General features: G+C 60.3%; 54 protein-coding genes and 1 tRNA gene. 22 read left to right on the forward strand and 33 right to left on the reverse strand.

What is annotated here, in order from left to right; translation table 11 throughout:
• Both fabB and ACIP8I_RS22845 read left to right on the forward strand, forming a co-directional pair.
• On the forward strand, positions 1-1,114 hold a 1,114-nt coding region (gene fabB, locus ACIP8I_RS22840; protein WP_400764159.1), incomplete at its 5' end, for a beta-ketoacyl-ACP synthase I.
• A 400-nt stretch (positions 1,115-1,514) separates the two neighbouring features.
• On the forward strand, positions 1,515-1,703 hold the full coding sequence (locus ACIP8I_RS22845; protein ID WP_003227153.1) for a hypothetical protein: 189 nt from the start codon (positions 1,515-1,517) through the stop codon (positions 1,701-1,703).
• Positions 1,704-1,871: 168 nt separating this feature from the next.
• On the opposite strand, the gene ACIP8I_RS22850 is transcribed toward ACIP8I_RS22845, so the two are convergent.
• From ACIP8I_RS22850 to ACIP8I_RS22885, 8 genes are all read right to left on the reverse strand, one after another.
• The gene (locus ACIP8I_RS22850; RefSeq protein WP_007968960.1) at positions 1,872-2,414 is read right to left on the reverse strand and encodes a DUF2058 domain-containing protein; all 543 of its coding nucleotides are present in this window, start codon (positions 2,412-2,414) and stop codon (positions 1,872-1,874) included.
• 26 nt (positions 2,415-2,440) lie between these two features.
• Positions 2,441-3,274 (reverse strand): nucleoside triphosphate pyrophosphohydrolase, encoded by an 834-nt coding sequence (gene mazG, locus ACIP8I_RS22855; RefSeq protein WP_400764163.1) that lies wholly within the window; start codon positions 3,272-3,274, stop codon positions 2,441-2,443.
• Positions 3,275-3,397: 123 nt separating this feature from the next.
• Positions 3,398-5,641: a GTP diphosphokinase gene (gene relA / locus ACIP8I_RS22860; RefSeq protein WP_007968720.1), complete on the reverse strand. Its 2,244-nt coding sequence runs from the start codon at positions 5,639-5,641 to the stop codon at positions 3,398-3,400.
• 101 nt (positions 5,642-5,742) lie between these two features.
• On the reverse strand, positions 5,743-7,119 hold the full coding sequence (gene rlmD / locus ACIP8I_RS22865; RefSeq protein WP_400764165.1) for a 23S rRNA (uracil(1939)-C(5))-methyltransferase RlmD: 1,377 nt from the start codon (positions 7,117-7,119) through the stop codon (positions 5,743-5,745).
• Positions 7,119-8,021: a cysteine synthase CysM gene (gene cysM / locus ACIP8I_RS22870; protein WP_045122014.1), complete on the reverse strand. Its 903-nt coding sequence runs from the start codon at positions 8,019-8,021 to the stop codon at positions 7,119-7,121. Before cysM ends, rlmD begins: the two co-directional genes overlap by 1 nt.
• Before the next feature lie 109 nt (positions 8,022-8,130).
• Positions 8,131-9,153, reverse strand: coding sequence for a YhcG family protein (locus ACIP8I_RS22875; RefSeq protein ID WP_400764167.1), 1,023 nt, complete (start codon positions 9,151-9,153; stop codon positions 8,131-8,133).
• A 182-nt stretch (positions 9,154-9,335) separates the two neighbouring features.
• Positions 9,336-10,760 carry a histidine kinase sensor domain-containing protein gene (locus tag ACIP8I_RS22880; protein WP_400764169.1) on the reverse strand — a complete coding sequence of 475 codons (1,425 nt, stop codon included), beginning with the start codon at positions 10,758-10,760 and terminating at the stop codon, positions 9,336-9,338.
• Complete coding sequence (locus tag ACIP8I_RS22885; RefSeq protein ID WP_367085403.1) at positions 10,747-11,469, reverse strand: response regulator transcription factor; 723 nt, start codon at positions 11,467-11,469, stop codon at positions 10,747-10,749. Before ACIP8I_RS22885 ends, ACIP8I_RS22880 begins: the two co-directional genes overlap by 14 nt.
• A gap of 217 nt (positions 11,470-11,686) precedes the next feature.
• Between ACIP8I_RS22885 and ACIP8I_RS22890 the strand changes: the two genes are divergently transcribed.
• The gene (locus ACIP8I_RS22890; RefSeq protein WP_367085404.1) at positions 11,687-14,440 is read left to right on the forward strand and encodes a response regulator; all 2,754 of its coding nucleotides are present in this window, start codon (positions 11,687-11,689) and stop codon (positions 14,438-14,440) included.
• An 83-nt stretch (positions 14,441-14,523) separates the two neighbouring features.
• The gene (locus ACIP8I_RS22895; RefSeq protein ID WP_400764173.1) at positions 14,524-15,513 is read left to right on the forward strand and encodes a 2-hydroxyacid dehydrogenase; all 990 of its coding nucleotides are present in this window, start codon (positions 14,524-14,526) and stop codon (positions 15,511-15,513) included.
• 11 nt (positions 15,514-15,524) lie between these two features.
• Here ACIP8I_RS22895 and ACIP8I_RS22900 read toward each other — a convergent pair whose 3' ends face one another.
• The gene (locus tag ACIP8I_RS22900; protein ID WP_400764175.1) at positions 15,525-15,974 is read right to left on the reverse strand and encodes a hypothetical protein; all 450 of its coding nucleotides are present in this window, start codon (positions 15,972-15,974) and stop codon (positions 15,525-15,527) included.
• Positions 15,975-16,107: 133 nt separating this feature from the next.
• Here ACIP8I_RS22900 and ACIP8I_RS22905 point away from each other — a divergent pair, with 133 nt between their 5' ends.
• Both ACIP8I_RS22905 and ACIP8I_RS22910 read left to right on the forward strand, forming a co-directional pair.
• Positions 16,108-16,542, forward strand: coding sequence for a hypothetical protein (locus tag ACIP8I_RS22905; protein ID WP_025112952.1), 435 nt, complete (start codon positions 16,108-16,110; stop codon positions 16,540-16,542).
• Positions 16,542-16,946, forward strand: coding sequence for an META domain-containing protein (locus ACIP8I_RS22910; RefSeq protein WP_007968709.1), 405 nt, complete (start codon positions 16,542-16,544; stop codon positions 16,944-16,946). Before ACIP8I_RS22905 ends, ACIP8I_RS22910 begins: the two co-directional genes overlap by 1 nt.
• Before the next feature lie 253 nt (positions 16,947-17,199).
• On the opposite strand, the gene ACIP8I_RS22915 is transcribed toward ACIP8I_RS22910, so the two are convergent.
• Positions 17,200-17,667 carry a TlpA disulfide reductase family protein gene (locus ACIP8I_RS22915; RefSeq protein WP_047599707.1) on the reverse strand — a complete coding sequence of 156 codons (468 nt, stop codon included), beginning with the start codon at positions 17,665-17,667 and terminating at the stop codon, positions 17,200-17,202.
• A 114-nt stretch (positions 17,668-17,781) separates the two neighbouring features.
• On the opposite strand from ACIP8I_RS22915, the gene arsC reads away from it, so the two are divergent.
• The 3 genes from arsC to ACIP8I_RS22930 are packed head-to-tail and all read left to right on the forward strand — an operon-like array spanning position 17,782 to position 19,156.
• On the forward strand, positions 17,782-18,135 hold the full coding sequence (gene arsC, locus ACIP8I_RS22920) for an arsenate reductase (glutaredoxin) (protein WP_400764178.1): 354 nt from the start codon (positions 17,782-17,784) through the stop codon (positions 18,133-18,135).
• Positions 18,132-18,728, forward strand: a complete 597-nt coding sequence (gene wrbA / locus ACIP8I_RS22925) for an NAD(P)H:quinone oxidoreductase (protein ID WP_400764180.1) — start codon at positions 18,132-18,134, stop codon at positions 18,726-18,728. Before arsC ends, wrbA begins: the two co-directional genes overlap by 4 nt.
• Before the next feature lie 2 nt (positions 18,729-18,730).
• Positions 18,731-19,156 (forward strand): DUF2069 domain-containing protein, encoded by a 426-nt coding sequence (locus ACIP8I_RS22930; RefSeq protein WP_400764182.1) that lies wholly within the window; start codon positions 18,731-18,733, stop codon positions 19,154-19,156.
• A gap of 113 nt (positions 19,157-19,269) precedes the next feature.
• On the opposite strand, the gene ACIP8I_RS22935 is transcribed toward ACIP8I_RS22930, so the two are convergent.
• Both ACIP8I_RS22935 and ttcA read right to left on the reverse strand, forming a co-directional pair.
• A complete protein-coding gene (locus tag ACIP8I_RS22935; RefSeq protein ID WP_400764184.1) occupies positions 19,270-19,944 on the reverse strand; it encodes a DNA-3-methyladenine glycosylase I in 675 nt (224 codons plus the stop codon).
• A 181-nt stretch (positions 19,945-20,125) separates the two neighbouring features.
• Positions 20,126-20,950: a tRNA 2-thiocytidine(32) synthetase TtcA gene (ttcA, locus tag ACIP8I_RS22940; RefSeq protein ID WP_007968702.1), complete on the reverse strand. Its 825-nt coding sequence runs from the start codon at positions 20,948-20,950 to the stop codon at positions 20,126-20,128.
• 440 nt (positions 20,951-21,390) lie between these two features.
• Here ttcA and ACIP8I_RS22945 point away from each other — a divergent pair, with 440 nt between their 5' ends.
• A complete protein-coding gene (locus ACIP8I_RS22945) occupies positions 21,391-21,993 on the forward strand; it encodes a Yip1 family protein (protein WP_053122787.1) in 603 nt (200 codons plus the stop codon).
• Between the two features lie 148 nt (positions 21,994-22,141).
• Positions 22,142-22,636 (forward strand): SprT family zinc-dependent metalloprotease, encoded by a 495-nt coding sequence (locus tag ACIP8I_RS22950; protein ID WP_003227192.1) that lies wholly within the window; start codon positions 22,142-22,144, stop codon positions 22,634-22,636.
• A gap of 134 nt (positions 22,637-22,770) precedes the next feature.
• Here ACIP8I_RS22950 and ACIP8I_RS22955 read toward each other — a convergent pair whose 3' ends face one another.
• Together ACIP8I_RS22955 and ACIP8I_RS22960 are read right to left on the reverse strand one after the other, a co-directional pair.
• Complete coding sequence (locus tag ACIP8I_RS22955) at positions 22,771-23,952, reverse strand: CaiB/BaiF CoA transferase family protein (protein ID WP_400764186.1); 1,182 nt, start codon at positions 23,950-23,952, stop codon at positions 22,771-22,773.
• Positions 23,953-24,209: 257 nt separating this feature from the next.
• Positions 24,210-25,544 carry a dicarboxylate/amino acid:cation symporter gene (locus tag ACIP8I_RS22960; protein ID WP_400764189.1) on the reverse strand — a complete coding sequence of 445 codons (1,335 nt, stop codon included), beginning with the start codon at positions 25,542-25,544 and terminating at the stop codon, positions 24,210-24,212.
• Between the two features lie 350 nt (positions 25,545-25,894).
• Here ACIP8I_RS22960 and ACIP8I_RS22965 point away from each other — a divergent pair, with 350 nt between their 5' ends.
• The gene (locus ACIP8I_RS22965; protein ID WP_367085414.1) at positions 25,895-26,893 is read left to right on the forward strand and encodes an AraC family transcriptional regulator; all 999 of its coding nucleotides are present in this window, start codon (positions 25,895-25,897) and stop codon (positions 26,891-26,893) included.
• Positions 26,894-27,098: 205 nt separating this feature from the next.
• On the opposite strand, the gene ACIP8I_RS22970 is transcribed toward ACIP8I_RS22965, so the two are convergent.
• From ACIP8I_RS22970 to ACIP8I_RS22980, 3 genes are all read right to left on the reverse strand, one after another.
• On the reverse strand, positions 27,099-28,445 hold the full coding sequence (locus tag ACIP8I_RS22970; RefSeq protein WP_123588768.1) for an ATP-binding protein: 1,347 nt from the start codon (positions 28,443-28,445) through the stop codon (positions 27,099-27,101).
• Positions 28,442-29,119 carry a response regulator gene (locus ACIP8I_RS22975; RefSeq protein WP_007965967.1) on the reverse strand — a complete coding sequence of 226 codons (678 nt, stop codon included), beginning with the start codon at positions 29,117-29,119 and terminating at the stop codon, positions 28,442-28,444. The genes ACIP8I_RS22970 and ACIP8I_RS22975 overlap by 4 nt, the downstream gene beginning before the upstream one ends.
• 151 nt (positions 29,120-29,270) lie before the next feature.
• Entirely contained in the window at positions 29,271-29,876 is a 606-nt protein-coding gene (locus ACIP8I_RS22980) for a hypothetical protein (protein WP_400764193.1), read from the reverse strand.
• A 141-nt stretch (positions 29,877-30,017) separates the two neighbouring features.
• Here ACIP8I_RS22980 and ACIP8I_RS22985 point away from each other — a divergent pair, with 141 nt between their 5' ends.
• Both ACIP8I_RS22985 and ACIP8I_RS22990 read left to right on the forward strand, forming a co-directional pair.
• On the forward strand, positions 30,018-30,809 hold the full coding sequence (locus ACIP8I_RS22985; RefSeq protein ID WP_400764194.1) for a dienelactone hydrolase family protein: 792 nt from the start codon (positions 30,018-30,020) through the stop codon (positions 30,807-30,809).
• A gap of 192 nt (positions 30,810-31,001) precedes the next feature.
• Entirely contained in the window at positions 31,002-31,727 is a 726-nt protein-coding gene (locus tag ACIP8I_RS22990) for a 4'-phosphopantetheinyl transferase (RefSeq protein WP_400764197.1), read from the forward strand.
• Positions 31,728-31,869: 142 nt separating this feature from the next.
• Here the strand turns inward: ACIP8I_RS22990 and ACIP8I_RS22995 are convergent, their stop codons facing one another.
• Together ACIP8I_RS22995 and ACIP8I_RS23000 are read right to left on the reverse strand one after the other, a co-directional pair.
• A complete protein-coding gene (locus tag ACIP8I_RS22995; protein WP_400764199.1) occupies positions 31,870-33,480 on the reverse strand; it encodes an ATP-binding protein in 1,611 nt (536 codons plus the stop codon).
• Positions 33,477-34,199: a response regulator gene (locus ACIP8I_RS23000; protein ID WP_007968483.1), complete on the reverse strand. Its 723-nt coding sequence runs from the start codon at positions 34,197-34,199 to the stop codon at positions 33,477-33,479. The genes ACIP8I_RS22995 and ACIP8I_RS23000 overlap by 4 nt, the downstream gene beginning before the upstream one ends.
• 855 nt (positions 34,200-35,054) lie before the next feature.
• On the opposite strand from ACIP8I_RS23000, the gene ACIP8I_RS23005 reads away from it, so the two are divergent.
• Complete coding sequence (locus ACIP8I_RS23005) at positions 35,055-37,949, forward strand: ribonucleoside-diphosphate reductase subunit alpha (RefSeq protein WP_400764201.1); 2,895 nt, start codon at positions 35,055-35,057, stop codon at positions 37,947-37,949.
• A gap of 693 nt (positions 37,950-38,642) precedes the next feature.
• On the opposite strand, the gene flgE is transcribed toward ACIP8I_RS23005, so the two are convergent.
• The 6 genes from flgE to ACIP8I_RS23035 form a co-directional block, all read right to left on the reverse strand.
• Positions 38,643-39,974, reverse strand: coding sequence for a flagellar hook protein FlgE (gene flgE, locus ACIP8I_RS23010; RefSeq protein WP_007963044.1), 1,332 nt, complete (start codon positions 39,972-39,974; stop codon positions 38,643-38,645).
• A gap of 30 nt (positions 39,975-40,004) precedes the next feature.
• On the reverse strand, positions 40,005-40,730 hold the full coding sequence (gene flgD / locus ACIP8I_RS23015; protein WP_367085419.1) for a flagellar hook assembly protein FlgD: 726 nt from the start codon (positions 40,728-40,730) through the stop codon (positions 40,005-40,007).
• A 15-nt stretch (positions 40,731-40,745) separates the two neighbouring features.
• Positions 40,746-41,189, reverse strand: coding sequence for a flagellar basal body rod protein FlgC (flgC, locus tag ACIP8I_RS23020; RefSeq protein ID WP_007963049.1), 444 nt, complete (start codon positions 41,187-41,189; stop codon positions 40,746-40,748).
• Between the two features lie 3 nt (positions 41,190-41,192).
• A complete protein-coding gene (gene flgB / locus ACIP8I_RS23025) occupies positions 41,193-41,600 on the reverse strand; it encodes a flagellar basal body rod protein FlgB (protein WP_007917581.1) in 408 nt (135 codons plus the stop codon).
• 371 nt (positions 41,601-41,971) lie between these two features.
• Positions 41,972-42,799, reverse strand: coding sequence for a protein-glutamate O-methyltransferase CheR (cheR, locus tag ACIP8I_RS23030; protein WP_007963053.1), 828 nt, complete (start codon positions 42,797-42,799; stop codon positions 41,972-41,974).
• A gap of 46 nt (positions 42,800-42,845) precedes the next feature.
• Positions 42,846-43,778, reverse strand: coding sequence for a chemotaxis protein CheV (locus tag ACIP8I_RS23035; protein ID WP_041074300.1), 933 nt, complete (start codon positions 43,776-43,778; stop codon positions 42,846-42,848).
• 82 nt (positions 43,779-43,860) lie between these two features.
• Between ACIP8I_RS23035 and flgA the strand changes: the two genes are divergently transcribed.
• From flgA to ACIP8I_RS23055, 4 genes are all read left to right on the forward strand, one after another.
• The gene (gene flgA / locus ACIP8I_RS23040; RefSeq protein ID WP_081755196.1) at positions 43,861-44,622 is read left to right on the forward strand and encodes a flagellar basal body P-ring formation chaperone FlgA; all 762 of its coding nucleotides are present in this window, start codon (positions 43,861-43,863) and stop codon (positions 44,620-44,622) included.
• A 160-nt stretch (positions 44,623-44,782) separates the two neighbouring features.
• Positions 44,783-45,109, forward strand: a complete 327-nt coding sequence (gene flgM / locus ACIP8I_RS23045) for a flagellar biosynthesis anti-sigma factor FlgM (protein WP_007917589.1) — start codon at positions 44,783-44,785, stop codon at positions 45,107-45,109.
• A gap of 48 nt (positions 45,110-45,157) precedes the next feature.
• Positions 45,158-45,625 (forward strand): flagella synthesis protein FlgN, encoded by a 468-nt coding sequence (locus tag ACIP8I_RS23050; RefSeq protein ID WP_400764206.1) that lies wholly within the window; start codon positions 45,158-45,160, stop codon positions 45,623-45,625.
• Positions 45,626-45,717: 92 nt separating this feature from the next.
• On the forward strand, positions 45,718-46,464 hold the full coding sequence (locus ACIP8I_RS23055) for a flagellar brake protein (protein WP_007963062.1): 747 nt from the start codon (positions 45,718-45,720) through the stop codon (positions 46,462-46,464).
• A 271-nt stretch (positions 46,465-46,735) separates the two neighbouring features.
• On the opposite strand, the gene ACIP8I_RS23060 is transcribed toward ACIP8I_RS23055, so the two are convergent.
• From ACIP8I_RS23060 to ACIP8I_RS23085, 6 genes are all read right to left on the reverse strand, one after another.
• Positions 46,736-48,118, reverse strand: a complete 1,383-nt coding sequence (locus tag ACIP8I_RS23060) for an MFS transporter (RefSeq protein ID WP_400764208.1) — start codon at positions 48,116-48,118, stop codon at positions 46,736-46,738.
• Positions 48,119-48,187: 69 nt separating this feature from the next.
• Positions 48,188-49,429 (reverse strand): glutamine synthetase family protein, encoded by a 1,242-nt coding sequence (locus ACIP8I_RS23065; RefSeq protein WP_400764222.1) that lies wholly within the window; start codon positions 49,427-49,429, stop codon positions 48,188-48,190.
• A 302-nt stretch (positions 49,430-49,731) separates the two neighbouring features.
• Entirely contained in the window at positions 49,732-50,424 is a 693-nt protein-coding gene (locus ACIP8I_RS23070) for a sensor histidine kinase (RefSeq protein ID WP_400764210.1), read from the reverse strand.
• Positions 50,421-52,025, reverse strand: coding sequence for a tetratricopeptide repeat-containing response regulator (locus ACIP8I_RS23075; protein WP_007963067.1), 1,605 nt, complete (start codon positions 52,023-52,025; stop codon positions 50,421-50,423). Before ACIP8I_RS23075 ends, ACIP8I_RS23070 begins: the two co-directional genes overlap by 4 nt.
• Before the next feature lie 391 nt (positions 52,026-52,416).
• Positions 52,417-52,665 (reverse strand): hypothetical protein, encoded by a 249-nt coding sequence (locus ACIP8I_RS23080; protein WP_400764213.1) that lies wholly within the window; start codon positions 52,663-52,665, stop codon positions 52,417-52,419.
• 307 nt (positions 52,666-52,972) lie between these two features.
• Positions 52,973-53,049 (reverse strand) — tRNA-Arg (locus ACIP8I_RS23085).
• 295 nt (positions 53,050-53,344) lie between these two features.
• Between ACIP8I_RS23085 and ACIP8I_RS23090 the strand changes: the two genes are divergently transcribed.
• Both ACIP8I_RS23090 and ACIP8I_RS23095 read left to right on the forward strand, forming a co-directional pair.
• On the forward strand, positions 53,345-53,575 hold the full coding sequence (locus ACIP8I_RS23090; protein WP_400764215.1) for a hypothetical protein: 231 nt from the start codon (positions 53,345-53,347) through the stop codon (positions 53,573-53,575).
• A gap of 20 nt (positions 53,576-53,595) precedes the next feature.
• On the forward strand, positions 53,596-53,775 hold the full coding sequence (locus tag ACIP8I_RS23095; protein ID WP_367085423.1) for a PA3371 family protein: 180 nt from the start codon (positions 53,596-53,598) through the stop codon (positions 53,773-53,775).
• Here ACIP8I_RS23095 and phnN read toward each other — a convergent pair.
• Positions 53,750-54,319 (reverse strand): phosphonate metabolism protein/1,5-bisphosphokinase (PRPP-forming) PhnN, encoded by a 570-nt coding sequence (gene phnN / locus ACIP8I_RS23100; protein WP_400764217.1) that lies wholly within the window; start codon positions 54,317-54,319, stop codon positions 53,750-53,752. The two genes, ACIP8I_RS23095 and phnN, sit on opposite strands and share 26 nt — an antisense overlap.
• 389 nt (positions 54,320-54,708) lie before the next feature.
• Here phnN and ACIP8I_RS23105 point away from each other — a divergent pair, with 389 nt between their 5' ends.
• On the forward strand, positions 54,709-55,035 hold the full coding sequence (locus tag ACIP8I_RS23105) for an Arc family DNA-binding protein (RefSeq protein WP_003178899.1): 327 nt from the start codon (positions 54,709-54,711) through the stop codon (positions 55,033-55,035).
• 258 nt (positions 55,036-55,293) lie between these two features.
• Here ACIP8I_RS23105 and mgtE read toward each other — a convergent pair whose 3' ends face one another.
• Positions 55,294-56,736: a magnesium transporter gene (mgtE, locus tag ACIP8I_RS23110; RefSeq protein WP_007963078.1), complete on the reverse strand. Its 1,443-nt coding sequence runs from the start codon at positions 56,734-56,736 to the stop codon at positions 55,294-55,296.
• Positions 56,737-56,990 lie beyond the last annotated feature (254 nt).

The following is a 56,990-nucleotide window of genomic DNA, read 5'->3' on the forward strand; positions in this document are numbered from 1 at the left end:
CCCGGAATATGCTGAAATGGGTCTGCGTAGCCAGGTTTCCGGCTCCATCGACCTCAACCTTGAAGAACTGATCGATCGCAAGATCTATCGTTTCGTCGGCCACGCAGCGGCTTACGCCTACCTGGCCATGAAAGACGCCATCACTGACTCCGGCCTGACCGAAGAGCAAGTGTCCAACCCGCGTACCGGCCTGATCGCCGGCTCCGGCGGCGCGTCGACCCTGAACCAGATGGAAGCGCTGGACATCCTGCGCGAGAAAGGCGTGAAACGCGTTGGCCCATACCGTGTAACGCGGACCATGAGCAGCACCGTTTCCGCGTGCCTGGCCACGCCGTTCAAGATCAAGGGCCTGAACTACTCCATCGCTTCTGCCTGCGCCACCAGTGCTCACTGCATCGGTACCGCCATGGAACAGATCCAGATGGGCAAGCAGGACATCGTCTTCGCCGGTGGCGGTGAAGAAGAGCACTGGAGCCAGTCGTTCCTGTTCGACGCGATGGGCGCCCTGTCCAGCAAGCGTAACGACACCCCGGAACAAGCTTCCCGCGCCTACGACGCCGACCGTGACGGTTTCGTCATTGCCGGTGGTGGCGGCATGGTCGTGGTTGAAGAGCTGGAACACGCGCTGGCCCGTGGCGCCAAGATCTACGCCGAAATCGTTGGCTACGGCGCAACGTCCGACGGCTACGACATGGTTGCCCCAAGTGGCGAAGGCGCGATCCGCTGCATGCAGATGGCAATGTCCACCGTCGACACCCCGATCGACTACCTGAACACCCACGGCACCTCGACTCCGGTCGGCGACGTTGCGGAAATGAAAGGTGTGCGTGAAGTGTTCGGCGACAAGGCGCCAGCGATCAGCTCGACCAAGAGCCTGTCCGGTCACTCCCTGGGCGCCGCCGGCGTTCACGAAGCGATCTACTGCATGCTGATGATGGAAGGCAACTTCATCGCCGGTTCCGCCAACATCGACGAACTGGACCCTGAAGTGGCCGATCTGCCGGTGCTGACCAAGACCCGCGAGAACGCCACCATCAACACCGTGATGAGCAACAGCTTCGGCTTCGGCGGCACCAACGCCACGCTGGTGCTGAAGCGCTGGGAAGGCAAGTAATTCCCCCCGCTTGAGCCACACACAAAAACGCCCCGACTGGTTCGGGGCGTTTTTTTTGGCCTGGAGAAATTACCGAGAAACGCATTACCCCTGTAGGAGCTGCCGAAGGCTCGGGCCGCGATCGGACGATCTTTTGACTTCGATTTTAAAAAAACAAGATCAAAAGATCGCAGCCTGCGGCAGCTCCTACATAGGGTTGCGTCGGGTTGAAAATGAAACTTCTGTCATGAAACTTTGCCCCCTGCGACCGAATGTCGCGGATTCAGCGGCCTGCAGCACTGTTGCAAAAACCGCAACAACACCTTGCGCAAATCAAGCGTTTACTTAGCAAGCTAACAAATCATATAAAAGAGTCCTGCACACGCCTTGCTGCAGATAACTTGAGATTTGGAGCTAGCAGATGACTGTAAAAGTAACTGAACGCGACGATTCACACATGTCCCATGAAGGCGTAGCCGCCGGCGTACGGATCTGGGATGTGCATCAACAAGACTTGCTGGTCGGCATGTTCCACAACGAGATCGACGCCCACAACTACAAGGCCGAACTGGAACTGCAGGAACAGCAACGGGATCTGAAATCCGCTTAGGCGAATATTGAACCTGTGGCGAGGGAGCTTGCTCCCGCTGGGGGCGCGGAGCGGTCGTGTTCTTTAACTCAAGAGCAGGGGCCTGCTACGCAGTCCAGCGGGAGCAAGCTCCCTCGCCACAGTTGCAAGCTCCCTCGCCACAGTTTGGGTTGTTACAGCTTTATCGGTTTACCACATCAGATCATCCGGGATCTGGTAGGCCGCGTACGGATCGTCCTCGGCATTGACCTCTTCGGTCTGTACGTTGAGCTGGACGATGCGCTGCGGGTCGCGCTCCTGGATCTTCAGGGCCGCTTCACGGGGGATCACTTCGTAGCCGCCGGCATGGTGCACGATCGCCAGTGAACCGCTGCTGAGCTTGTTGCGCATCAGCGTGTTGACCGAGATGCGCTTGACCTTCTTGTCGTCGACGAAGTTGTAATAGTCCTCGGTGGTCAGCTTCGGCAGACGCGAGACTTCGATCAGCTGCTTGACCTGCGCGGCACGGGCCTTGGCCTCGGCTTTCTCCTGCTGCTGGCGGTTCAGTTCCTGGTCGCGCTTGACCTTCTCGGCCATGGCTTCCTGAGCGGCGCGCTGCTGCGAATCATCCAGCTCGGCCTGCCCCTTGTGGGCCAGACGCTGTTGCTTCTGCTTGTCTTTGCTGACCTGCTTGGCCTGCTTTTGGTTGACCAGGCCTGCTTTGAGCAACTGGTCGCGAAGGGAAAGGCTCATTAATGCTTACTCACTTGGGCAACGGCTCAGCCGCAGCTGGGCAAATTCTTTTCCTGACGTTTGGCTTCACCCCACAGGGCGTCCAACTCTTCGAGGGTGCAATCTTCCATGGGACGACGGGTGTCGCGCAATGCCTGTTCGATAAAACGGAAACGTCTTTCAAACTTGGCGTTGGCGCCACGTAGCGCGGTTTCCGGATCGACCTTCAGGTGCCGGGCCAGATTGACCACGGAAAACAGCAGGTCGCCGATCTCGTCAGCCACCGCCTCTGCATCGTTTTCGGACATGGCTTCGAGCACTTCATCGAGCTCTTCACGCACCTTGTCCAACACCGGCAACGCATCCGGCCAGTCGAACCCGACCTGCCCGGCACGCTTTTGCAACTTCGCCGAACGCGACAGTGCCGGCAACGCGGCCGGTACGTCATCGAGCAGTGACAGCTGCTCGGGCGCGGCGGATTTCTCGGCGCGTTCTTCGGCCTTGATCTCTTCCCAGCGCTGCTTGACCTGCTCTTCGCTCAGGCGCGGCACATCCAGCGGCGCATACAGATCGCCGGTGGGAAACACATGCGGATGACGGCGGATCAGTTTGCGGGTGATGCTGTCGATCACTCCGGCGAATTCGAAGCGCCCTTCTTCCTTGGCCAACTGGCTGTAATAGACCACCTGAAACAGCAGATCACCCAGCTCGCCCTGCAAGTGATCGAAGTCGCCGCGCTCGATGGCATCAGCCACTTCGTAGGCTTCTTCGAGGGTGTGCGGGACGATGGTCGCGTAGGTTTGCTTGATGTCCCACGGGCAACCGTACTGCGGGTCGCGCAGACGGTTCATCAGGTGGAGCAGGTCTTCAAGTGAATACATCTGTCTGTCTCTACAAGAACCTGTGGGAGCTGGCTTGCCAGCGATACAAACAACTCGGTCTCTCAGGAAAACCGAGGTGATGCAATCGCTGGCAAGCCAGCTCCCACAGGGATCGTGATCTCATCACGGGGTACGGTTACGCCGCGTCTCGATGATGTTCGGCAACTGCGAGATCCGCCCCAGCAAGCGCCCTAGTGCATCCAGCCCCGGGATCTCGATGGTCAGCGACATCAGCGCGGTGTTGTCTTCCTTGTTCGAGCGGGTGTTGACCGCCAGCACGTTGATGCGCTCGTTGAGCAGCACCTGCGAGACGTCACGCAGCAGACCGGAACGGTCGTAGGCGCGAATGACGATGTCCACCGGATAGGTGAGCACCGGCACCGGGCCCCAGCTGACCTGAATGATCCGCTCCGGCTCGCGCCCGGCCAGTTGCAGCACCGAGGCGCAGTCCTGACGGTGAATGCTCACGCCACGCCCCTGAGTGATATAGCCGACGATCGCGTCGCCCGGCAGCGGCTGGCAGCAGCCGGCCATCTGCGTCATCAGGTTGCCGACACCCTGAATCTGGATGTCGCCGCGCTTGCCCGGCTTGTAGCCGGTGGCCTTGCGCGGAATCAGTTCCAGTTGCTCGTTGCCGCGTTCCGGCTCGACCAGTTGCTGCGCCAGGTTGACCAGTTGCGCCAGACGCAGGTCGCCGGCCCCGAGAGCGGCGAACATGTCTTCGGCGGTTTTCATGTTGGCCTTTTCGGCCAGCTTGTCGAAGTCCACCGCCGGCAGACCGAGGCGATTGAGTTCGCGTTCGATCAGGGTTTTACCGGCTGCGACGTTCTGGTCACGGGCCTGCAACTTGAACCAGTGAACGATCTTCGCCCGCGCCCGCGAGGTGGTGACGTAGCCCAGGTTCGGGTTCAGCCAGTCGCGACTCGGCGTACCGTGCTTGCTGGTGATGATCTCGACCTGTTCACCGGTCTGCAGGCTGTAGTTGAGCGGCACGATCCGCCCGTTGATCTTCGCGCCCCGGCAGTTGTGACCGATTTCGGTGTGCACGCGGTAGGCGAAGTCCAGCGGCGTCGCGCCTTTCGGCAGGTCGATGGCGTGGCCGTCCGGGGTGAAGATGTAGACCCGGTCCGGTTCGATATCGACCCGCAGCTGTTCGGCCAGACCACCGATATCGCCCAGCTCCTCGTGCCACTCGAGCACCTGACGCAGCCAGGAGATTTTCTCTTCATAGTGGTTGGAGCCGGATTTGACGTCGGTGCCTTTGTAGCGCCAGTGCGCGCAGACGCCGAGCTCGGCCTCTTCGTGCATCGAGTGCGTACGGATCTGTACTTCCAGCACCTTGCCTTCCGGGCCGATTACCGCGGTGTGCAACGAGCGGTAGCCGTTCTCTTTCGGGTTGGCGATGTAGTCGTCGAATTCTTTCGGGATGTGCCGCCACAGGGTGTGGACGATGCCGAGCGCGGTGTAGCAGTCGCGCATTTCCGGCACCAGCACGCGCACCGCGCGCACGTCGTAGATCTGGCTGAATTCCAGACCCTTGCGCTGCATCTTGCGCCAGATCGAATAGATGTGTTTGGCCCGGCCGCTGATGTCGGCGTCGACGCCGGTGGCCTGCAATTCGTCCTTGAGCTGGGTCATCACATCGCTGATGAACCGCTCGCGGTCCAGCCGTCGCTCGTGGAGCAGCTTGGCGATCTGTTTGTATTGATCGGGTTCCAGGTAACGGAAGGACAAGTCCTCCAGTTCCCACTTGATATGACCGATGCCGAGCCGGTGCGCGAGCGGCGCATAGATGTCGAAGACTTCCCGGGCGACGCGGTTGCGCTTCTCGTCATCGGCGGTTTTCACCGCACGAATGGCGCAGGTACGTTCGGCCAGTTTGATCAGCGCGACGCGAACGTCGTCGACCATCGCCACGAGCATCTTGCGCAGGTTTTCCACCTGGCCCTGGGTGCCCATCACCATCGACTGGCGCGGGCTGAGGCTGGCGCTGATCGCCGCCATGCGCTGCACGCCGTCGATCAGCTTGGCCACCACCGGGCCGAAGCGCTGACCGACGGCCGCGAGCTCGATCTGGCCTTCGCGCACGCCGCGATACAGCACCGCCGCGACCAGCGAATCCTGATCGAGTTTGAGATCGGCGAGGATCTCGGCGATCTCCAGTCCCGTGCTGAAACTGCCGGAGCCTTCGGCCCACAGATTCTTCTTGGCATTGGACTGCTGTTCGGCCTCGCGAGCGAACTCGCAGGCTTCTTTCAAGGCTTCGCGATCCAGTGCCATGTCGACACTGACCGCGTGATCGAGCCAAGCCTCGAGATTGATACTGCCGTCAGTGTTGATCGGCTGGTGTGCTCTCACCTGTACCATGCTGCTTTACCTTCCCTACGACGCAGATTCAATGCGTCAAATCGCTGACCCTCAATGCCCGTATGCGCTCGCGGGGCTAAAGCGAGCGCCGCCCGGACAGGTCAGACGGATTCAGACGAGCCATCCTGGCTCGCTTCAAATAACGCCATGGCCTCGACATGCGCCGTCTGAGGAAACATATCGAGAATCCCGGCACGTTTTAACCGGTAGCCCTGCTTGATCAATTCGACCGTATCGCGCGCCAGAGTTGCAGGGTTGCACGACACATAGACCAACCGTTTGGCACCCAGGGTCGCGAGCTTGCGCACCACCTCGAAAGCACCGTCACGCGGTGGGTCCAAGAGTACCGCAGAAAAGCCGTTTCCGATCCACTGAGCATCGGTCAAAGGCTGGGATAAATCGGCTTGAAAAAACTTTGTGTTATGCAAATTGTTGCTAGCGGCATTCGCAGCGGCGCGGTCGACCATGGTCTGCACGCCCTCTACCGCCACCACTTCACGCACGCTTTTGGCCAGCGGCAAGGCGAAGTTGCCCAGACCGCAGAACAGGTCGAGTACGCGCTCGTCACCGCTCGGCTTGAGCCAGTCCAGCGCCTGCGCCACCATGGCCTCATTGACCCCGGCGTTGACCTGAATGAAATCCCCCGGGCGCCAGGCCAGATCCAGATCCCACTGCTCCAGGCGATAACCCAGCGACTGCGTGGCATCCACCGGTTGCGGCTCGCCGTCGCCATGCAGCCACAGTTGCGCTTCATGGAACTGGCAGAATTCCTTGAGGATCGTCAGGTCGGCTTCAGACAACGGCGCCATGTGTCGCAACAACACCGCCAGCGAAGAACCACTGAACAACTCGACGTGCCCCAGCGCTTGCGGTTTGCTCAAACGACGGAGCATCTCCGGCAAACGGGTCATGATCGGTTGCAAGGGCTGTACCAGCACCGGGCATTCGTTGATGGCGACGATGTCCTGACTGCCGGCAGCGCGGAAACCGACTTCAAGCTGCTTGGCTTTCATGTCCCAGCGCACGGCGATCCGCGCGCGGCGGCGATAGCCGAATTCCGGGCCAGTCAACGGCGCAGCCCATTCGTCAGGCGCGACCCCGGCAACCTTCGACAGCTGCTCGGCGAGCATGCGCTGTTTCAGGGCAAGCTGTTCGGTGTGGGGCAAATGCTGCACGCTGCACCCGCCGCAACGGCCGGCATGCTGACAGGCTGCCGGGCGACGCAACTCGCTGGCCTTGAACACGCGCTCGGTGCGCGCCTCGACCACTTTGCCGTGGGCACCAAGCACCCGCGCCTCGACCTCTTCACCGGCGAGGGCGCCGAGGACGAACCAGGTTTTGCCTTCGAAAAACGCGATGCCGCGACCGTCATTGGCCAGGCGCTCGATGTTCAAGCGCTGTTTTTTGCCGGTCGGAATTTGCGCGGCCTTGCTGCCGCCAGTGGGCTGGAAGCGCAGGCCTCTCTCGTGCTTGGCCATCAGTTGGGCGCGTCGAAAATGCCGGTCGACAGATAACGGTCGCCACGGTCGCAGATGATCGCGACGATCACCGCGTTTTCAACTTCTTTGGACAGGCGCAGCATCGCTGCCACCGCACCGCCCGAGGACACGCCACAGAAGATGCCTTCTTCGCGGGCCAGACGCCGGGTGACGTCTTCGGCCTCGCTTTGCGCCATGTCGACGATGCGGTCGACGCGGTCAGCCTGATAGATCTTCGGCAGGTACTCTTGCGGCCAGCGACGGATGCCGGGAATGGCCGAGCCTTCCATCGGTTGCAGCCCGATGATCTGCACGCTGTCGCTCTGCTCTTTCAAGTAGCGCGAGACGCCCATGATGGTGCCGGTGGTGCCCATCGAACTGACGAAATGGGTGATGCTGCCCTGGGTCTGACGCCAGATTTCCGGACCGGTGGTGGTGTAGTGCGCTTCCGGGTTGTCGCCGTTGGCGAACTGATCGAGCACCTTGCCACGGCCTTCGGCTTCCATCCGCTGGGCGAGATCGCGAGCGCCTTCCATGCCCTCTTCCTGGCTGACCAGAATCAGCTCGGCACCGTAAGCGGTCATCGCCGCCTTGCGCTCGGCGCTGGAGTTGTCCGGCATGATCAGGATCATCTTGTAACCCTTGATCGCGGCGGCCATGGCCAGCGCAATCCCGGTGTTGCCCGAGGTCGCTTCGATCAGCGTGTCGCCAGCGTGAATCTGCCCGCGCAGTTCGGCACGGGTGATCATCGACAGCGCCGGACGGTCCTTGACCGAACCCGCCGGGTTGTTTCCTTCGAGCTTGAGCAACAGGGTGTTGCTGGTGGCACCGGGCAGGCGCTGCAAACGCACCAGCGGAGTGTTGCCGACGCAATCGGCGATGGTTGGGTACTGCAGGGTCATGGCGTATTCGCAATCCAGACGTGCGGGGGCGCCTATCATACCGGCAAACGTTCGCAGGCCATATCACGCAAAGTGCGGTGCTTATGGTTTATGGGAATAAGCAGATGACTCAGCCTTCCTCTTGCCCTGCGACATTCATCGCATAGAACTCGTGCAATTTGGCTTGCAGCAATTGTTTGTCTGGCAACTGCACCTGATATTCCGCGATCAGCGCCGCAGACAAGCTGCGGTTGAGGGCGTACTCGACGACCTCATCCTCCTTGCTGGCGCACAGCAATACGCCGATGGCCGGATTCTCGTGAGGTTTGCGAACACCGCGATCCAGCGCTTCAAGGTAGAAATTCAGCTTGCCCAGATATTCAGGTTCAAAACGTCCGACCTTGAGCTCGATGGCGACAAGACAGTTGAGCCCACGATGGAAAAACAGCAGATCAAGGGCGAAATCACGGCCGCCCACTTGCACTGGATACTCCGAACCGACGAAGCAGAAATCGCGCCCCAACTCGATCAGAAACTCCTTCAGTCGCCCCAGCAAACCTCGATGCAGATCGGTTTCGGCGTGCACGCCGGGCAGGTCGAGAAACTCGACCATGTAGGCGTCACGGAAGATTTCGAGCGCAGCGGGATGAGTTTGTTTGAGGACAGCAGAAGCCTTTGCTGGCTGGGTGACACTGCGTTCGAAGAGCGCAGCCTTGAGCTGGCGTTCGAGTTCGCGCTTTGACCACTTTTCCTGAATCGCCATGCGGACGTAGAACTCGCGTTCTTCTGGACGTTTGCTTTGGCTGAAAATGATCAAATTGTGAGACCAAGACAATTGTCGCACCAGTGGTGCGACTTTTTCTTCAGCGTGATAAGTCTCGTAGAACTGGCACATGCGGAACAAGTTCGAACGGGTAAACCCACGCAGCCCTGGCTGCGTTCGAGCCAGATGTTCGGCCAGTTGCCTAACCACCGCATCACCCCACTCAGCGCGAGCGATCTTGCGACTGATGTAACCCCCCACCTGCCAGTACAACTCGATCAGTTGAGTATTTACTGCCTGCACGGCTTGCTGCCTGGCGTTCTGAATCAGCGCCAGTACTTCATTGAAACGGTTATCGGAGGCATTGCCGGGGATGTCGGTTGCAGTCATGACCAGTTCCTTGAGGACGAGCGGAGCCCCGAGAATAAACGGTCAAGGACGGGTTAAAACGTCGATAAAGTCCTTTAGGAAAGGTCGTACAAAAATACGCGAACCCTCCCGCATGGGCTGACAGCGGTGAGGCGAAATTCCCCACCGCGAGCAGGCTCACTCCTACAGGAGATCTGCGTTGTTCACACGATCGGCGGCGAAACGAGTTCCAGTGCAGGAGCAAGCCTGCTCGCGATAGCATCAGTCGATGCGACATCATCGTCAGCCACCAGGCGCAAATTCAGGCGCAACCCTGCCCCGGCATTCTCCGCCCACAACATCCCGCCCTGACGCTGCACCGCATTCCTCGCAATGCTCAGCCCCAGTCCAAACCCGCCATCCCCCGGGCGCGAGCCGTCGAGGCGGGTGAAGGGTGAGAAGATCCGCTGCAGATCGCCCTCGGCCACGCCGCCGCCCTGATCCTCCAGCCATAAATGCCAGTAATCGCCGTCACGCCGTCCATCGAGGCGCACGATGCCGGCCTCGGGCGAATGACGGATGGCATTGCGCAGAATGTTCTCCAACGCCTGCGCCAAAGTATTGAGGTTGCCGCGCACCCAGCACGACGCCGGCACCGCGCACTGCAATTGCAGGCTCGGCCAGCCGCTTTCATAACAGGCATTGTCGGTGAGCATCTCCCACAGCGCCTGAATCTGGATCGCTTCGTCCGGCAACGGCGCACGCTCGGTGTCGAGCCACGCCAGTTGCAGGGTGTCTTCGACCAGCCGTTGCATGCCGTCGACTTCACGGCCGATGCGTTCGCGCAGTTGCAACAGATCCTGCTCGCTCTCACTGGCCACCCGCAGCCGACTCAACGGCGTGCGCAGCTCGTGGGACAAATCACGCAGCAGTTGCTGTTGCAGGGCGACGGTGGATTGCAGGCGTTCGGACATCGAGTCGAAGGCCCGGGCCAGCTCGCCGAGTTCGTCCGGGCGCTGGGTAATGCCGCTCGACAGGCGCACATTCAGTTGATCGGCGCGCCAGGCATTGGCCTGTTCGCGCAAGTTGTTCAGCGGCACCACCAGCAAGCGATACAGGCCGACACACAGCAGCAAGGTGAACAGCCCCGGAATCACCCCGTTGGTGATCACCCGCCAGAACACCCGGTATTTCCCCGGCAGGAATCGCTCGGGCAACTCGATCACCAGACTGCCGGCAGACGGGTCTTGGGGAAACGGCACCCGCAGCCACGGCCGGCCCTTCTTGTGGATCGGCCAGTCGAGGCCGCGCAAAAAGGTCAGGTGCTGGATTTCCTGTTCATTCAGCGGCTCGCTGCTCAACGACTGCAGATTGCGGTCGATCACCCCGACCCATGCGGCTTCGCGCAGCTCCATGCTCTGCAACCAGTTATCGACCCCGTCACGCTCACCGCGCTGCCACGCCCGCTCGGCTTCGCCGGCATAGCGGCTGAGGGTGCCGCGCGCCTCGTCGGAGAGATACTGGTTGCGCTCTTCCATGTAGCGGCCCCAGGACCAGCTCAGCCAGATCATCAACAGACAGAACGCCACCAGCAGACACGCCAGTTTCCAGAACAGCGAATGCCGTCCCGGCAGGTCAGAGACTTTCATCGGACGCACTCAGCACGTAGCCCTTGCCCCACACCGTGCGCACTTCCCGCTCGGTATAACCGATGGCCTTGAGTTTGCGGCGGATCTGGCTGATGTGCATGTCGAGGCTGCGGTCGTGGGCCGCGTAGCCGCGCTGCAAAACGTGCTGATAAAGGAAAGCCTTGCTCAGCACTTCTTCGTCGTTGCGATTGAGGGTTTCCAGCAAACGGTATTCGCTTCGGGTCAGGCCGGCGGCTTGCGCGTTATAGAAGACTTCGCATTGTTCGTCGTCGAAACGCAGCGCGCCGTGGATCGCCGCCGGTGCAATGGCTGCCGGGCGCCGATCCAGCGCCACCCGGCGCAGGATCGCTTCGATCCGCACATGCAGCTCGGCCATGCTGAACGGTTTGGGCAGGTAGTCATCGGCGCCCAGACGAAAGCCGCTGATGCGATCGGCCTCGGCGCCCAGCGCCGACATCAGCAGCACCGGCGTCGAATGGCTCTGGCGCAACTGCGTCAGCACCTTCAGGCCATCGAGCCCGGGCAACAGAATGTCCATCAGCACCACGTCGAACGGCTGGTGACGGGCGATGTTCAGCCCTTCCTGACCGTTCTGGCACCAGGTCACCGCAAAACCGCTGCGGCCCAGATGTTCGTGAACGTAGGCGCCCAGCACCGGGTCGTCCTCGATGGCAAGAATGCGTGGCGAATCGATGGAGACAAGAGTCATGAGTATCTGCAAATAATTCTCAGTTGGCCGATTATTCAAGATTGCCCGCCATCGGGCAACCCAAGGTTGACCTGCCGGACAAACGAACCGTGACCTGCTGACCGATGCCGAGATGATTTTTCCGAAGATTGCCTGCCTGCAAATCGCTACACTGCGCCCATGTCGCGTGCCGGATGCACGTGCGAGTCAACAGTTCAGCGGGATGCAGGAGATGGGTGTGCTCAAGAAACTGGGAATCAAAGGTCGCGTATTGTTGCTGACCCTGTTGCCGACCAGCCTGATGGCGTTGGTCCTCGGGGGCTATTTCACCTGGATGCAACAGTCCGATCTGCAGACCCAACTGATGCAGCGCGGTGAAATGATCGCCGAGCAACTGGCGCCGCTGGTGGCGCCCGCCATGGGCCACGGCAACACCGATTTGCTCGAACGCATCGCCACCCAGTCCCTCGAACAGCCTGACGTGCGCGCCGTCACCTTCCTCGCCCCCGACCGCACACCGCTGGCGCACGCCGGCCCGACCATGCTCAATCAGGCGCCCAGCGGCGACAGTGCACAACTGCAACGGCGCAGCGGCAATGACGCCACCCGTTACCTGATGCCGGTATTCGGCAAGCATCGCAACCTTGCCGGCGACGTCATCCCGCAAGAGTCCGAGCGCCTGCTCGGCTGGGTCGAACTGGAGCTGTCGCACAACGGCATGCTGCTGCGCGGTTATCGCAGCCTGTTTGCCAGCCTTTTGCTGATCGCCGCTGGCCTGGCCGGCGCGGCCCTGCTCGCGTTGCGCATGGGCCGCACCATCAACCGCCCGCTGAGCCAGATCAAACACGCGGTCGCCCAACTCAAGGACGGTCATCTGGAAACCCGTCTGCCACCGCTCGGCAGTCAGGAGCTGGACGAATTGGCCTCGGGCATCAACCGTATGGCCGGCACGCTGCAGAACGCTCGCGAAGAACTGCAGCACAGCGTCGATCAGGCCACCGAAGACGTGCGGCAGAATCTGGAAACCATCGAGATCCAGAACATCGAACTGGATCTGGCGCGCAAAGAGGCACTGGAAGCGAGCCGGATCAAATCCGAGTTCCTCGCCAACATGAGCCACGAGATCCGCACCCCGCTCAACGGCATTCTCGGTTTCACGCATCTGTTGCAGAAAAGCGAGCTGACCCCGCGCCAACTCGACTATCTGGGCACCATCGAAAAGTCTGCCGACAGCCTGCTCGGGATCATCAACGAGATCCTCGACTTCTCGAAGATCGAGGCCGGCAAACTGGTGCTCGACCATATCCCGTTCAACCTGCGCGACCTGTTGCAGGACACCCTGACCATCCTGGCGCCGGCGGCCCACGCCAAGCAATTGGAGCTGGTGAGTCTGGTCTATCGCGACACGCCGCTGTCGCTGGTCGGCGATCCGCTGCGCTTGAAGCAGATCCTCACCAACCTGGTCAGCAACGCGATCAAGTTCACCCGCGAAGGCACCATCGTCGCCCGCGCCATGCTTGAAGAAGAGCATGAGGACAGCGTGCAGTTGCGCATCAGCATTCAGGACACCGGCATCGGCCTGTCGAGTCAGGATGTGCGCGCGTTGTTCCAGGCCTTCAGTCAGGCCGACAACTCGCTGTCGCGCCAGCCCGGCGGCACCGGTCTGGGGCTGGTGATTTCCAAGCGCCTGATCGAACAGATGGGCGGCGAAATCGGCGTCGACAGCACCCCGGGCGAAGGCTCGGAGTTCTGGATCAGCCTGAGCCTGCCGAAAGCCCGCGACGACAGCGAAGACCTGCCGGCCCCGCCGCTGCTCGGACGGCGTGTGGCGGTGCTGGAAAATCACGAACTGGCGCGTCAGGCGCTGCAGCATCAACTGGAAGACTGCGGCCTCGACGTCACGCCGTTCAATACCCTGGAGAGCCTGACCAACGGCGTCACCGGTGCGCACCAGACCGATCAGGCCATCGACCTTGCGGTGCTCGGCATCACCAGCAACGACATGCTCCCGGAGCGCCTGAACCAGCATATCTGGGATCTGGAACACCTGGGCTGCAAGGTGTTGGTGCTGTGCCCGACCACCGAACAGACGCTGTTCCATCTCTCGGTGCCCAACCCACACAGCCAGCTGCAGGCCAAACCGGCCTGCACGCGCAAATTGCGTCGGGCGCTGGCGGATCTGGCCAATCCGCGCCAGCCGCGCAACGAGCCGGGCGAACCGCTGTCGAGTCGCGCACCGAAAGTGCTGTGCGTCGACGACAACCCGGCCAACCTGTTGCTGGTGCAGACGCTGCTCGAAGACATGGGCGCCAAGGTGCTTGCGGTGGAAAGCGGCTACGCGGCGGTCAAAGCGGTGCAGAGCGAGTCCTTCGATCTGGTGCTGATGGACGTGCAGATGCCGGGCATGGACGGACGCCAGACCACCGAAACCATCCGCCAGTGGGAAAGCGAACGGCATTGCACGCCGCTGCCGATCGTCGCCCTCACCGCCCACGCCATGGCCAACGAAAAACGCGCCCTGCTGCAAAGCGGCATGGATGACTACCTGACCAAACCGATCAGCGAACGGCAACTGGCGCAAGTGGTGCTGAAATGGACCGGTCTGGCCTTGCGCAATCAGGGGACGGAGCGGGCCAGCGACAGCGCGGCGGGCGCCAATGAGTTGCCGGTGCTCGACCACGAAGAAGGCCTGCGTCTGGCCGCCGGCAAGGCCGATCTGGCGGCGGACATGTTGGCCATGCTGCTCGCTTCGCTGGAAGCCGACCGCGAAGCGATTCGCGCCGCCAGTGAAGCGCGTGATCAGAACGCATTGATCGAGCGCGTGCATCGCCTGCACGGCGCGACCCGGTATTGCGGCGTCCCACAATTACGCGCGGCCTGTCAGCGCAGTGAAACCCTGCTCAAACAGGGCGATCCCAAAGCCGTGGCGGCGCTGGAAGAGCTGGAGCGGGCGATCAATCGCCTCGCGACCCAAGCCAGGATAAGCGCCTGATCCACGGCAATGCCGGCAGCGGCATCCGCCGTTAAAGTGGTGGCCGTCAACGCTGACTCGCCACCCCGTTCCAGGAGGAATTCATGCGCACGCTCGTTTTCAGCAGCCAGACCTACGACCGCGACAGCTTCCTCGCCGCCGCCTGCCCGGCCGGGATAGAACTGCACTTTCAGCCGGCCCGGCTCAGTCTCGACACCGCTGCTTTGGCCGACCAGCATGAGGTGGTCTGCGCCTTCATCAACGATGACCTCAGTGCGCCGGTGCTGGAGCGCCTTGCCGCCGGTGGCACGCGGCTGATCGCCCTGCGTTCGGCAGGCTACAACCATGTCGATCTGCTCGCGGCAAAACGCCTCGGACTGGCCGTGGTGCGGGTCCCGGCCTACTCGCCACATGCGGTGGCCGAACATGCGGTGGCGCTGATTCTGGCGCTCAACCGGCGTCTGCACCGCGCCTACAACCGCACCCGCGAAGGCGATTTCACCCTGCACGGCCTGACCGGTTTCGATCTGGTGGGCAAAACCGTGGGGATTGTCGGCACCGGGCAGATCGGCGCGACGTTCGCGAAAATCATGCACGGTTTCGGTTGTGAATTGCTGGCCTTCGACCCGTATCCAAACCCCGAGGTGGTGGCCTTGGGCGCACGTTACCTGAGTCTGCCGGAGCTGCTCGCGCAGTCACGGATCATCAGCCTGCACTGCCCGCTCAACGCCCAGAGCAAACACTTGATCAACCGCGAGTCACTGGCACACCTGCAACCGGGGGCGATGCTGATCAACACCGGCCGCGGCGGCCTGGTGGACACGCCGGCGCTGATCGACGCCTTGAAGGACGGCCAGCTGGGCTATCTGGGACTGGATGTGTATGAAGAGGAGGCGCAGCTGTTTTTCGAGGATCGCAGCGACTTGCCGTTGCAGGACGACGTGTTGGCGCGGCTGCTGACCTTCCCGAATGTGATCATCACCGCGCATCAGGCGTTTCTGACCCACGAGGCGCTGGGCGCGATTGCCGCGACCACCCTGCACAACATCGCGACCTGGGCGTCAGGCGCACCGCAGAACCAGGTCGAAGGCTGAAGGCTGTCGGTTTACTTCGGCGACAGCGAAGAAGCCAGGATCAACAGCGCCAGCCAGCCAAAACCGAAAAAGCGCTGCTTCATCGAGTGGCCGTTACGCAGCAGGAACCAGACAAAGACCATCGGCAACAGAAACACCATGATCTTCAACCAGCCTTCCACCGGACGCGAACCGTCGGCGTTGGCTTGAAGTTGAGGTGCGGGTTCCGGTTGCCGACGGCGGCGACCGACCGCCGCCGGTGAAACTCGCGGCGCGGGCTCAGGGGCTGCTGGCGGGATAAACGCCTCGGGCACGGATTTGTTGCGCGGCAGGCTGCCAAATGAAATCGTCGTCGCGGCGGCGACAGTCGCCTGCTGCGGATTGTGCCCGTGTTGCTGCGCCATCGGAGCACCACAATGAATGCACGCCTTGACTTCAGAGCTGATGCTCCGCTTGCATTCATAACATTCGATCAGCGCCATGTTCCGTTCCCTCAGAGTGAAGGGCGGCAGTTTGCCATGAGCGCCAGCCGATTTGAACCGGATCGAAGGTCGCACACGTACGCCATCCTGTAATCCAGCCCGTGCTAGCATGTCGCGCAGATTTGGAGGACCCATGGTCGAACACGATTTCCGCTACACCCTGATGAACCCGCAACACACCCTCACCGAATGCCGCGCCCTCGTACCGGGCCGCTATCAGGTCACCGGCAACGGTGGCTCGATCCGCAACGGTGACGTCCTGTTGGTCACTCTCAAAGGCAGCAAGGACTTGTCCATGCGACTGACCGTCGACACCGTGCGCCACCTGATCAATCCGCCGGGCCAATGGACCGCAATGACCACCGGCCCGGTATTCGGTGAACTGGCGATCCACACCTGGCAGGTCAACTGCGACAGCTGCGCCAAAGAGCTGAACTTCGAGTTCGCCGTGGACGCCAAGCTGGGCAAGACCGCCGAGAAACCGGCCGCCACGGCGCGCATCGCCGAGCTGGGCTGGAAAGCCGTCGGCGACAAGCATCTGTGCCCGAAATGCCAGGAGCCTGCGTGATGAAACGCCTTGCCCTGCCGCTGCTGGTCGGTGCCGCTCTGGTGGGCTGCGCCGCAGAGCCGGTGCAATTGCAGCAGAACCGCAGCTACATTCTGGAATGGATCGGCGAGCGGCCATTGATGGATTACAGCCATCTGACCGTGACCCTCGGCGACGATGGCCGCGCGTATGGCAATGGCGGCTGCAACCACTGGTTCGCACCGTACACCCTCGACGGCGACAAGCTGAGCTTCGGCCCGATCGGCAAGACCCGCAAACTCTGCGCGCCGGCGCTGATGGAGCAGGAACAACGCTTCCTGCAGGCGCTGCAAGGTGTCGAGCGCTGGGACATCTCGCCGATCGAGCAGATGCGCTTCTGGCCGGCCGAAGGCAAGCCGCTGCGCTGGTGGCTAGAAGAGGGCTGATCGTTCAGCCGCAAAAAAGATCGCAGCCTGCGGCAGCTCCTACAAGGTCATGTGTTCACCTGTAGGAGCTGCCGAAGGCTGCGATCTTTTTTTGAACGCCATTTACTGTGGCGAGGGAGCTTGCTCCCGCTCGGCTGCGCAGCAGTCGCAAAATCGTCAACCGCACGTTGTCACAGACACCGAGTCAGCAGGGTTTGGGGCTGCCTCGCCGCCCAGCGGGAGCAAGCTCCCTCGCCACAAAAGCCCATTCAGCTCATTTTGTCGCCTGTAACGCCTCAAGCTTGGCCATCACCCCCGCCGCCGTCTGCTCGCCCATCAACTGCTCACGCACCTTGCCCTTGTTGTCGATGATGTAGGTCACCGGCAGGGCCTCACTGCGCGGCAGGTCGAACAGGTCCGCCGGATCCTGCGCCAGCACGGTGAACTTGATACCCAGCTTCTCACTAGCAGATTTCAGGTCTTCACCCTGGACGTTGTCGAAGTTGACCCCGAACACACCGACGTTCTTGCTCTTGAGTTCGTCAGCCAAATGATTGAGCTCAGGAATTTCCGTGCGGCACGGGCCACACCATTCGGCCCAGTAATTGATGACGACCCATTGTTTGTCCAGACGCTCGGACGCAACCTTCTGACCATTCTGGTCAATGCCGTAGTCATTGCCGCAGCCCCCCAGCATCAACGCCCCGATCATCGTCAATGCCGCTGCCAATCGCCGTGTCATGTCATGTTCCCTGGTCAAAAATTGAATGCGCCTGCGACCCATCGCCTCTGAAGGTTCTGGATTGCGCGCTGCACAGTTAGAATAGCCGCCACTTTACGCCAGAAGCGACCCGCCATGACCGATCTGACGCTTTATCACAATCCGCGCTGCTCGAAATCCCGCGGCGCGCTGGAACTTCTTGAGGCCCGTGGCCTGACCCCGAACGTGGTGCGTTACCTGGAAACGCCGCTGAACGCCGCGCAGATCAAGGCCTTGCTCGGCAAGCTCGGCATCAGCGCACGGCAACTGCTGCGCACCGGAGAAGATGAATACAAAATGCTTCAGCTGGCCGACAGCAGCCTCAGCGAGGCGCAACTGATTGCCGCCATCGCTCAGCACCCAAAACTGATGGAACGGCCAATTCTTGAAGTCGGCGACAAAGCCGTGATCGGTCGTCCGCCGGAAAATGTGCTGGAGTTGTTGCCGTGAGCTCGCCGTACATTCTGGTTCTTTATTACAGCCGCAGCGGCTCGACCAACGAAATGGCGCGGCAGATTGCCCGAGGGGTTGAACAGGCCGGCCTCGAAGCACGCCTGCGTACCGTGCCGGCAATCTCCACCGAGTGCGAAGCGGTCTCCCCGGACATCCCCGACGAAGGTGCGCTCTACGCCACCCTCGATGACCTGAAGAACTGCACCGGTCTCGCTCTTGGCAGCCCGACGCGTTTCGGCAACATGGCCGCGCCGCTGAAGTACTTCCTCGACGGCACCAGCAACCTGTGGCTGACCGGCGCTCTGGTCGGCAAACCGGCTGGCGTGTTCACCTCCACCGCCAGCCTGCACGGCGGCCAGGAAACCACCCTGCTGTCGATGATGCTGCCGCTGTTGCACCACGGCATGTTGATCACCGGCCTGCCGTACAGCGAATCGGCGCTGCTGGAAACCCAGGGCGGCGGCACGCCGTATGGCGCCAGCCACCACGCCGGGGCTGATGGCAAAAAAGGTCTGGATCAGCACGAGATGGCACTGTGTCGTGCACTCGGCGCACGCCTGGCGAAAACCGCGCAAAAACTGGAGGGCTGAGCGTGGCCAGGAAGCCGAAAGTCCTGCCTTCCATCGAGTGGCTCGAACCGCGCGTGAAAGCGATGCGGGCCATCAGCCTGCTGTGCTTCTTCGGCCTCGCCGGGCTGCTCGCCGCCTACTATCTGGCATTCGCCAACCTGCATGGTGCCCGACCGTGGGTGATTCTGTTGATCGAGCTGATCCCGTGGATCGTCCTCGCGCCGGGAATGATCATGGGCAGTGCTCGAGCGCATTCGTGGATGTGTTTTGTGGTGAATCTGTATTTCATCAAAGGCGCATTGGCAGCGTATGACCCGAGCCGGCAGCTGTTCGGGGTGCTGGAAATGGTGGCGAGCCTGGCAGTGTTCTGCTCGGCGCTGCTGTATGTGCGGTGGCGGTATCAGTTGAACCGCAAACTGGCGGGCGAAGGCGAGATTTCCGTCGCCTGACAGATCGCTATCGCTGGCAAGCCAGCTCCCACAGTTTTTGTGTCGATCACAGAATTGTGATTCAACAAGGATCCTGTGGGAGCTGGCTTGCCAGCGATTGAAGCGACTCGATGTCAATGATTGACGGTGTACGCCAGCATCATCGAAATCTGGCTCATCGGCCGCCCGCCACTCTGGTCATGCCACTGGTTGAACGCGTCTTGCACAATCGCCAGATCGCGCAGACTGGTCGGCACCTTGTCGACGATCTTCTGTGCATTCAGCGCGGCGACCACGTCGTAACTCGGCACGAAGGTGTCCTTGCCGACCATGCGCAGGAAGCGCGGCGCCGACAACCCGCCCAACTGACTCCCGTGCTTTTTCAGATAGGTCCACAGACCGACGATATCGGTCACCGGCCAGTCGGCGATCAGCGCGCCGAAACTGCCCTTCTCTTTCTCGACATCAAGGATGAACTGCGCATTGCGCGGCACGCTCTTGAGCTTGCGCAGGTGACGAATGATTCGCGCATCCTGCATCAGGCGTTCGAGGTGTTCGGCGCTCATCAGCACGACTTTTTCCGGGTCGAACTTGAAGAACACTTCTTCGAAGGCCGGCCACTTGGCGTCCACCAGACTGTGCTTGAGTCCGGCGCGGAACACGCGCAGGGCCATGGTCGAGAGGTAGCGATCGTCGCTGATCTTGCGCAGTTGCGCGGGAGTTTTGGGAACGGGCAGATGGGCTTCCAGTTCAGCCGCCGAACCGAAGCGGTTCAGACAGTATTCGTGCAGCCACTTGTAATCGCGCATGCCCTCTCCTAATGAATAAAACAAAAAACCAATGTGGGAGCAGGCCTTGTGCTGAGGGGATTTAGCGAAACGTCGCACCGCCCCGATGAGGAGCGAAGCTCCCCAGAAAAACTGGGGCCGCTGCGCAGCCCATCGGGGATAAATCCCCTCACCACAGGGCTCACTCCCACAATGATTGTGCTTACAGATTGACCACGTTGACGAAGCGCGAAGCCGCCGTCTCGTCGATCTTCAGGCTGGTGAAGTCGAACAGGTTGCGGTCGGCCAGTTGCGACGGCACCACGTTCTGCAGACTGCGGAAGATGCTTTCAGTTCGGCCCGGAGTCTTGCGTTCCCAGTCCTGAAGCATTTCCTTGACCACCTGACGCTGCAGGTTTTCCTGCGAACCGCAAAGGTTGCACGGGATGATCGGGAATTCCTTGAAGTCCGAGTAGGCCTGGATGTCTTTCTCGTTGCAGTAGGCCAGCGGACGGATCACCACGTTGCGCCCGTCATCGGCGCGCAGCTTCGGCGGCATCGCCTTGAGGGTGCCGTTGAAGAACATGTTGAGGAAGAACGTCTCGACGATGTCGTCACGGTGGTGACCGAGGGCCATTTTGGTCGCGCCGATTTCGTCAGCAAAGGTGTACAGCGTACCGCGACGCAGACGCGAGCACAGCGAGCAAGTGGTCTTGCCTTCCGGCACCAGTTCCTTGACCACCGAGTAGGTGTCCTTCTCGACGATGTGGTACTCGACGCCCAGCTCTTTCAGGTAGGCCGGCAACACGTGCTCGGGGAAGCCCGGTTGCTTCTGGTCCATGTTCACCGCGACGATTTCGAACTTGATCGGTGCAACCTTCTGCAGGTGCAGCAGCACGTCGAGCATGGTGTAGCTGTCCTTGCCTCCGGACAGGCAGACCATGACCTTGTCGCCGTCTTCGATCATGTTGAAATCGGCGACCGCTTCGCCGGCCAGGCGGCGCAGGCGCTTTTGCAGTTTGTTCTGGTTGACCGTAAGAGTGCCCATGACGCGAAATCCGTGAGGTGTGACGAAAGGCGGGCATTTTACGCAAAAACCCACCGGGGGCGAAGGGCCGCGGTCGCATTGACTCACCTCCCCTGTGGCGAGGGAGCTTGCTCCCGCTGAGGTGCGAAGCGCCTCCAAACCCGCACCCGCTATTTTCCTGACACACCGAACCGGAAGGATTGGCGACTGCTGCGCAGCCGAGCGGGAGCAAGCTCCCTCGCCACAGAAGTGATCCGGCCTCAAATGTGCAAGTCCCTGCCGCGATTACGCCCCGTGTTTACAGCGCGATTTGCTCTAAGCCCCTAGTCCCTGTGCGGTTAAGTCCTTTCTATACTGCGACATAAGGTCGCACACATCTGAAGACCTGAATTTGCTCGGCCACCTTTGGCCCGTAGGCGCTCCGCTGGGGGGCGATGGCAATAACAAGAGGAGTGACTGGCATGATCCATCACGTAGTGGGACTTTTTACCCACCCCGATCAGGAATGGAAGGAAATCCGTGGCGACCAAGAGGAAAGCATCAGCCACATGTACCTGACGCACACGCTGATTCTGGCGGCGATTCCGGCGATTTCGGCGTTTATCGGCACCACGCAGGTCGGCTGGGTGATCGGCAACCGCGCGCCGGTGATGCTCACCGTCGAAAGTGCGATCTGGATGACCGTGATGTCGTATCTGGCGATGCTCGGCGGGGTCGCGGTGATGGGCGCCTTCGTGCACTGGATGGCGCGCACCTACGACGCCAATCCGAGCCTGGCCCGTTGCGTGGCCTTCGCCACCTACACCGCGACGCCTTTGTTCGTCGGCGGGCTGGCGGCGCTGTATCCGCACATGTGGCTGGGCATGATCGTCGGCACGGCGGCCATCTGCTACACGGTGTACCTGCTCTACGTGGGGCTGCCGACGTTCATGAACATTCCGTCGGACGAAGGCTTCCTCTTTTCCAGCTCGGTGCTGGCGGTGGGTCTGGTGGTGCTGGTGGCCATCATGGCGTTCACCGTGATTGTCTGGGGCCTCGGCGTGGGGCCGGTGTACACCAACTGACAGGCTTCAACCCCGAGAAAAACAAGATCTGCCAATACAGGCCGCCGCAAGGCGGCCTTCTCGTATGCAGGATGACCATTCGGCAGGTCAGCGATTCGCAAGTCCGGGAGGTTGCGGCATACTCGACGCCTCTGGAGATCCATCAAGCATGCCCGAGCAACTCAATACCCGCGTCGAAGACTGTTACCAACTCGCTGAAGCCTTTTTCAAACGTCATTTCCAACGCCCCGTCGTCAGCCTCAAGCTGCGTGGGCAAAAAGCCGGTGTCGCGCATCTGCACGAGAACCTGCTGCGCTTCAATCCGCAGCTGTACCGGGAAAACACCGAACACTTCCTCAAACAGACCGTGGCCCACGAAGTCGCGCACCTGATCGCCCATCAACTGTTCGGCGACCGCATCCAGCCCCACGGCGAGGAGTGGCAACTGATCATGCGCGGGGTTTACGAACTGCCGCCGGATCGCTGCCACACCTACGCAATCAAGCGCCGCAGTGTGACCCGTTATATCTACAAATGCCCGTGCGCCGACAGTGATTTTCCGTTTTCGGCGCAGCGTCATAGCCTGGTAAGGCAGGGGCGGCGGTATTTGTGTCGGCGCTGTCGCAACACCTTGGTGTTCAGTGGTGAGATGCGCGTCGAATAGCCGGTTCGTTGCTGCATTGGAGGGCCTCATCGCTGGCAAGCCAGCTCCCACAGGTTTTGTGTCGTACACAGAGTCTGTGAACACCCCGAAAAACTGTGGGAGCTGGCTTGCCAGCGAAGAGGCCGGTACAGACGCTAGAGAATCACCTTGGCACGCCGCAACTCGGCAATCCGCTCAGCACCAAAGCCCAGCTCCCCCAACACCTGCTCAGTATGTTGCCCCAACCCCGCCCCGACATGCCGCGGCGCCGGCAGCGCTTCGGAAAATTTCAGCGGACAGGCGATCTGCGCCTGTGTCGTGCCATCGCCACGCGGCACCTGAGTCACCAGTTCCCGCGCCTGCAACTGCGGATGCTGCAGCGCCTCGCTCAGGTTCAACACCGGTTCGACACAGGCGTCGATCCCGGCGAACAGTTCGCACAACTCGGCAAAGTCGTGCTTCTCGAATTCAACTTTCAAGGCATCCTTCAATATCCGTTGCTGCTCGGGCTTGGGCGACAAGCCCTGCGCCGCCAGCTCCGACCGGCCTAACGCCGTGCACAGTTGCTGCATGAACCCCGGTTCCAGACTGCCCACCGACAACCAGCGCCCGTCGCGAGTGCGGTAGTAGTCGTAGAAGCTGCCGCCATTGAGCATCTGGTCCTCCCAGTGCGGCTCCTCGCCACAGGCCAGATACCCGGCGCCAGCCATGGCGTTCAGGCTGAAGGCGCAATCGGTCATGCTCACGTCCAGGTGCGTGCCCTGCCCGCTCTGCTGCCGGGCGATGACCGCCGCCAGCAGGCCGATCACCCCATGCAGCGAACCACCTGCGATATCCGCCACCTGCATGCCCAGCGGCAACGGCCCGCTGTCGGCACGACCGGTGTAGCTGGAGAGCCCGGCCAGTGCGAGGTAGTTGATGTCATGCCCGGCGCGATCCATGTACGGCCCGGTCTGGCCGTAGCCGGTGATCGACACGTAAATCAGTTTCGGGTTGATCGCCTTCAGCGCCTCGTACCCCAGGCCCAGACGCTCCATCACACCGGGACGAAACTGCTCGAGCACGATGTCGTAGTCGGCCAGCAACTGCCTGACCACCTCCAGCGCCTCCGGCTGCTTGAGATCCAGCGCCAGACTGCGCTTGTTGCGGTTCAGATAAGCGTGACTGGCGGACATGCCCTGATCGTGGGGCGGCAGCACCCGCAGCAGGTCCATGCGGGTCGGCGATTCGATGCGCAGGACTTCGGCGCCCATGTCCGCCAGCAACAGCGAGGCGAACGGCCCCGGCAGCAGGGTCGAGAAATCCAGAATCTTCAGTGAGGCCAGCGGCGCGGACATGGGTGATCTCCTTGGGCGATACACCCAGCCTAGGCAGCGCTGCCGCGCACGGCAATCACCGGATGCATCAGCGGCAGTGACCGTAATGCTCAAATCGCAGGCAATAAAAAACCTGCCAAAGCAGGTTTTTCAGGACACCTGTGGCGAGGGAGCTTGCTCCCGCTGGGGCGCGAAGCGGCCCCGCTCTTCAAAGAGGGGCCTGCTGCGCAGTCCAGCGGGAGCAAGCTCCCTCGCCACAAGGTATTACCAAATTGCAGTTATTTGACGTTGCTCGGAGTAGCACCTTCAGCCACACCCAGGTCATCTTCCGGACGGGTGTCAGCGATACCGCGACCGCCCGAAGCCAGCTCGGATTGCAGCACGTCGGTATCCAGCTCTTTCACCCACTTGGCAACCACGATGGTCGCGACGGCGTTGCCGACCAGGTTGGTCAGGGCGCGGGCTTCGGACATGAAGCGGTCGATACCCAGAATCAGCGCCAGACCGGCCACCGGCAGGTGACCGACCGCCGACAGAGTGGCGGCCAGCACGATGAAGCCCGAACCGGTCACACCGGCGGCACCTTTGGAGGACAGCAGCAATACCACCAGCAGAGTGATCTGGTGCGTGATATCCATGTGCGTGTCGGTGGCCTGAGCAATGAACACTGCAGCCATGGTCAGGTAGATCGCGGTACCGTCGAGGTTGAACGAGTAACCGGTCGGGATCACCAGACCCACCACCGATTTCTTCGCGCCCAGACGCTCCATCTTGATCAGCATGCGTGGCAGTACCGATTCCGACGAGGAAGTACCCAGTACGATCAGCAGTTCTTCACGGATGTAGCGGATCATCTTCAGCACGCTGAAGCCGTGCATGCGAGCGATGGCACCCAGCACGATCAGGATGAACAGCACGCAAGTGATGTAGAAGCAGGCCATCAGTTGACCCAGCTGCACCAGCGAGCCGACACCGTAGGCACCGATGGTGAACGCCATTGCACCGAAGGCACCGATCGGCGCGAGCTTCATGATCATGTTGATGATGTTGAACATCACGTGGGCGAAGCGATCGATGAAGTCGAGGATCGGACGGCCGTAGTCACCCAGGCGATGCAGGGCGAAACCGAAGATCACCGAGAACATCAGCACTTGCAGGATGTCACCGGTGGCGAACGCGCCGACGATGGTGGTCGGGATCACGTTGAGCAGGAAGCCGACTACGCTCTGGTCTGCGCCTTGCTGCACGTAGGTCGCGACTTTCGAGGCGTCCAGGGTGCTGACGTCGATGTGCATGCCGTTGCCCGGCTGCACGATGTTGACCACGATCAAGCCGACCAGCAGGGCAATGGTCGAAACGATTTCGAAGTACAGGAGTGCGTAACCGCCGGTCTTGCCGACCGACTTCATGCTTTGCATGCCGGCGATACCGCTGACCACGGTGCAGAAGATGATCGGGGCGATGATCATTTTGATCAGCTTGATGAACCCGTCACCCAGCGGCTTTACCGCCACACCGAACTGCGGGTAGTAGTGACCAAGCGCAATACCGATGATGATTGCGACGATCACCTGGAAATACAGGGATTTGTACAGTGGCTGACGAGTCGTCATTGCAAGTTTCCTCAAGCGTCCCGCGGGCAACATCCATCTGTTGAGCGCAGAACCTGAATTGCGAACCCTCCTGCACTGGAGGGATTTGTTGTTCGAGCGGCGTTTTTCCCGCGGGATAGACGCACACTTCTGTCGCTCTTATCGCAAACGCCGTGCCACTTTGGTGCAATTCGCTGCAAGCCTTTTGATATCAGGGGATGCAGAGTATTTTTTGTCACTGCCCGGTGACGCAAGTGTGGCGGATTTCCGCCAACTCAACGGATCTCGTCCTACAATTTGGCGGAAATCCGCCTTGTTGCCCTGCGCATGCCCCGGCTACCATCCGGCGCTTGAGGAAGGATCTGCCGCTTATGCGCGAACGTACCATCGCCAGTCATTTCGCCCGCGCCGCCCTCGGTGGCGCACGCCGTTCGGGTTTCGACTATGCGCCGCTGCTGCAGCAACTGGGCATCAGCCCCGAGTTGCTGGATGAACCGCGGGCGCGGATTGCCCCGGAGCAATTCACCCAGTTGATCCAGAGCCTGTGGCTGGCCCTGGATGACGAATACCTGGGTTTCGGCAATGCGCCAAGCAAACCCGGCAGCTTCGCGATGATGTGCCACGCCCTGATCCACTGCCGCAGCCTGGAGAAGGCACTGCAACGCGGTTTATTGTTTTATAGCCTATTCCCCGACGCCCCGCGCCTGAGCCTGAGCCGCGAAGACGAATGGGTGCGCCTGAGCCTCGATGATGCGCAGCTGTGGGACCCGGATCACTTTCTCAGCGAGAGTCTGCTGGTGATCTGGCATCGCCTCGGCAGTTGGCTGATCGGCCAGCGCATTCGCCTGGAACAGGCCACTTTCAGCTACCCGAAACCGGCGCACGGTGCCGAATACGACCTGCTGTTTCCCTGCCCGCTGGTGTTTTCGGCCCAGCAGAGCAGCCTGCTGTTTCACAGCCGCTACCTGCACATGCCGCTGTTGCAGGACGAACGCACCCTCAAGCACTTTCTCGAACGCTCACCCGCCGACCTGCTGTCGCGCCCGGACGACGGCGACAGCCTCAGCAGTCGCCTGCGCCGCTTGCTCAGCCGCGACAGTGCGCAGTGGCCGGACCTCGAAGCCGTGGCCGCGCAGCTGCACATCAGCCCGCAAACCCTGCGTCGGCATTTGCGTGAGGAAGGCAGCAGTTTTCAGGAATTGAAGGATCAGTTGCGCCGCGACATTGCCATTTATCACTTGGGCCGGGCAGATCTGTCGTTGCAACAGATTGCCGAGCAGTTGGGGTTTTCCGAGCCGTCGGCGTTTCACCGGGCGTTCAAAAAATGGACCGGGCTGACGCCGGGGGCGTATCGGGCGCAGGAGCAGTGAGGCTTTAACGTCAAAAGCCCCTCACCCTAACCCTCTCCCGGAGGGAGAGGGGACTGGATGGGGGATGCTTAATAAATACGCCGACCTGAAAGCTCTCTACTGAATCCATATTCGAGGCAAATCAATCAGGTCGATCATTTTCTGAAGACACTTCGGTCAGTTCCCTCTACCTCTGGGAGAGGGCTAGGGTGAGGGCAACTTCCAATTAAACCGCAGGAAACTGAATCCTGAACGCCGCCCCACCCATCGGCGAATCCCCGAGCATCAGCTTGGCGTTGTAGCTTTCGATGATGTCCTTGACCACCGCCAGGCCGATGCCCTGCCCCGGATGCTGACGATCCAGACGCTCACCACGCTCAAGAATCCGCGCGCGCTGGTTCGGCGGCACGCCGGGGCCGTCGTCTTCGATGCACAACTCGATGCCGGCAAGGCTCTCGCGCACGCTGATGCGCACTTCGCCCAGGCACAGGCGATAGGCGTTCTCCAGCAGGTTGCCCATCATCTCCAGCAGCGCGCCCTGCTCGATCGGCACATAGCAATGTTCCGGCAGGTCGAACGCCACTCGCACATGTTTGTCGCGATAAACCTTGTCCAGCGTGTCGCACAGGCTCTTGAGCACCGGTTGCAGACGTACCTGATGGCGCACCAGGCCGCTTTTGCGCAGGCTGGCCCGTTGCAGTTGATAGCTGATCTGCTGGCTCATGCGCTCGATCTGGGTTTGCAGCACCCAGGCCTGATCGCGATCTTCCGGGCGTTGCGCCATGTCTTCACTGACCCCTTGCAACACCGCCAACGGGGTTTTCAGGCTGTGCGCCAGATCATCGAGAGAGTCACGGTAGCGGCTGCGCTGCTGGCGTTCGCTGTGCAGCAAACGGTTGAGCGAGCCGGTCAGGCGCAGCAGTTCGCGCGGGTGCTGTTCGGTGAGGCTTTCGCGGGTGCCACTTTCGATTTCGTCGAGTTCCTGGCTGAGCCGGCGTAGCGCCTTGAGGCCCCAGGTCAGACCGATCCACAGCAGCGCCAGCAACACCAGCAATGCGGCGCCAAAGCCCAGATACAGATTTTCACGCAGGCCTTCGAGGGTATTTTCGTATTCGCGCACCGGTTGCAGGGCGACGATACTGAAGGCCGCGCTCTTGCCGCCGAGCAGTTTGACTTCGACGTCGTAGACGAAGAACTCCTGGCCGTTGCTCTCGCGGATCCGCGCGAACTCGTTGCCCATGCCGTCGTAACGCGGCTTGTAATTGATCTGCTCTTCCTGCGTGCCTTTCGAGCGCCAGACCAGTTTGCCTTCGCGGTCGTAGATGTAGCCGAGCAGGCGATTGTCGGTGAGGTTGAAGCGCTCATCCGGCAGCTGCGCCGGCATCACCAGATGGCCACTGTCGACGCGTGCCGCCGAGATCAGCGTGGTGACGTCCGAGGCCAGGCGCTGCTCGATCGAGTCCTGCAACGCCAGGCTGAACGCGCCCTGCATGGCCGGCAGCAAGCCGAGCATGAACAGCACCGCCAACGTAGTGGCGGCGAGCATCAAGCGAACGCGTAGAGAACGAATCAAGTGCAGCGCTCATTGAACAGGTAGCCGAGCCCGCGCACGGTGTCGATCGGCTTGAACCCGCCCGGGCCTTCGAGCTTGCGGCGCAGACGGCCAACCAGCACTTCGATCACATTCGGATCGCGCTCGTCGTCATCCGGATAGAGCTGTTCCATCAGGCGATCCTTGGGCACCACTTGCTGGTGATGGCGCATCAGGTATTCGAGGATGCGGTACTCGTAGGCGGTCAGCGCCAGCGGTTCTTCATCCAGCGACGCCTGCTTGCGATTGAGGTCCAGCAACAACGGCCCGGCAACGATGGTCGACTGGGTGAAACCGCTGGAGCGGCGCAGCAAGGCATTCAGGCGTGCATCGAGTTCCTCGAACTGGAACGGCTTGACCACGTAGTCGTCGGCACCGGCGGCGAGGCCTTCAACCTTGTCCTGCCAGTTGCCGCGCGCGGTGAGGATCAGGATCGGAAAGGTCTTGCCGTTCGAGCGCAACTGCCGGATCAGGTCCAGACCGCCCATGCCCGGCAGACCGAGATCGATCACCGCCAGATCGAAGTTGAACTGCCCGGTCTGGTACAGCGCCTCTTCGGCATTGGCCACGGACTCGACCACGTGACCGCTCTCCGTCAGGCGGGTTTGCAGGTGATGGCGCAACAGCGCTTCATCTTCGACGACCAACAGTTTCATAACGCTCTCCCGGGTAAATCAAAAACTCCAACAACGCACCTGTGGGAGCGGGCTTGCTCGCGAAGGCGATGTACCAGCCAACCTTGTTGTCGACTGATAGACCGCTTTCGCGAGCAAGCTCGCTCCCACAGGGTCTGGAACGAACCGCGCCTTAGAAAGCGTAGTTCGCCGACAGGTAAGTCTGGGCGCTGCTGGTCAAGTCCAGCGAGCCTTGCTTGCTGCCACCGCTTTCTTTCATTTCGGTGCTGGCGTTGCTCATCAGGTAACGGTAACCGAGTTCCACCGACACATTCTGCGCCACTTGTTGCAGCACACCGAACTGGCCACCGACGGCGTAACCGAAGTCACTGTCGCGGCTGTAGCCTGGCGAATCCTGAGTCAGCTTGGTCAAACCGGCCGTGGCGCCACCGAACAATTTGGTGCTGCCGCCCACTGGATAGAACAGATCGTAGCTGCCCAGCAGGTTTTCCTGGCGCAGTTTAATGCCATTGTGCGAACCGGACACGTTGTCGTAGGTGGCGTAGTAACGACCTTGCGCGTTTTGCTGACCGAGGCGCACGCCGTAGGTGTTGTTGCCGTCAATCGCGCCGCTGGCATCCGGGTGGCCGAGGTTGTCGTTCAGTGCGTGGGACTTCTTGATTTTGTCGCTGGTCTGGCCAAAGGTCAGGCCGGCGAAGTTGGTGGTGTCATCGGCGTGTGCCGCAATGCTGGAGCCCAACAAGGTAAAAGCCAGCAGCAGTTTGTTCAGACGAGTCATCGAGTTTCCTCTTTCTCAGTGCTGTTTGGGTATGGCGCAAGGTTACTGACCTGCCCCTGTACCGGCCCTGAACGTTCTCTGAACCTGCGCTGAATCAAATCGACTAGGCTGTCCTGACCACTTTCGATAAGGAGACCGCCCATGCGCCTGTTCCTCGCCCTCACCCTGCTCGCTGCCAGCAGCCTGGCCAACGCTGCGATCAAGACTCAGGAGATTCCCTACCAGAGCGCCGACGGCACCAAGCTGATCGGCTACTACGCCTACGACGACGCGATCAAGGGCAAGCGCCCGGGCGTGGTGGTGGTGCATGAATGGTGGGGCCTGAACGATTACGCCAAACGCCGCGCCCGCGACCTCGCCGAACTGGGTTACAGCGCGCTGGCGATCGACATGTATGGCGAAGGCAAGAACACCGAACATCCCAAGGATGCGATGGCGTTCATGCAGGCCGCGACCAAGGATGCTGCGGCCTCCAGCAAACGTTTCGAGGCCGGGTTGAACCTGCTGAAAAAGCAGCCGCAGACCGACGTCAATAAAATCGCCGCCATCGGTTACTGCTTCGGTGGTGGCGTGGTGCTCAACGCCGCGCGTCAGGGCGAGCCGCTGGCGGGCGTGGTGAGTTTCCACGGTGCGCTGGCGACCACCACCCCGGCCACACCTGGCAGTGTGAAGGCGAAAATTCTGGTCGAACATGGCGCGCTGGACAGCATGGTCACTGCCGACAACGTCACCGCGTTCAAAGCTGAAATGGACAAGGCCGGCGCCGACTACAGATTCGTCAGCCTCGACGGCGCCAAGCACGGTTTCACCAATCCCGATGCCGATCGCTTGAGCCACGGCGATCACGGTGGCCCGGATATCGGCTACAACAAGGCGGCCGATGAAAAATCCTGGGCGGACATGAAGGCGTTCTTCCAGAAGATCTTCAACTGACGGTTGCCCCTGTGGCGAGGGAGCTTGCTCCCGCTCGGCGGCGAAGCCGTCGCAAAAACCTGCCGACGCGGTTTACCTGACAGATCTCGTCCACAGATTTTGGGGGCTTTGCCCCCAGCGGGAGCAAGCTCCCTCGCCACAAAAGTGTGCAGCCTCTACCCAGTCGTGACTTCAACCGGCAAAATGCCCGCCATGAATCCAACCCCGTCCCTCCCCGCCTGCTGCACCCCGCTCGACGCCCATTGGCCGTTGCCCAACGTGTTGCCCGAGACCGTCCTGCTGAGTACCCGTTTCGACCCGAAACAACTGCTCGGCGATGACTTCCAGCGCAGCGCCGTCGAACCGCCGCCGAGCATTCAGCGTTCGGTGGCCAAGCGTCAGGCCGAGTTTCTTGCCGGGCGGATCTGTGCCCGGGCCGCGTTGCAGCAACTGGAAGGCTCAAACGTGATTCCGGCGATTGGCGAAGACCGTGCGCCGGTGTGGCCGGCGCACATCTGCGGCTCGATCACCCACAGCACCGGGCGTGCGGCAGCGATTGTCGCCAACAAGCGGCACTGGCGTGGGCTGGGCATGGATCTGGAAAACCTGCTCGAGACCGACCGCGCCGAACGCCTGGCCGGGGAGATTCTGACGCCGGCGGAACTGCAGCGCATGGCCGCCGGTGCGCGGGAACAACTGGCGTTGCTGGTGACCCTGACGTTTTCGGTGAAAGAGAGCCTGTTCAAGGCGCTGTATCCGATTGTGCAGAAGCGCTTTTATTTCGAGCACGCCGAGGTGCTGGAGTGGACGGAGCAGGGTCAGGTTCGGTTGCGTCTGCTGACTGATCTGTCCGCTGAATGGCGTCACGGCACCGAGCTGGAGGCGCAGTTTGGTGTGCAGGATGGGCAGTTGTTGAGTCTGGTGAGCATTCCTGCCTGAGGTTTTTCTGCGCCAGTGAGGCCCCCATCGCTGGCAAGCCAGCTCCCACAGTGTCCGTGGTGAGCACAGATTTTGGATACACCCCTGAAACCTGTGGGAGCTGGCTTGCCAGCGATTGGGGCCGGCAAAACCGCCACAAAACTCAACGGCGCTCCTGATTCCGCGGCCAGCTCAGACTGAAGCAAGCCCCACCCAGACTCTTGCTCTTGTTGATCAACGCCCGGCCGTCGTGCCAGTGAATGATCCGCCGCACAATCGACAGCCCCAGCCCGTGCCCACCAGAGGCCCGGGTGCGGCTGTCGTCCAGACGCAGGAACGGCGTGAAGATTCGCTCCCACGCCACCTCCGGCACGCCCGGCCCGTCATCCTCGACATCCACCCGGCAGCGCAATTGCCCGACCTGATAACTCACCGTGACGTTCGAGCGCGCATGGCGCATCGCGTTGCTCACCAGATTCTGCAACGCGCGATGCAGGAAGCGCGGCTCGGCCTCGACCCAGGCGCCGTCGTTATCGGCAGCGGACAGACACAACCCGCGCTGCACCGTGACCTCGGCGCGCAACGGCGCCAGTTCTGCGATCACCTGATTGACCAGCGCATCGAGGTCAATGCGTTGAAAGGTCAGTGCCGGCGAACCCTGTTCCAGACGCGCGTAAGTGAGCATTTCGTCGACCAGCTTATCGAGATCCTCGATGTCGTGATCCATGCCCTCGCGGTACTTTTCCAGCGCCTGCGGGGTGGTGGCCGAGCCGATCATCTCCAGCCCGAAACGCAGGCGCGCCACTGGCGTGCGCAGTTCGTGGGACACCGCACGCACCAGTTCGCGCTGGATCGCCAGCAACTGCTGCAAGTGCTCGGCCATGCCGTTGAACGCTGCCGCCAGTCGCCCCACCGAGTCAGCCCCTCGGGCCGGCACGCGGGTTTCCAGACTGCCCTTGGCGATGCGCGTGGCGGCGGCTTCGAGTCCGCGCAGACGTCGTTCGAGCTGACGCACCAGCAAGTAGACGATCAGCCCGATCAAGGTCAGACCGAGGGCCGTAATCAGCACCAGCCATTGTGGCGGGTACGGATTCATCTGATACAGCGGACCGATCTCCAGCACCCACGGCGTGCCGACCATGCCGGCAAACACCCGGATCGAGTCGCCGCCCTTGCCCAGCGCCATTACCGTGTCGCCTTCGGACACACGACGGCTCTGGTCTTCATCCATGTCAGCCTCGTTGACCGTGACCAGTCGCAGATCGAAACCGAAGCCCTTCTCTTCTTTTAACTGCGCCAGCCGTTTGGGCTGCTCGCCCACCGGAAAACGTACCAGTTCATCAGCCAACAGATAAATAGTCGCGCGGGCCAGTTGCTCACTGATCTGTTGCACGTCACCGGTGAGCACCAATTGTTCTTTATCACTGACCAGTCTGTAGACTCGCGCCGCATGCGGGCCGGTCTGCTCCACCAAGGCCTGACCGCGCTGCACCCGGGTGCGTTGAGAGAGATCCAGATCGGTCTCGGAAAACTTCTTCAGCGCCAGCGGAATCCCCAGCAGACGCTCCCACACCAACAACGCCCGGTGGCGCTCGGTTTCGTTCATCGGTTGCAGGTTGTCGGCCATCAGCGAAAACGTGCCATGGGCCAGGCGCTCGCGGTATTGCTCGCTGCGCACCTGATTGAGCAGGTGCAGCGCCAGCACGCCGAGCACCGCCACCAGAATCAGCGCCGCGCACATGCCGCCATAGATGCGCAGGAAGATCGAGTTCACAGCGCCAGATCCACACAGGCTTCAGGAACGAACAGATAGCCTTTGCTGCGGATGGTCTTGATCAGGCGCGGGTGATCGGGGTCATCACCGATTTTCGGGCGGATGCGCGAGATGCGCACATCGATCGAACGATCCTGGCCGTCGTAACCGATGCCGCGCAGCGCAGTGAAGATTTCTTCGCGCGAGAGGATCCGCCCGGCGTTCGACACCAGCAGCCAGAGCAGGTCGAACTCGGCGCTGGTCAGTTCGATGCCGTTGTCGCTGAGCCAGGCTTCGCGCAAAGCGTTGTCCACCACCAGCGGGCCGAATTGCAGACGACGGCTTTTTTCTGCGATCGGCTCGGCTGTGTCACTGCGTCGCAGCAAGGCCTGAATCCGCGCCAGCAACAGCCGTGGGCGCACCGGTTTGCACACGTAATCATCGGCACCGAGGTCGAGGCCCTGGATCTGGTCGGCATCGTCGGTGCGCGCGGTGAGCATCAGGATCGGCCCGTCGTAACGGTCGCGCACCTTACGGCAAATGCTCAGGCCATCTTCACCGGGCAGCATCAGGTCGAGGATCACCAGGTCCGGCTGCTCCTTGATGATCCGCGCCGCCGCCAGCGCGCCGTTGCCTTCGATCTCCACGCGCAATCCATTGGCTTGCAGGTATTCGCGGGTGAGTTCGGCCAGACGCTGGTCGTCCTCGACTATCAATACCTGCCAGGCTTCTTGCTCCACCAGTGACCTCTGCTTGCTGTTGTTATAAATAAGGCAGAAACGCACTGCCCCCTGTAGGAGCTGCCGCAGGCTGCGATCTTTTGATCTTGCTTTTTAAAAGAAAAAGATCGCAGCCTGCGGCAGCTCCTACACAGGTGTGCGGTTGCCCGCAGATTCGGATCCTCCGGTCTTTTTGTCATCTTTCGGGAGGATAAGAATGGGTAAACACCGCTCGATTGTATAAACGGCGTACAGCCAGAACACAAGTCGGCAAATGCGTTCGGACAAGGCGGTTTTTTGTGATAGGGTTCGCGCCCTTAAAAATCCGCTGAAGCGTTTTTCCCGAGTGAAAAACAGTGACCAACGGTCTAGCTCAGCAGGTTCGCGGCCTACACGGGAATTCCTGGTTTCTTACACAATTTACGCACAGGTTTATCCACAGCTAGTACGTTGCAAGCCCTCTCGAAACGCATTATCTTGTAGCACGGCGCGAGGAGAGACCCTACATATAGGGTTTTCCGCTCAAACGCCCAACCACATTTCGGACCTGAAACTCAAGCGCTTTATTGCCTGTTTCCGGTTGAACCAAGCAAGTTTTTCAAAGCCCAAACCGCACTTGCGGATGGCGCCGTTTTTCAGGTTGGAAACGACCGGAACGGTACGGGTGTTGCAGTCATTACTGTCATCCGGGAAGGAATCCGGCTCGAGCCCTGGCTCGCAGCCAAAAACTTCGGCAAGGATGCGGCGTCATTAGCCTTTTTCCTACTGGTCCGAAGTTGTTATGCCCGACGCCCGTCGGTTGTAGTGCTTCGGACCAGAACGGTGAGCACCATGATGGTGCCCAAACAAACATAGAGAATGTGGAGATCACCCCCCATGCAAACCGACACAACTCGCGAGAACCCGCAGGGCACCTTGCCGCAGGCCGCCGATTCGAATTCGGATCTGGCCGCCACCGCGCCTGGTCAACTGCGCGTGATCAAGCGTAATGGCACTGTCGTTCCTTACACCGATGACAAGATCACCGTCGCTATCACCAAAGCGTTTCTCGCAGTTGAGGGCGGCACCGCTGCCGCTTCGTCGCGAATCCACGACACCGTTGCCCGCCTGACCGAACAGGTCACTGCGACTTTCAAGCGTCGCATGCCGTCGGGCGGCACCATCCACATCGAAGAAATCCAGGACCAGGTCGAATTGGCCCTGATGCGTGCCGGCGAGCAGAAAGTCGCTCGCGACTACGTGATCTACCGTGACGGCCGTTCGAAAGAACGCGCTGCCCACGCCCCGGTGGAAGCTGCGGTCAACGCGCATCCGTCGATCCGCATCACCCGTGCCGACGGCAGCCTCGCGCCGCTGGACATGGGCCGCCTGAACACCATCGTTACCGAAGCCTGCGAAGGCCTGGCCGAAGTCGATGGCGACCTGATCCAGCGCGAAACCCTGAAAAACCTGTACGACGGCGTGGCCCTGAACGACGTCAACACTGCACTGGTGATGACCGCGCGTACGCTGGTTGAACGTGAGCCGAACTACTCGTTCGTCACCGCTCGCCTGCTGATGGACACCCTGCGTGCCGAAGGCCTGGGCTTCCTGGAAGTGGCTGAAAGCGCCACTCACCACGAAATGGCCGACCTGTACGCCAAGGCGCTGCCGGCCTACATCGCCAAAGGTATCGAGTTCGAACTGCTGAACCCTGTGCTGGCCACCTTCGACCTGGAAAAACTGGGCAAGGCGATCAACCACGAGCGCGATCAGCAATTCACCTACCTGGGCCTGCAGACCCTGTACGACCGCTACTTCATCCACAAGGATGGCGTGCGTTTCGAACTGCCGCAGATCTTCTTCATGCGCGTGGCCATGGGCCTGGCGATCGAAGAGAAGCAGAAAGAAGACCGTGCGATCGAGTTCTACAACCTGCTGTCGTCCTTCGACTACATGGCGTCGACTCCGACCCTGTTCAACGCCGGTACCCTGCGTCCACAGCTGTCGAGCTGCTACCTGACCACCGTTCCGGATGACCTGTCGGGCATTTACCACGCGATCCACGACAACGCCATGCTGTCGAAATTCGCTGGCGGTCTGGGCAACGACTGGACCCCTGTGCGTGCACTGGGCTCGTACATCAAAGGCACCAACGGCAAGTCGCAAGGCGTGGTTCCGTTCCTCAAAGTAGTGAACGACACCGCCGTAGCCGTTAACCAGGGCGGCAAGCGCAAAGGCGCTGTGTGTGCCTACCTGGAAACCTGGCACATGGACATCGAAGAGTTCATCGAACTGCGCAAGAACACCGGTGATGATCGTCGTCGTACCCACGACATGAACACCGCCAACTGGATCCCTGACCTGTGCAGGAAGCGTGTCTTCGATGACGGCAAGTGGACCCTGTTCTCGCCATCCGAAGTGCCGGACCTGCACGACCTGACCGGTAAAGCCTTCGAAGAGCGTTACGAGTACTACGAAGCCCTGACCGAGTACCCGGGCAAGGTCAAGCTGTTCAAGACCATCCAGGCCAAAGACCTGTGGCGCAAAATGCTGTCCATGCTGTTCGAAACCGGCCACCCGTGGCTGACTTTCAAGGACCCGTGCAACCTGCGTAGCCCGCAGCAGCACGTCGGCGTGGTTCACAGCTCGAACCTGTGCACCGAGATCACCTTGAACACCAACAAGGACGAAATCGCGGTCTGCAACCTGGGCTCGATCAACCTGCCGAACCACATCGTCGACGGCAAGCTGGACACCGCCAAGCTGCAACGCACCGTGAACACCGCTGTGCGCATGCTCGACAACGTGATCGACATCAACTACTACTCGGTGCCGCAAGCGAAGAACTCCAACTTCCGTCACCGTCCGGTCGGTCTGGGCATCATGGGCTTCCAGGACGCTTTGTACCTGCAGCACATCCCTTACGGTTCCGACGCCGCCGTCGAGTTCGCCGACAAGTCGATGGAAGCGGTCAGCTACTACGCGATCCAGGCGTCCTGCGACCTGGCTGACGAGCGCGGCGCGTACGAGACCTTCAACGGTTCGCTGTGGTCCAAAGGCATCCTGCCGCTGGATTCGCAACAGATCCTGATCGAACAACGCGGCCAGAAGTACATCGACGTTGACCTGAACGAAACCCTGGACTGGGCACCGGTTCGCGCTCGTGTACAGAAAGGCATTCGTAACTCCAACATCATGGCCATCGCACCGACCGCGACCATCGCCAACATCACCGGCGTATCGCAGTCGATCGAACCGACCTACCAGAACCTGTATGTGAAATCGAACCTGTCGGGCGAATTCACCGTGATCAACCCGTACCTGGTTCGCGACCTCAAGGCACGCGGTCTGTGGGACTCGGTCATGATCAACGACCTGAAGTACTACGACGGTTCGGTGCAGCAGATCGAGCGCATCCCGCAAGAACTCAAAGAGCTCTACGCGACCGCTTTCGAAGTCGACACCAAGTGGATCGTTGACGCCGCCAGCCGTCGTCAGAAGTGGATCGACCAGGCCCAGTCGCTGAACCTGTACATCGCCGGCGCATCGGGCAAGAAGCTCGACGTGACCTACCGCATGGCCTGGTACCGTGGTCTGAAAACCACCTACTACCTCCGTGCCCTGGCCGCGACCAGCACCGAGAAGTCGACCATCAACACCGGCAAGCTGAACGCTGTTTCCAGCGGCGGCAACCACGGCGACGATTCGGTTCTGGCAGCTCCGGCAGGTCCGGCGCCAGTGCCAAAGGCTTGTGCGATCGACGAGCCGGATTGCGAAGCTTGCCAATAAGCTGAGCCGGGTCAGGCGTCGCGAGACGCCTGTCTTCCAGACAAAAGAAACCCCCGACAGACTTCTGGTTTGTCGGGGGTTTTCTTTTGTCTGCCATTTATTTGTAGGAGCTGTCGAGTAGATCGCGGCCTTCGGCAGCTCCTACAGAGGATGAGTACATCTGGCAGGTCGCCATCGCTGGCAAGCCAGCTCCCACATTGGGATTGGATGCGGTCAGTTAAAGATTGGTCGGCTGACAGGCCGCCATCGCCAGCAGGCTGAAAGCGTAGAGCCCATGCGGCAAAGCCGCCCCACTCAATGGCCGAGTGTCAGCTCGCCGAAAGCTTTTGATCTTGCCTTACCGGCCCCGTCGGCAGGCTGAGTGGAGGGGTTTATCCGGGGGTGGGAGCGCAGCGACCGTTTGGCGAAGCCAAACACATCGAGAGGAGGTGCAGCGAAGCAAACCGTAGGCGATGCGCCCGGATGAATCCCGCAGCGAAGGAACCCGAGCCTAAGCGAGGGCCGAACGCTGGGGGCCCAGCCTTTTGGTTACTTTTTGGCGTCTGAAAAAGTGACTCGCCGTAAGGGCGAAACCGCCAGCCGCAGCACCCGAAGCAACGGATATTCACCCAATCAAAACCACCGCCACCCAATAGCCGTCCACAAAAAAGCCCCTCAAAAAGAGGGGCTCCCTTGCACAACCAGAAACCGCAATCAGGTCATCTGAATGATGGTCTGCATGATGGTGCTCTGGGTCGAAATGGTCTTGGCGTTCGCCTGATAGTTGCTCTGGCCCTTGATCAGATCCACCAGCTCGTTGGTCAGGTTAACGTTGGACTCTTCCAGCGAGTTGGACGCGATCGAACCCAGCGTACCGGTTTCCGGTGCATCGTAACCCGGGATACCCGAAGCGAAAGTCTCTTTCCAGCTGGTACCGCCGACCGCCTGCAGGCCTTGTTCGTTGGTGAAGCTGGCCAGCGCAACCTGGCCGATGGCCTTGCTCTGGTTGTTGCTGAAGTTGGCGAACAGCGTACCGGTGCCGTCGATGGTCAGGTTGGTGATCTGGCCAGTGGCATAACCATCCTGAGTCGGGATCGAACGCGCGGTATCAGCGTTGAACTGAGTGGTCTTGGCCATGGAAATGGTCACGCCATTGGCGTTGGCAGACGCACCGTTTGGCGTGAAGGTGCCGTCAATCACTTTACCCGGTACCCAGCCGGTCAGCTTCAAGTCGCTGCTGATGATCGGCTTAGTCGGATCTGCCGGGTTAGGCGTGCTGACCTGAGTGAGATTGCCCGAACTGTCGAACGTCAGTGTCGAAGCAGTCGGGGCGGTCTTGGTTGGATCGCTGCCGGTTGCATCTGGATTGCGCCCGTCCACCAGGGTGTAGACTTTCCAGGTGTTTTGGCCGGTTTTCACCATGTACTGATCCATGACGTGCGAGTTGCCCTGAGAGTCATAGATAGGCGTGCTGAAGGACTTGGTGTAGGTTTCGAGTTTTGCCGGGTCGAACTTGCCTGCCGCCGCTGTGTCGTCGATCACGGGTGCCGACGAGTTCAGGTTGATGGACGAAGTCACCAGCGAAGTCGATTTCGGCGCCAGGTTCGAGGTGTCGATCTTCAGGTCGGTCAACACGCCGTTGATGATCTTGCCGTTGGCATCCACACCATAACCTTGCAGGCGCGAGGTGTAGTCGGTGTTGGTGATGAAGCCGTTGTTATCGACCTTGAACGTACCGGCACGGGTGTAGGTGATCGCGCCGTTGTTGCTCATGGTGAAGAAACCGGAACCGTTGATGCCCATGTCCAACACGTTGCCGGTGTTGTTGATGTCACCCTGGGTGAACTGCTGGGAGACGTTGGCCAGGCGCACACCGTTGCCGATGACCTTGCTGCCGCTGCCCAGGCGAGTGGCCGAGTAGACGTCTTCGAATTCTGCACGGGACGATTTGAAACCGGCGGTCGCGACGTTGGCGATGTTGTTGCCGGTCACGTCCAGTTGTTTGTTGGCTGCATAGAGACCGCTAAGGCCGATATTGAAAGACATATTCCACTCCTTTGTGCCGGTTAGTCGGCTCTATATACCAATGGTTTGTACTTTGGACAGGGCAACGGTGCCCTTGCCGGACAGGTTGAGCATCAGCTCGCCACCGGTCTGGCTGATCGTGACACTGGTGACCGTCGCTGGCAGGTAGGTCGCCAGGTCGGTAGAGGTGCCATTGATCGATGCGTTGGCCTTGACGGTATAAGTGCCGGCCTTGACCAGATTGCCGTCCTTGTCCTTGCCGTCCCAGGTGAAGCTCGCGTTGCCGGCTGCGCGACTGCCCAGGTCGATGGTGCGAATCGCCGTACCGCTGCTGTCGGTGATGGTGACCGTGCCGCCGGCAATCGACGACGGAACGGTGACCGAACCGGTCATGCCTTTGCTCGGGTCGTCCATCTGAACGCTGTTGGTCTGCACGATCACGTTGCGACCGACCAGCGACGACGCCTGCAAGGCTTGCGAGGAGTTGTAGTTGCCGGCCAGCGAACTGACGGTGCTGTTGAGGGTGGTAATGCCCTCAAGGCTGCTGAACTGCGCCAACTGCGCCACGAAGGCACTGTTGTCCTGCGGGTCGAGCGGATTCTGGTTCTTCAACTGGGTAACCAGCAGTTGCAGGAACGCGTCCTTGCCCAGGGCCTGGCCGCCGGTGGAGCTGTTCGTGGCCGAAGCAATGCCATCGGCGGTCGAACTGGTCTTTTTCGACGAGTTCGCCAGGATGTCATTCATGCTCAGGCTGCTGGTGGTATCGGTAACGCTCATGGCAGTCGCCCCTTATTACTGACCGAGGGTCAGTACCTTCTGCATCATGGTTTTGGCGGTGTTCATCATTTCGGCGTTGGTCTGGAACGACCGGCTCGCGGAAATCATGTCAGCCATTTCTTCCACCACGTTGACGTTCGGGTAGTAGACGTAGCCCTTGGCGTCAGCGGCCGGATGGTTCGGCTCGTAACGCGCTTCGAGGTTGCTCTGGTCTTCGACCACGCCGAGAACCTGCACGCCCTGCCCTGCGGCGTCCTGGCTCTGGAACAGCGAGTTGCTGCCAGTGTTCTGGCCGCCCTGGAACATGGTGGCGAACACCGGGTGACGGGCGCGGTAGGTCTGGTCGATGCTCGACGAAACGGTTTCGGCGTTGGCGATGTTCGAAGCCACGGTGTTCAGACGCGTGGTTTGTGCGCTCATGCCGCTGCCGGCAATGTTGAAAACGCTGGACAGGGACATGGATTACTCTCCGCGCAGGGCTGACACCAGCCCTTTGAATTTGCTGTTGAGCAGGGTGAAGCTGGCCTGGAAGCCGACTGCGTTTTCCGCGTAGTTCGACTGCTCAAGCTGAGCGTCCACGGTGTTCTGGTCGATCGAAGGCTGCATCGGCGTGCGATACATCAGCGACTCGTCGCCATTGCCCAGGCCTTCAGCTTCGATGTGACGGCTGTTGGTCATGTTCAGGGCAATGGTGCCGTTGGCGTTCTTCTGGGTCTGTGCTTCAAGCACTTTGGAGAAGTCCAGATCCCGAGCCTTGTAATTCGGGGTATCGGCGTTGGCGATGTTGTTGGCCAACACTTCAGCGCGCTGGGCGCGGAAGCCCAATGCCTTTTCGTGAATGCCGAGCGCTTTATCGAAGCTGATGCTCATGTCGGGAACCTTCGGGTGACCGGTTTTTCGTACCTGAGCTTTAGCAAGGCGCGTGCCAAACAGAACAACCCCCGTAAACCGGGGCTTTGCGGGGCATCGGCAAAGCGGCAATGCCAGAAAAGCGGCAACCGGTTTCCGCCGAATGCCGCTTTTCTGCCGCTTGACTGCCTTCTATCAGCCAACACTGAAACCCTGTGGGAGCGGGCTTGCCCGCGATGGCGGTATGTCTGGTTAATCTAAATCGACTGACACGACGCTATCGCGGGCAAGCCCGCTCCCACAGGGATTTGTGGTGTCAGGGAGAAATTCATCGGGCACAAAAAAACGGCAGGCCTTTGCGGGCCTGCCGTTTTTTGCTGTTGCCGATGCAATCACTTCGCCTGGTAGATGATCCCCGGGCTGCACTGGACCATCTGGTAATGATCCGGCAAACCGTTCAGCGCTTCGGAAGCGCCAAGGAACAGATACCCGCCCGGCTTCAGCGTGCTGTGAATGCGCAACAGGATGTCTTTCTTCACCTCGGCGGAGAAGTAGATCAGCACGTTGCGGCAGAACACGATGTCGAACTTGCCCAGACTCGCGTAGCTGTCGAGCAGGTTGAACGAACGGAATTCCACCCGGTTCTTGATCGGCGCCTTGATCACCCAGCGCCCCGGCCCTTTCGGGTCGAAGTAGCGCTGCAGACGATCGGCGGACAAACCGCGACCGATTGCCAGGCTGTCGTACTCGCCGGTCTTGCAGTTGGTCAGCATGCTGCCGGACAAGTCCGTGGCAACAATCTGCACGCCCATCTTCAACTGACCGAGGTTGCTGCGCTCGAACTCATCGATCGACATCGACAGCGAATACGGTTCCTGCCCCGACGAGCACGCCGCAGACCAGATCCGCAGACGCTGGTTGGGACTGGCCTTGATCGCCTCGGGCAGCACCTTGTTCTTCAAGACTTCAAACGGATAGGTGTCACGAAACCACAGGGTTTCGTTGGTCGTCATGGCATCGACCACCTGCTCGCGCAAACCGCTGCGCGGCTGGGTCTGGATGCGCTGGACCAGCTCACCCAGGGACTTGATGCCTTGCTGCTCCATCAGTTTGTTGAGACGGCTCGAGACCAGGTACTGCTTGTTTTCACCGAGCAAAATGCCACAGGCTTTTTCCAGGAAGACCCGGAATTGTTCGAAATCCAAATTACCCGTAGACAATGATGCCGCCTCTTAAATCGTGTTGACCGCCAGGGACAAAAGGTCCCTAGCTGATATCTGCTGCTTTGATCCGGTCGACTACCCGGGATGCCAGGTCATCAGGACGGAATTTGGCCAGGAAGTCATCGGCACCGACTTTCTTGACCATCGCCTGATTGAATACCCCCGACAACGAAGTATGCAGGATGATATGAAGCTTTTGCATGCGCGGGTCGCTGCGGATCTCCGCCGTCAGGGTGTACCCGTCCATCTCCGGCATCTCGATGTCGGAAATCATCATCAGGAACTCTTCTTCCGGCTTCTTGCCCTCATCGACCAGCTTGCGCAGGTAATCCAGTGCCTGCTTGCCGTCGTTCAGCGCCACCACTTCGACCCCGACCGTCTGCAGGCAACGCGTGACCTGCTTGCGCGCCACCGACGAGTCATCGACCGTCAGCACCCGCAGCGACAACGCCTTGCTCTGGGTCTCGACATCGACCACACCGACCGAAATCGCCTCGGGCGTCGGCGCCACTTCCGCCAGCACCTTCTCGACATCGATGATTTCGACTAACTGATTGTCGACCCGAGTCACAGCGGTCAGGTAGTGATCGCGACCCGTGCCCTTGGGCGGCGGATGGATCTCTTCCCAGTTCATGTTGACGATGCGCTCCACCGAGCGAACCAGGAAACCCTGGGTCTTGGTGTTGTACTCCGTGATGATCACGAACGGACTGTTCTTGTCTTTCAACGCCCCGGAACCGGTCGCCATTGCCAGATCAAGGATCGGAATGGTCGCCCCCCGGATATTCGCCACCCCGCACACGACAGGACTGGACTTGGGCATCAACGTCAGCGACGGGCATTGCAGCACTTCCCGCACTTTGAACACGTTGATTCCGTAGAGCTGCTGACCGTCGAGACGGAACAACAACAGCTCCAGGCGATTCTGCCCTACCAGTTGCGTGCGCTGGTTCACCGAATCCATTACACCAGCCATGCCCAGACTCCTACACCAACGCCAAGTGTTGTTGCGACGCACATTCATTGCTAAACGGCACGGCGCTTGCTTTTTAACTCGTATGAACGCTCAAACGACATTTTTCCGACGCCTGACCTCCCGCACCCGCAAAGCGCTGTGCGCGACGTCTGCCGTCTGCTTGTTTTTCGCTGGCAGCCCTGCCGGTGCTGATACGGTTACCTTGCCTGACATGCTTATCGGCGTCACCCAGGGCTTTCTTGAGTTCACCGTAGAAGACTATCTGGCTACCAGTCAAACGGAAGGTCGCTACGAAATCGAGGTCAACCAGCTCGACCCGCGTATGCGCATGCCTATGTGCGACAAGGAATTGACAGCGTCGCTGGAGAGTCCGGCACGCCCGCTGGGTCGGGTTACGGTCAAGGTGCGATGCGAGGGAAGCTCGCCGTGGACGGTGTTCGTGCCCGCTCAAGTCCGCCTGTTTCGCGAGATTGTCACCACCACCCGCCCGCTGAAACGCGCCGGAATTATCGAGCCGCAGGACGTGACCTTGCGTGAACGCGACATCAGCCAGATCAATCAGGGTTTCCTGACGTCGGTGGATGAAGCCATCGGGCAGAAATTAACCCGACCAACGGTCGCCGATCAGGTGATCACTCTGGTGCATCTGGAACAGGCTGAAGTGGTGCGCAAGGGTGATCAGGTGGTCATCATCGCCCGCAGCGGTACCCTCGCCGTGCGCATGCCCGGCGAAGCTCTGGCCAATGGCGGTCTGAAAGAACAGATCCGGGTGAAAAACCTCAATTCCAACCGGGTGATCAAGGCGCAAGTCATCGCGCCGGGCCAGGTGGAAGTGGCCATGTAAAACGCTCAGGCAGAAAACTGGCGCCGATCTCGACGCTTCCCTAAACTGTGCCGAAGCAGAACACGCTTCGGCACATGCAGCTCATTGCAAAGTGAGCCTAAAGTTTTCCAGGGAATGGCCGAGAACATGGCAAGCGTCCAAATTCCCAGAGGTTTTTAACATGGTCATCGATTTCAGCCGTTTGAACAGCTCCTCGTCACTTACGGGCAGTACACGTACCAGCAACGCCAAGGAAACCGCCGAATCCGGCACCTCCGCGCCGCTGAATACCCAGGCCGAAACGGCCAGTACCGCAAAAAGCGGGGAATCGGTACACCTCAGCAATGAGGCTCAACAGTTGCAGAAGGTCACTGACAAGCTGCGCGATCAGCCTGCCGTCGACAAAGCCCGCGTGGCCGAGTTGAAAGCAGCGATTGCCGATGGCAGCTATAAAGTCGACAGCAACCGTGTAGCCAGCAAACTGCTCAACTTCGAAGCCCAGCGCTAGGCTTTTGCCGGCGCCAGGCTTTTGGACGCTTAGAACCCAAGGCCAGCCATGCACGACACTAATTTATTGCAACTGATCACCGACGACTTTGCTCCAGCTCAACAATTGCTGGAGTTACTGCAAACCGAGTCCCTCGCCTTGCACGGTCGCGACATGCCTTTGCTCGAAGATATTCTGGCGCGCAAACAGGCATTGATCATTCTGCTTGAACAGCATGGCCGCAAGCGCAGCGAAATCCTCGCCAGCCTCAACCTGCCGCTCGACCGTCAGGGCCTGGAGCAACTGGCCAGCCACTCGAGCATTGGCGACCAGTTGCTGGCTCAGAGCGACGTGCTGACCGACCTGATTGCCCAGTGCCAGGCGGCCAACGTCAAGAACGGCCAGTCGATCCAGATTCAACAGGCCGCCACGGCCAATCAGTTGGAAATCCTCACCGGGGGCGAGCCGCCAGCGTTGTATGACGCCTCGGGCACTTTCGCCAAACCCACCAAGCCGCGTACGCTCAGCCAGGCGTGAGCCATTCGACGTGCCTGCACTATCAACCCGCGAAACATGCTGGCAAAATGCTGGCTAGTCGTAGTCAAATTTTGTCTGGAGATTGAGAAAACGTGCCAAACGCCCTAAGCGCGGATGACAGTCCGCAGCCCCCAAAGGTGCTGACCACGCCCCTGGAAATCTCCAGCAACCTGCGCCAGCTGCAAGAAAGCCACGACCCGCTGATCATCACGTTCCATGAGCGCAGCCAGCGCTTTCAGAGCTACCTGATCAAGGTCGACCGCGATACCGCGACCATCGCCCTGGACGAAATGATCCCGCGCGATGGCGAGCGTTTTCTGCTGGCGGGCGAACCGTTCAAGGTCGAAGGCTTCCACGAGGGCGTGCGCATCGCCTGGGAATGCACCGGCACGCTGAACATCGAAGAGTCCGAAGGCGACCGCTTCTACACCGGCGACCTGCCAACCGAAGTGGTTTACCACCAGCGTCGCAACGCCTTTCGCGCAGCCCTGAAGCTGACCGATCTGGTCAGCGTCGAACTCGGCGGCGAAAAGCTTAAGGCGCCGATCAACGGCAAACTGCTGGATATTTCCGCCACCGGCTGCAAGCTGCGCTTCGAAGGCGACATTACTGATCGCCTGCAACTGGGCCAGGTCTACGACCGCATGATCGCCACCCCGCTGTTCGGCAATCAGCCCATCTCGGTCGAACTGCGTTATCTACACTTCGAAGAAAAGCTCAACATCACCTTCGCCGGTCTGCGTTTCCACAACATCAGCGGCCAGGCAGCGCGCAACGTCGAGCGCTTCGTTTATCAGCTGCAACGTGAAGCACGCCGGTTCGATAAAGACGATCTGTGATTCGTACAGGCAAATAGAAAGGGCAGTCCCTCGCGGGACTGCCCTTTTTTATGGCGGAAATTTTTCTGCCAGCACCGAACACCTGTGGCGAGGGAGCTTGCTCCCGCTGGGGCGCGAAGCGCTCCCCGCCCTTATCTGACAAGCGGGGCCTGCTGCGCAGTCCAGCGGGAGCAAGCTCCCTCGCCACAGCCACAGCCACAGCCACAGTTACAGTTACAGTTACAGTTACAGTTACAGCGTCTGCCTCTGAACAGCCTTACTCTCACCCGACTCAGGGTCTGGCCCCACTGATGTCCGGTGTCGGTTTATCGCCCTCATCAGCCGAATCAGTTTCCACCGCTGCTTCAGGCTGCACTTCGGGATCTGGCTCCGGTTCCGGTTCCGGCGCCACCGTGGTCTGCATCTGCTCCTGCACCACCTGCTCATCCACTCGCGGATCGAGCGCTGCAACCAGCGGCGAACTCGACATGCTGTCCGGCATAGCCACGTGATGCAGCGGTGCGTCGTCGACCTGATGCAGATTGGTCACGGCTTTCGGGCGGATGCGCCACACCAGCACCAACGCGAAGAAGCTGAAGAACGCGTACAGGCTCTGACTGCCAAACAACTTCATCAGCACGCCCGCCAACAGCGGCCCGATGCTCGCACCCACACCGTAGGTCACCAGCAGCATCGCCGTCAGCGAAACCCGGCGATCGCCCTCGACGTGGTCATTGGAGAACGCCACCGCCAGCGGATACAGGCAGAACTGCACCAGCGAACAGAGGAAGCCAACCACAAACAGCACCTCCAGCGGCACCCGCGGCAGGATCGCCAACGGCAACGCCGCCACCGCCAGGAACCCGGCAAAGCAACGGATCAGCAGCGCCCGGTCATAACGGTCGGACAACCAGCCCAACGGCCACTGCACCAGCAGTCCGGCAAAAATGCAGCTACCCATGAACAGACCGACCTGCTCGGTCGACAGCCCCTGCTGCGAGGCATACAGCGGTGCCAGACCGTAGAACGAGCCAATGATCAGGCCGGCGCCGAGCACCGTGCTCAACGATTGCGGCACGCGCTTGATAAAGAAGCGCGGCTCCATCGGCGCCGGATGCAGCGGCGCCGGGTGAATCCGCCGGGTCAGCGCCACCGGCACCAGACACAGGGCAAAACACAGGGCGACCAGCATCAGCAGCTCCAGACCGAGGCCCGGGTGCATGACCAGAATCAGCTGACCGAGCACCAACCCCAGATACGAAGCGATCATGTAACCGCTGAACACCAGCCCGCGCTGATTGGCATCGGCCTGCTCGTTGAGCCAGCTCTCGATCACCATGTATTGGCACATCATGCCCAGACCGACGATGGTCCGCAGCACCAGCCACGCCGGCAGCCAGTCGACCAGTCCATGCCCGAGCACCGCCGCGCCGACAATCCCGGCACAGGCGGAATAGGCGCGAATGTGTCCGACCCGGGCGATCAAGCGGTGACCGATCTTGCCGCCCAGCACCAGACCGAAATAGTTGGCCGCCATCAGCGCACCGACCCACAGTCCATCGACATGGTCAGCGGCCAGGCGCAATGCCAGATAAGTAGATAGAAGGCCCGAGCCGATCAACATCATCAGCGAGGCGAAATACAGCGCTCGAAAGGATTTCCAGATTTGGCGCATCGGCGTTCCGAGCGGCTCCTTGCAGTGAGTATCGGGCTATCCAAACGATAGCCCGATGACGACAGTTCGTCAGGCCTGGGCTGCTAGAACACGCCGTTCCCAGGGAGTGATTTCATCAAAGAAGCTGGTCAACTCCATGGTCTTCGAAGCGATGTAGCCTTCGATGAACTCCTGTCCGAACAGTTCCCTGGCCAATTGACTACGTTTCAGACGCTCGAGCGCGGCATGCAAGGTACACGGCAGCGAAAGATTGTCCGGCACTTCGAATTCGCCCTGAATCGCCGCGGTCGGTTCCAGCTCATGCTCGATCCCATGCAAGCCGGCGGCCAGACTCGCGGCAATCGCCAGATACGGGTTGGCATCGGCGCCGGGCAAGCGGTTTTCGACGCGCCGGGCCACTGGTGAACTGGCTGGAATCCGCAGCCCGGCGGCGCGGTTGTCGTGAGACCAGCAGGCATTGTTCGGCGACGCATACGGGTGACACAGACGCTGATAGGAGTTCACGTTCGGCGCGAACAGCGCAGTGAAATCAGCCATGCCCGCCTGCTGCCCGCCGATGAAATGGCGGAACATCGCCGTCGGCTCGCCGCTCTGGTCGCTGAACACATTGTTGCCGGTGGCGATCTCGACGAGACTCTGGTGAATGTGCATCGAACTGCCCGGCGTGTGCGCCAGCGGCTTGGCCATGCACACTACGCTCAGACCATGCTTGAGCGCGACTTCCTTGAGCAGGTGTTTGAACAAGAAGGTCTGATCGGCGAGCAACAGCGGATCACCATGCAGCAAGTTGATCTCGAACTGGCTGACGCCCATTTCATGCATGAAGGTATCGCGCGGCAGACCGAGGGCGGCCATGCATTTATAGACTTCGCTGAAGAATGGCCGCAGGCCATTGTTGGAACTGACACTGAACGCCGACTGACCATCCTCGCGGCGTCCATCTAGGCCTACCGGCGGGCGGAACGGCTGAGTCGGATCGGTGTTCGGGGCGAAGACAAAAAATTCCAGCTCGGTCGCCACCACCGGCGCGAGACCGCGCGCGGCGTAACGGGCGATGACTTTTTTGAGTTGACCGCGGGTCGACAGATTGGAGCTTTCGCCGCTCAGTTCGTCGGCATCGCAGATGGCCAGGGCACGTGGCTCGTCGCTCCATGGCAGGGGATGGATCATGCTCGGCTCGGCCACCAGCGCGAGGTCGCCGTCATCGCTGCCGTAAAACCGCGCCGGCGGATAACCGCCCATGATGCATTGCAGCAGCACTCCCCGCGCCATCTGCAAACGCCGCCCTTCGAGGAAACCCTCGGCGGTCATCACCTTGCCGCGCGGCACGCCGTTCAAATCCGGCGTGACACATTCAATCTCATCAATGCCGGTCAGTCGCTGCGCGAGTGAACGCTGGCCATCGGTTGTCATGACGCAATCCTTGTTATTGTGCGAGCCGCAAGCGGCGACCCGTACAAAATAGGCTCCGGCTGTTCGGAATATCAAGCAACGTCAAACAAAAAAGGCCTCCACTGAATTTCCGTGTAGGAGCTGCCGCAGGCTGCGATCTTTTGATCTTAAAAAAAGTCAAAAGATCGCAGCCTGCGGCAGCTCCTACAGGGGGCATGCCTTCAGGGCAGGTAGAGGCTAAACACCCCGCCACCCAATGGTCCGCCATTGCGAATTTCGGTGTGCCCGACCACGCCATTGCGTTGGTGCAACGCAGCAATACGGTTGGCGAAATACAGGCCCAGGCCAGTGCTGCCGCTGCCGTGATTGATGCCTTGCACGTAATCGGCCTGACGCTCGAGCATTTCGGCCGGGTAACCGGCGCCGTCATCGTTGATGCTCAACACCAGTTGCCCGGCCTCGTCACTGACGGTAATCAGCAGCGACTCGCGGGCATGACGAATGGCGTTGTTGATGCAGTTGCCCAACACCGAGGCAACCAATTCGCGATCGAAGAACCCCAGCGGGCTCAAGGGATCGACTTCGTAGGTGGCAATGATCCCGCGACTGGCGAACACCTCTTGATGCGCCGCCAGTTGCGCCTCGATGAAATCATCCAGTTCGTGATACGCCGGTTGCAGCGGCAACTGGTTGACGCCGAGTTTGTACAACCCGAGCAACTGCACCAGCATGCCGTTGAGGTGGGCGAACTCGAAGTCGATCACGCCCTGCTCCGCCCCACCGCGTTGCGCTTCGGGCAAGCGCGCCAGCCACTGGCTGTGGGCCTGCATCAGCATCGCCAGCGAGTTCTTCATGTCGTGAACGGTGGAGGCAATCACCGTGGAGAAATCCAGCGCCTGCTCGTCTTGGTTCATTCGCCAAACGCCTTGCTTTTCAGCTTCTGATAACGCGCAAACCGCGCGTCGGTGTCGGGCATCAGGCCGACCATTTTCAGGCAGGCCCGACATTCTTCCAGCTCCGCCGACGGCACACTGGTGTCGGTGCCGTGCAGCAGCGACTGGGCCATGTTCAGCGCGATACTGATGTTCTTCGGTTGCATCTTCAGCGCCTTGCGGAACACCTCGCGGGCCTCCACCAGGTTGCCGGTCTTGTACACGCGCACGCCCTGCCGGTTGAGGTCGGCAGCGGCGTTGCTCGAACTGAGGATAGTCGGGTCGTCGGTGAGCTTGGCGATGTCTTTCATCACCGCCGGATCGTCACCGTAGATCTCCGCACAGCTCTTGAGCATCGAAGTGCCCGCCTCGGCCTGACCGAGCATCTGCAATTGCTTGGCGACCAGCAGCGCCGCTTCAGGGCTCATGAACTGTTCCATGCCGTCGAGGCGCATCAGCGCTTGTTCGGTAAGCTTGTCGGCAGTCTCGGCATCGTTGAGCAGCAGACTGGTGGCCTTCATCAGCCGCGCACGAATCTGCAGGCCCGGGTCAGACGGGTTCTCTTTGGCGACGGCGCTGAGCGTGGTGTTGATCTCCAGCCGCGTGCGCGTATCGAGACCGCGCTCACTGCCCTTGCTGATCAAGGCATGAGCCAGGCCGAGGTTGCTTTCCGGATCCTTGAAGCGCGACTGCGCGCCTTGCGCCACAGCCTGCCGATAGGCGCGGGACGCGGTGTCGAAGTCTTCGTTGGCCATCGCCAGTTTGCCGAGCAGCGCCTGCCGGCGCACCGCCAGCGGCGACAGGCGAATCGCCTCCTCCAGCACCCGCTGCGCGCCTTTGGTATCGCCCTCCGCGACCAGCACATCGGCCATGCCGTCGTACAGCGCCGGCATCATCGGGAACACCTTCAGGGCTTTTTCGTAGACACCCTTGGCCTGCGCCACTTGCCCACGCTTGAACAGCAACTTGCCCAGCCCGGCAAACGCCCACGGCAACGGCCGGTCAGCAATGATGCTGTCGTAGAGGCGTTCGAGCGCTTCATTCTGGTTCATGTCGCGCAGCGCATCGGCGCGATAACGCAGGCACAGCGGCGAATAACGGATGTCCTGCTTGCACAGCGCAATACAGGCATTGAGCACCTCGACCGGCTTACCGCGATCAAGCGCTTGCAAAATCGGTTTGAGCAACGTCTTGCGCTGCTCCAGACGCTCCAGGCGCTGGGCCAGGCCGGAGCGGTTGAACGGCTTGGTCAGGTAAGCATCCGGCTCGTGCTCCAGGGCACTGAGCACCATCGCCTGACTGGTCTCGGCGGTCACCATGACAAATACCGCTTCATGGCTGATGAGCTTTTCCGACATCAGGTCTTCGAGCACTTGCTGGCCATTCTTCTTGCCGTCGCCGAGGTGGAAATCCTGCAGAATGAAGTCATAAGACTTCTGCGCACACATCTTCAGCGCCTGCTCGCCGGTATCGGCGGTATCCACATCCTTGACCCCCAGTTCGCGCAGCATCGAGCGTACGGAACTGCGGAAATCCGAGAAATCATCGACGATCAGAAAACTCTTTTGGTGATACGACAGCATCGAGGATTTCCAGGCAATTGAAGTAGGTGAACCGGGGGGCGTTTTCACAGGCGCGCAGATGATAGCTGGAGGCTAAATGCTATCAAGCGATTTCGTGCGAGTTTGAGGTCGCCGAATGAGTTATCGGCAAGGGGTGGGGTTCTCTGAAGTGGAGGGGTTCAAGATTCCTTGTGCAGCGATTACCCTGCGCGCCGGGTCATCTTTTCACTACAGGGTTTATCTCGACGGGCGACACGGGCGAAGCGTGGAAGGCTATCGACGTCAACCGTTCCGGTTTCGTGGATCTCCTCGCGGATGCGAGACGAGGGGGCCTTGTATTCGCGGTTTCCGGAATCGGAAGAAGGTTGGCGAGAATGAATTGAAGATGGGGGGGGCCAAGGAGATTGGGATGTCATGGAGAGTAATCCTCCCAGCCGGGCCCTCCATAAGGCGTCTTATCCAGCTCGGGAAAATCCGTCGTCCACTCCCCCCAGTCCATGTACTCATAGTACTTGTTCATCGCTTCAAAGCGGCTTGCCGCCTCAACTTCCCAAATCAGTTTTGACCCCGGCTCAAGGAGCGCGCGCGATTCATCACCCTGAGGCCCGGAGGGACAAAACAATTGCAAGCCATCAGGTTCCAGCCATAGTTCATGTTTCAAGGTTCATCCTCATTGGTCTGAATGAGCCATTGGCTGTATTTCACTGCGAAACGAACCTTCAACCCAAGCCGAGAGACGCAAGTTCGGTAGTTAGAAATAGTCTACGTCAGCAGTAGCTAACGTCGACCAAAGACTCAGCTCTTCTTGCAGAGCAATACCTTGGTACGAGGTCGCGATTACTAAAAAGCCCCGACAGGCAATAACCTAAGCGGGGCTCTTTGCATGCTTGAAGCGATCCTTTTGCCCCCCTCTGCACCCACGAGGCTCGGACGTTCGTCGCTTAAATCGCTGGAAGCATAGATATATATGGTGTCCCAGGGCAGGTTCGAACTGCCAACCTTCCCCTTAGGAGGGGGATGCTCTATCCAATTGAGCTACTGAGACACTGAGTTGTCGTGGCCGGACACGGCGCGACGGACGGCGTGCATGTTAACGGCCAGCCCCTGATTTGTCATGTCGTCCGTGGGCTTTTTAAGTGTAGGCAGGCGCCCTGCGATACTGCGGGAACATTTACCGTGCAATTTGCACTGCCGCGAAAAAGCCATCATTGCAGATTGCAACCCGAAGCTTGGGAAAAACCCTTGCAAATCCTTGTTTTTAAAGGACTTCACAGCGGTTAGACTGTTGGCACGCCGGGTGCTTTGTCTGTTCGTATAACAGCACAAACGGAGTCGGCCCCATGAACAGCACTCTCTTGCTTGCAAACGCAATCGCACTGGCGGTTTTGGTCGGCTTTCATTTTGTTCCCGAGCGTGCTGAACCGGTGGCCCAACGCATGCCGCATTACTTGCAGGTGCAGAAAGCGCCGCAGTGGGCGGTGCTGAGCGATCAGAGCGACTTCGCGGCGCAGGCGGTCAATGAGCCTGAGCAAGCACTGCCGACGCGCGACACCGAACGTCTGGTTTTTTGAAATATCTTCAGGAGTACAGCATGTCCAAATCAGCCGCAGGATTTCTGATCCTCGCCTTATTGAGTGGCGTTGTGCATTTTTCGCTGTTCGAGGAAACCACAGTCACCCTGCCCTTGATCGGCTGCGGCGTGTTTGCAGTGTTGTTTGTACTGGCCCTGGTGGCCGGGCGCAAAATCAAGTTTGATCCGGTGCTGCGTTAAGCCGGATCAAGTCCAGCAGTTGCTTGACGGCGTCCGCCAGTTCGCCCGAGTTGTCGATCAGATGCACGGGCAAGTCAGTTGCCCTTCTGTCCTTGAACAGCGCATTGCGCGCCAGCCTCGCATCGATCTGCTCAGGCGTCTCCCGGCCACGTCTGAGCAGACGTTCACGCAAGACCTCATCCTTGACCGTCAGCAAAACCGGCAGCAGGCTTGGATAGCGCTCAAGCGCCTGACGCAGATTGGCGCGTGAGCCGTTCACCAGCACGGATTGCCCAGCGCGTAACCGTTCGTCCATTTCTGCCGGAATGCCATAAGCCAGCCCATTGGCCTGCCAGGCCAGCGAGAAATCCCCGGCTTGCTGGCGTCGCTCGAACTCTTCGGGCGTCACGCCAATGGCATCCTCACCCACCGATTCCGCTGATCGGGTAATCACCCTGCGAATGATTTCACAGTTCAACGTGCGCAAAGACTCACGCGCGGCCTCGATCAGGCTGTCCTTTCCTGAACCGGAGGGTCCCATCAGATAAATAAGCCTGCCATCCATCCTGAAAACGCCCTCCAACGGGTGTTTGCCCTAGTAAATCGGCAGATTGCCACTATCCTGTACAGGTAAGGAACAAGGATTGAAAATCCGCATAGCATGCACGTTCTGACGTCATCGGACATCAACAGATGTGCACCCGGAAGCGGTCAGTGATGCGGGCCAGGGCAAAGATTTCAAACCAGTCCGCATTTCTGATAATTGGTGCTGGCATTACGCCTTTACCCAGCTCAATATTTGTCACAGAATTGACGCCAATGATCTGGCAATTTTGAGGCATGATGCGCGCCTCTTAACAATTCAGGTTGAACCATTTGGCGCGGATGCTTGTCCTACCACACATCCTGCGGCCAATCCCGAGAACCGCTCCCCTGAACTAACCGGTTAAATATATGCGCCCATTGAAACAGGCAATTTATTCCAGCCGTACGGCTGACAAGTTCGTCGTACGTCTGCCAGACGGGATGCGTGAACGCATTGCCGAGGTGGCTCGCAATCATCATCGCAGCATGAACTCCGAAATCATTGCGCGCCTTGAGCAGAGTCTTATTCAGGAAGGCGCACTGGGCGAAGAGCTGAGCATGCGCCTGGACAGCCCGGAGCTGTCGCTGCACGAGCGCGAACTGCTGCAACGCTTCCGTCAGCTATCTCACCGTCAACAGAACGCTCTGGTGTCGCTGATCGCTCACGACGCCGAGATGGCCGCAGACGCGTCCTGATCTACATCGAACATCTCAAGCCAGCTTAAGTGCTGGCTTTTTTTTGCCTGAAATCTGACCCGAGCAAACCTTGTGGTGAGGGGATTTATCCCCGATGGACTGCGCAGCAGGCCCTCTTCCGGGGTCGCTGCGCAACCCATCAGGGATAAATCCCCTCACCACAGATAAATCCCCTCACCACAGATCAATACACAGGCACAAATAAATACACAGGCACAAAAAAGCCCGCCAATTGGCGGGCTTTTGCATGGCAATGAATCAGAGCAGGAAGATCGTCGCCAACCCCAGGAAGATGAAGAAGCCACCGCTGTCGGTCATTGCCGTGATCATCACACTGGCGCCCATCGCCGGGTCGCGGCCCATCTTGGCCAGCGTCATCGGGATCAACACTCCCATCAGCGCCGCGAGCAGCAGGTTGAGGGTCATCGCCGCCGTCATCACCACACCCAGCGACCAACTGCCGTAAAGCAGGTAGGCGACCACGCCGATCACCCCACCCCAGACCAGACCGTTGATCAACGCCACCGCCAGCTCCTTGCGCATCAGCCGCGAAGTGTTGCCGGTGCTGACCTGGTCGAGCGCCATGGCACGCACGATCATGGTGATCGTCTGGTTGCCGGAGTTACCGCCGATACCCGCCACGATCGGCATCAGCGCCGCCAGCGCCACCAGTTTCTCGATCGAGCCTTCGAACAGACCGATCACCCGCGACGCGACAAAGGCCGTGATCAGGTTGATTGCCAGCCACGCCCAACGGTTGCGCAGGGACTTCCAGACCGAGGCGAAGATGTCTTCCTCTTCGCGCAGACCGGCCATGTTGAGGACTTCGCTTTCGCTCTCCTCACGAATCAGGTCGACCATTTCGTCGATGGTCAGACGGCCGATCAGCTTGCCGTTCTTGTCGACCACCGGGGCCGAGATCAAGTCGTAACGTTCGAACGCCTGAGCAGCGTCATAGGCGTCTTCGTCCGGGTGAAAACTCACCGGATCACTGGCCATGACTTCAGCAACCTGTTTCTCCGGGTCGTTGACCAGCAGACGCTTGATCGGCAGCACGCCCTTGAGCACACCGTCGTAATCGACCACGAACAGTTTATCGGTGTGGCCCGGCAGCTCTTTGAGACGACGCAGGTAACGCAGAACCACTTCGAGGCTGACATCCTCACGGATGGTCACCATCTCGAAGTCCATCAACGCACCGACCTGCTCCTCGTCATAGGACAGGGCCGAACGAACGCGCTCGCGTTGCTGCTGGTCGAGCGTCTCCATCAGCTCATGGACGACGTCTCGCGGCAGCTCGGAGGCCAGGTCAGCAAGTTCGTCGGCGTCCATGTCCTTGGCCGCAGCCAGGAGCTCGTGATCGTCCATGTCGGCGATCAGCGTTTCACGAACGGAATCGGATACTTCGAGAAGAATGTCGCCGTCGCGATCAGCCTTGACCAGTTGCCAGAGCGTCAGACGGTCGTCCAGCGGCAAGGCTTCAAGGATGTAGGCAACGTCGGCGGAGTGCAGATCATCGAGTTTGCGTTGCAGCTCGACGAGATTCTGCCGGTGAACCAGGTTTTCGACCCGGTCGTGATGCGCGCCTTCCTGGCGATGAGTCAGGTCTTCGACAACCTTCTGGCGCTGCAGCAGCTCAACGACCTGAGCCAGGCGATCCTGCAGGCTTTCCTGGGTTTTCTTTACTTCGATTTCGGACATAGGCGAACTCCACTCCCAGCAGCGGGGCACGCCGGAAGGATCAATCAGTCAATTCATGATTGGTGAAACGGGCTACTGAGTAACTACTGGGTAAGTCCATGGAGGTTTTCCATAAGCCCCGGCGGGGCTGACGGGCGCAATGATACACCGCCTGACGGTTTTAAACGTTAAAAAATCGCGGTTGAAACAAGCGCTTGCGCGACAAAGCTGAGCGCTGTCCTGACCCGTCCAGATGCGACGACTCATCTTGAAAA

Source organism: Pseudomonas sp. NPDC088414, assembly GCF_044753325.1.
Classification (GTDB): Bacteria; Pseudomonadota; Gammaproteobacteria; order Pseudomonadales; family Pseudomonadaceae; genus Aquipseudomonas.

Coding starts and splice junctions, on each gene's coding strand:
- ACIP8I_RS22845 (WP_003227153.1), top strand. CDS start 1,515: ATGACTGTAAAAGTAACTGAACGCGACGATTCACACATGTCCCATGAA.
- ACIP8I_RS22850 (WP_007968960.1), bottom strand. CDS start 2,414: ATGAGCCTTTCCCTTCGCGACCAGTTGCTCAAAGCAGGCCTGGTCAAC.
- mazG (WP_400764163.1), bottom strand. CDS start 3,274: ATGTATTCACTTGAAGACCTGCTCCACCTGATGAACCGTCTGCGCGAC.
- relA (WP_007968720.1), bottom strand. CDS start 5,641: ATGGTACAGGTGAGAGCACACCAGCCGATCAACACTGACGGCAGTATC.
- rlmD (WP_400764165.1), bottom strand. CDS start 7,119: ATGGCCAAGCACGAGAGAGGCCTGCGCTTCCAGCCCACTGGCGGCAGC.
- cysM (WP_045122014.1), bottom strand. CDS start 8,021: ATGACCCTGCAGTACCCAACCATCGCCGATTGCGTCGGCAACACTCCG.
- ACIP8I_RS22875 (WP_400764167.1), bottom strand. CDS start 9,153: ATGACTGCAACCGACATCCCCGGCAATGCCTCCGATAACCGTTTCAAT.
- ACIP8I_RS22880 (WP_400764169.1), bottom strand. CDS start 10,760: ATGAAAGTCTCTGACCTGCCGGGACGGCATTCGCTGTTCTGGAAACTG.
- ACIP8I_RS22885 (WP_367085403.1), bottom strand. CDS start 11,469: ATGACTCTTGTCTCCATCGATTCGCCACGCATTCTTGCCATCGAGGAC.
- ACIP8I_RS22895 (WP_400764173.1), top strand. CDS start 14,524: ATGCGCACGCTCGTTTTCAGCAGCCAGACCTACGACCGCGACAGCTTC.
- ACIP8I_RS22900 (WP_400764175.1), bottom strand. CDS start 15,974: ATGGCGCTGATCGAATGTTATGAATGCAAGCGGAGCATCAGCTCTGAA.
- ACIP8I_RS22905 (WP_025112952.1), top strand. CDS start 16,108: ATGGTCGAACACGATTTCCGCTACACCCTGATGAACCCGCAACACACC.
- ACIP8I_RS22910 (WP_007968709.1), top strand. CDS start 16,542: ATGAAACGCCTTGCCCTGCCGCTGCTGGTCGGTGCCGCTCTGGTGGGC.
- ACIP8I_RS22915 (WP_047599707.1), bottom strand. CDS start 17,667: ATGACACGGCGATTGGCAGCGGCATTGACGATGATCGGGGCGTTGATG.
- arsC (WP_400764178.1), top strand. CDS start 17,782: ATGACCGATCTGACGCTTTATCACAATCCGCGCTGCTCGAAATCCCGC.
- ACIP8I_RS22935 (WP_400764184.1), bottom strand. CDS start 19,944: ATGCGCGATTACAAGTGGCTGCACGAATACTGTCTGAACCGCTTCGGT.
- ttcA (WP_007968702.1), bottom strand. CDS start 20,950: ATGGGCACTCTTACGGTCAACCAGAACAAACTGCAAAAGCGCCTGCGC.
- ACIP8I_RS22945 (WP_053122787.1), top strand. CDS start 21,391: ATGATCCATCACGTAGTGGGACTTTTTACCCACCCCGATCAGGAATGG.
- ACIP8I_RS22950 (WP_003227192.1), top strand. CDS start 22,142: ATGCCCGAGCAACTCAATACCCGCGTCGAAGACTGTTACCAACTCGCT.
- ACIP8I_RS22955 (WP_400764186.1), bottom strand. CDS start 23,952: ATGTCCGCGCCGCTGGCCTCACTGAAGATTCTGGATTTCTCGACCCTG.
- ACIP8I_RS22960 (WP_400764189.1), bottom strand. CDS start 25,544: ATGACGACTCGTCAGCCACTGTACAAATCCCTGTATTTCCAGGTGATC.
- ACIP8I_RS22965 (WP_367085414.1), top strand. CDS start 25,895: ATGCGCGAACGTACCATCGCCAGTCATTTCGCCCGCGCCGCCCTCGGT.
- ACIP8I_RS22975 (WP_007965967.1), bottom strand. CDS start 29,119: ATGAAACTGTTGGTCGTCGAAGATGAAGCGCTGTTGCGCCATCACCTG.
- ACIP8I_RS22980 (WP_400764193.1), bottom strand. CDS start 29,876: ATGACTCGTCTGAACAAACTGCTGCTGGCTTTTACCTTGTTGGGCTCC.
- ACIP8I_RS22985 (WP_400764194.1), top strand. CDS start 30,018: ATGCGCCTGTTCCTCGCCCTCACCCTGCTCGCTGCCAGCAGCCTGGCC.
- ACIP8I_RS22990 (WP_400764197.1), top strand. CDS start 31,002: ATGAATCCAACCCCGTCCCTCCCCGCCTGCTGCACCCCGCTCGACGCC.
- ACIP8I_RS23005 (WP_400764201.1), top strand. CDS start 35,055: ATGCAAACCGACACAACTCGCGAGAACCCGCAGGGCACCTTGCCGCAG.
- flgE (WP_007963044.1), bottom strand. CDS start 39,974: ATGTCTTTCAATATCGGCCTTAGCGGTCTCTATGCAGCCAACAAACAA.
- flgD (WP_367085419.1), bottom strand. CDS start 40,730: ATGAGCGTTACCGATACCACCAGCAGCCTGAGCATGAATGACATCCTG.
- flgC (WP_007963049.1), bottom strand. CDS start 41,189: ATGTCCCTGTCCAGCGTTTTCAACATTGCCGGCAGCGGCATGAGCGCA.
- flgB (WP_007917581.1), bottom strand. CDS start 41,600: ATGAGCATCAGCTTCGATAAAGCGCTCGGCATTCACGAAAAGGCATTG.
- ACIP8I_RS23035 (WP_041074300.1), bottom strand. CDS start 43,778: ATGGCTGGTGTAATGGATTCGGTGAACCAGCGCACGCAACTGGTAGGG.
- flgA (WP_081755196.1), top strand. CDS start 43,861: ATGAACGCTCAAACGACATTTTTCCGACGCCTGACCTCCCGCACCCGC.
- flgM (WP_007917589.1), top strand. CDS start 44,783: ATGGTCATCGATTTCAGCCGTTTGAACAGCTCCTCGTCACTTACGGGC.
- ACIP8I_RS23050 (WP_400764206.1), top strand. CDS start 45,158: ATGCACGACACTAATTTATTGCAACTGATCACCGACGACTTTGCTCCA.
- ACIP8I_RS23060 (WP_400764208.1), bottom strand. CDS start 48,118: ATGCGCCAAATCTGGAAATCCTTTCGAGCGCTGTATTTCGCCTCGCTG.
- ACIP8I_RS23065 (WP_400764222.1), bottom strand. CDS start 49,429: ATGACCGCCGAGGGTTTCCTCGAAGGGCGGCGTTTGCAGATGGCGCGG.
- ACIP8I_RS23070 (WP_400764210.1), bottom strand. CDS start 50,424: ATGAACCAAGACGAGCAGGCGCTGGATTTCTCCACGGTGATTGCCTCC.
- ACIP8I_RS23075 (WP_007963067.1), bottom strand. CDS start 52,025: ATGCTGTCGTATCACCAAAAGAGTTTTCTGATCGTCGATGATTTCTCG.
- ACIP8I_RS23090 (WP_400764215.1), top strand. CDS start 53,345: ATGAACAGCACTCTCTTGCTTGCAAACGCAATCGCACTGGCGGTTTTG.
- ACIP8I_RS23095 (WP_367085423.1), top strand. CDS start 53,596: ATGTCCAAATCAGCCGCAGGATTTCTGATCCTCGCCTTATTGAGTGGC.
- phnN (WP_400764217.1), bottom strand. CDS start 54,319: ATGGATGGCAGGCTTATTTATCTGATGGGACCCTCCGGTTCAGGAAAG.
- ACIP8I_RS23105 (WP_003178899.1), top strand. CDS start 54,709: ATGCGCCCATTGAAACAGGCAATTTATTCCAGCCGTACGGCTGACAAG.
- mgtE (WP_007963078.1), bottom strand. CDS start 56,736: ATGTCCGAAATCGAAGTAAAGAAAACCCAGGAAAGCCTGCAGGATCGC.